At 47.1% G+C, this 57671-nt stretch carries 45 protein-coding genes (1 of these 45 running past the window's edge); 20 read left to right on the top strand and 25 right to left on the bottom strand.

Translation table 11 applies throughout. The annotated features are described in order from the left end of the window. From M1L23_RS13870 to M1L23_RS13850, 5 genes are all read left to right on the top strand, one after another. Positions 1-308, top strand: partial view of a hypothetical protein gene (locus tag M1L23_RS13870; protein WP_252628030.1) — the end only. The gene continues 346 nt to the left of window position 1, outside the view; only the last 308 of its 654 coding nucleotides appear in the window; its start codon lies off the left edge, out of view; the stop codon is at positions 306-308. Next, on the top strand, positions 301-828 hold the full coding sequence (locus M1L23_RS13865) for a hypothetical protein (RefSeq protein ID WP_252628029.1): 528 nt from the start codon (positions 301-303) through the stop codon (positions 826-828). Before M1L23_RS13870 ends, M1L23_RS13865 begins: the two co-directional genes overlap by 8 nt. 130 nt (positions 829-958) lie before the next feature. Next, positions 959-1477, top strand: coding sequence for a shikimate kinase AroK (gene aroK, locus M1L23_RS13860; protein WP_252628028.1), 519 nt, complete (start codon positions 959-961; stop codon positions 1475-1477). A gap of 59 nt (positions 1478-1536) precedes the next feature. After that, positions 1537-2604, top strand: a complete 1068-nt coding sequence (gene aroB, locus M1L23_RS13855) for a 3-dehydroquinate synthase (RefSeq protein ID WP_252628027.1) — start codon at positions 1537-1539, stop codon at positions 2602-2604. Between the two features lie 46 nt (positions 2605-2650). Then, positions 2651-4246: an AAA family ATPase gene (locus M1L23_RS13850; protein ID WP_252628026.1), complete on the top strand. Its 1596-nt coding sequence runs from the start codon at positions 2651-2653 to the stop codon at positions 4244-4246. Position 4247: 1 nt separating this feature from the next. Here the strand turns inward: M1L23_RS13850 and M1L23_RS13845 are convergent, their stop codons facing one another. The 3 genes from M1L23_RS13845 to M1L23_RS13835 are packed head-to-tail and all read right to left on the bottom strand — an operon-like array spanning position 4248 to position 6363. Then, on the bottom strand, positions 4248-5033 hold the full coding sequence (locus M1L23_RS13845) for a class I SAM-dependent methyltransferase (RefSeq protein ID WP_252628025.1): 786 nt from the start codon (positions 5031-5033) through the stop codon (positions 4248-4250). After that, a complete protein-coding gene (locus M1L23_RS13840; RefSeq protein ID WP_252628024.1) occupies positions 5030-5482 on the bottom strand; it encodes a GNAT family N-acetyltransferase in 453 nt (150 codons plus the stop codon). Before M1L23_RS13840 ends, M1L23_RS13845 begins: the two co-directional genes overlap by 4 nt. Then, complete coding sequence (locus M1L23_RS13835; RefSeq protein ID WP_252628023.1) at positions 5479-6363, bottom strand: Dam family site-specific DNA-(adenine-N6)-methyltransferase; 885 nt, start codon at positions 6361-6363, stop codon at positions 5479-5481. Before M1L23_RS13835 ends, M1L23_RS13840 begins: the two co-directional genes overlap by 4 nt. Before the next feature lie 132 nt (positions 6364-6495). Between M1L23_RS13835 and M1L23_RS13830 the strand changes: the two genes are divergently transcribed. Both M1L23_RS13830 and M1L23_RS13825 read left to right on the top strand, forming a co-directional pair. Continuing rightward, positions 6496-7944, top strand: coding sequence for a YfcC family protein (locus M1L23_RS13830; RefSeq protein ID WP_252628022.1), 1449 nt, complete (start codon positions 6496-6498; stop codon positions 7942-7944). A 126-nt stretch (positions 7945-8070) separates the two neighbouring features. Next, on the top strand, positions 8071-9273 hold the full coding sequence (locus M1L23_RS13825) for a BaiN/RdsA family NAD(P)/FAD-dependent oxidoreductase (protein WP_252628021.1): 1203 nt from the start codon (positions 8071-8073) through the stop codon (positions 9271-9273). Between the two features lie 44 nt (positions 9274-9317). Here the strand turns inward: M1L23_RS13825 and M1L23_RS13820 are convergent, their stop codons facing one another. The 10 genes from M1L23_RS13820 to M1L23_RS13775 all read right to left on the bottom strand — a co-directional run bounded on the left by M1L23_RS13820 (position 9318) and on the right by M1L23_RS13775 (position 19570). Beyond that, on the bottom strand, positions 9318-9758 hold the full coding sequence (locus tag M1L23_RS13820) for a YcgN family cysteine cluster protein (RefSeq protein WP_252628020.1): 441 nt from the start codon (positions 9756-9758) through the stop codon (positions 9318-9320). Between the two features lie 116 nt (positions 9759-9874). Then, on the bottom strand, positions 9875-10870 hold the full coding sequence (locus M1L23_RS13815; protein ID WP_252628019.1) for an asparaginase: 996 nt from the start codon (positions 10868-10870) through the stop codon (positions 9875-9877). A gap of 6 nt (positions 10871-10876) precedes the next feature. After that, entirely contained in the window at positions 10877-11029 is a 153-nt protein-coding gene (locus M1L23_RS13810; protein WP_252628018.1) for a DUF3149 domain-containing protein, read from the bottom strand. 93 nt (positions 11030-11122) lie between these two features. Next, positions 11123-11848 (bottom strand): sulfite exporter TauE/SafE family protein, encoded by a 726-nt coding sequence (locus tag M1L23_RS13805; RefSeq protein ID WP_252628017.1) that lies wholly within the window; start codon positions 11846-11848, stop codon positions 11123-11125. Between the two features lie 50 nt (positions 11849-11898). Beyond that, positions 11899-12834, bottom strand: a complete 936-nt coding sequence (locus M1L23_RS13800; protein WP_252628016.1) for an SDR family oxidoreductase — start codon at positions 12832-12834, stop codon at positions 11899-11901. Then, positions 12831-13739 carry a bile acid:sodium symporter family protein gene (locus M1L23_RS13795; protein WP_252628015.1) on the bottom strand — a complete coding sequence of 303 codons (909 nt, stop codon included), beginning with the start codon at positions 13737-13739 and terminating at the stop codon, positions 12831-12833. The genes M1L23_RS13800 and M1L23_RS13795 overlap by 4 nt, the downstream gene beginning before the upstream one ends. 1 nt (position 13740) lies before the next feature. After that, entirely contained in the window at positions 13741-15084 is a 1344-nt protein-coding gene (locus tag M1L23_RS13790; protein ID WP_252628014.1) for a flavin-containing monooxygenase, read from the bottom strand. Positions 15085-15421: 337 nt separating this feature from the next. Next, positions 15422-16594, bottom strand: a complete 1173-nt coding sequence (locus M1L23_RS13785; RefSeq protein ID WP_252628082.1) for an E22 family MetX-like putative esterase — start codon at positions 16592-16594, stop codon at positions 15422-15424. Positions 16595-16618: 24 nt separating this feature from the next. Further along, positions 16619-18256 (bottom strand): long-chain fatty acid--CoA ligase, encoded by a 1638-nt coding sequence (locus M1L23_RS13780; RefSeq protein WP_252628013.1) that lies wholly within the window; start codon positions 18254-18256, stop codon positions 16619-16621. Between the two features lie 15 nt (positions 18257-18271). Next, a complete protein-coding gene (locus M1L23_RS13775; protein WP_252628012.1) occupies positions 18272-19570 on the bottom strand; it encodes a GntP family permease in 1299 nt (432 codons plus the stop codon). A gap of 209 nt (positions 19571-19779) precedes the next feature. Between M1L23_RS13775 and M1L23_RS13770 the strand changes: the two genes are divergently transcribed. Both M1L23_RS13770 and M1L23_RS13765 read left to right on the top strand, forming a co-directional pair. Further along, a complete protein-coding gene (locus M1L23_RS13770) occupies positions 19780-22080 on the top strand; it encodes a TonB-dependent receptor (protein ID WP_252628011.1) in 2301 nt (766 codons plus the stop codon). 142 nt (positions 22081-22222) lie between these two features. Further along, entirely contained in the window at positions 22223-22891 is a 669-nt protein-coding gene (locus M1L23_RS13765) for a response regulator transcription factor (protein WP_252628010.1), read from the top strand. Here M1L23_RS13765 and M1L23_RS13760 read toward each other — a convergent pair. Beyond that, a complete protein-coding gene (locus M1L23_RS13760; RefSeq protein ID WP_252628009.1) occupies positions 22868-26257 on the bottom strand; it encodes a PAS domain-containing hybrid sensor histidine kinase/response regulator in 3390 nt (1129 codons plus the stop codon). The two genes, M1L23_RS13765 and M1L23_RS13760, sit on opposite strands and share 24 nt — an antisense overlap. Positions 26258-26402: 145 nt before the next feature. Here M1L23_RS13760 and M1L23_RS13755 point away from each other — a divergent pair, with 145 nt between their 5' ends. From M1L23_RS13755 to M1L23_RS13745, 3 genes are read left to right on the top strand one after another with little or no spacing between them, the layout of a single operon-like run. Beyond that, positions 26403-26837 (top strand): MAPEG family protein, encoded by a 435-nt coding sequence (locus tag M1L23_RS13755; protein ID WP_252628008.1) that lies wholly within the window; start codon positions 26403-26405, stop codon positions 26835-26837. 30 nt (positions 26838-26867) lie between these two features. Then, a complete protein-coding gene (locus M1L23_RS13750) occupies positions 26868-27458 on the top strand; it encodes a DUF502 domain-containing protein (RefSeq protein ID WP_252628007.1) in 591 nt (196 codons plus the stop codon). Positions 27459-27473: 15 nt separating this feature from the next. Then, positions 27474-30770, top strand: coding sequence for a S41 family peptidase (locus M1L23_RS13745; RefSeq protein WP_252628006.1), 3297 nt, complete (start codon positions 27474-27476; stop codon positions 30768-30770). A 205-nt stretch (positions 30771-30975) separates the two neighbouring features. On the opposite strand, the gene M1L23_RS13740 is transcribed toward M1L23_RS13745, so the two are convergent. Together M1L23_RS13740 and recQ are read right to left on the bottom strand one after the other, a co-directional pair. Further along, a complete protein-coding gene (locus M1L23_RS13740) occupies positions 30976-34212 on the bottom strand; it encodes a TonB-dependent receptor (protein ID WP_252628005.1) in 3237 nt (1078 codons plus the stop codon). A 239-nt stretch (positions 34213-34451) separates the two neighbouring features. Then, complete coding sequence (recQ, locus tag M1L23_RS13735; RefSeq protein ID WP_420840643.1) at positions 34452-36311, bottom strand: DNA helicase RecQ; 1860 nt, start codon at positions 36309-36311, stop codon at positions 34452-34454. A gap of 104 nt (positions 36312-36415) precedes the next feature. Here recQ and M1L23_RS13730 point away from each other — a divergent pair, with 104 nt between their 5' ends. After that, positions 36416-36874, top strand: a complete 459-nt coding sequence (locus M1L23_RS13730; protein WP_252628004.1) for a thioesterase family protein — start codon at positions 36416-36418, stop codon at positions 36872-36874. Between the two features lies 1 nt (position 36875). After that, a complete protein-coding gene (rarD, locus tag M1L23_RS13725) occupies positions 36876-37799 on the top strand; it encodes an EamA family transporter RarD (protein WP_252628003.1) in 924 nt (307 codons plus the stop codon). Between the two features lie 28 nt (positions 37800-37827). Here rarD and uvrD read toward each other — a convergent pair whose 3' ends face one another. Next, a complete protein-coding gene (uvrD, locus tag M1L23_RS13720) occupies positions 37828-39996 on the bottom strand; it encodes a DNA helicase II (protein WP_252628002.1) in 2169 nt (722 codons plus the stop codon). Positions 39997-40070: 74 nt separating this feature from the next. Then, positions 40071-40790, bottom strand: a complete 720-nt coding sequence (locus M1L23_RS13715; RefSeq protein WP_252628001.1) for an HAD-IA family hydrolase — start codon at positions 40788-40790, stop codon at positions 40071-40073. A gap of 92 nt (positions 40791-40882) precedes the next feature. On the opposite strand from M1L23_RS13715, the gene M1L23_RS13710 reads away from it, so the two are divergent. After that, on the top strand, positions 40883-41482 hold the full coding sequence (locus M1L23_RS13710) for a hypothetical protein (protein ID WP_252628000.1): 600 nt from the start codon (positions 40883-40885) through the stop codon (positions 41480-41482). Positions 41483-41498: 16 nt separating this feature from the next. Here the strand turns inward: M1L23_RS13710 and xerC are convergent, their stop codons facing one another. The 5 genes from xerC to lptM are packed head-to-tail and all read right to left on the bottom strand — an operon-like array spanning position 41499 to position 45354. Further along, positions 41499-42392, bottom strand: a complete 894-nt coding sequence (xerC, locus tag M1L23_RS13705; protein WP_252627999.1) for a tyrosine recombinase XerC — start codon at positions 42390-42392, stop codon at positions 41499-41501. A gap of 1 nt (position 42393) precedes the next feature. Then, a complete protein-coding gene (locus M1L23_RS13700; protein WP_252627998.1) occupies positions 42394-43092 on the bottom strand; it encodes a DUF484 family protein in 699 nt (232 codons plus the stop codon). Beyond that, a complete protein-coding gene (dapF, locus tag M1L23_RS13695; RefSeq protein ID WP_252627997.1) occupies positions 43089-43916 on the bottom strand; it encodes a diaminopimelate epimerase in 828 nt (275 codons plus the stop codon). The genes M1L23_RS13700 and dapF overlap by 4 nt, the downstream gene beginning before the upstream one ends. Positions 43917-43947: 31 nt before the next feature. Beyond that, positions 43948-45198 (bottom strand): diaminopimelate decarboxylase, encoded by a 1251-nt coding sequence (gene lysA, locus M1L23_RS13690; protein ID WP_252627996.1) that lies wholly within the window; start codon positions 45196-45198, stop codon positions 43948-43950. A gap of 9 nt (positions 45199-45207) precedes the next feature. Further along, positions 45208-45354, bottom strand: a complete 147-nt coding sequence (gene lptM, locus M1L23_RS13685) for an LPS translocon maturation chaperone LptM (protein WP_252627995.1) — start codon at positions 45352-45354, stop codon at positions 45208-45210. A 196-nt stretch (positions 45355-45550) separates the two neighbouring features. Between lptM and hemC the strand changes: the two genes are divergently transcribed. From hemC to M1L23_RS13660, 5 genes are all read left to right on the top strand, one after another. Next, on the top strand, positions 45551-46504 hold the full coding sequence (gene hemC, locus M1L23_RS13680) for a hydroxymethylbilane synthase (RefSeq protein WP_252627994.1): 954 nt from the start codon (positions 45551-45553) through the stop codon (positions 46502-46504). Further along, on the top strand, positions 46505-48436 hold the full coding sequence (locus M1L23_RS13675; protein WP_252627993.1) for a uroporphyrinogen-III C-methyltransferase: 1932 nt from the start codon (positions 46505-46507) through the stop codon (positions 48434-48436). It abuts the gene before it with no gap. After that, positions 48429-49586, top strand: coding sequence for a heme biosynthesis HemY N-terminal domain-containing protein (locus tag M1L23_RS13670; protein ID WP_252627992.1), 1158 nt, complete (start codon positions 48429-48431; stop codon positions 49584-49586). Before M1L23_RS13675 ends, M1L23_RS13670 begins: the two co-directional genes overlap by 8 nt. 69 nt (positions 49587-49655) lie before the next feature. Continuing rightward, positions 49656-51350 carry an autotransporter assembly complex protein TamA gene (locus M1L23_RS13665; protein WP_252627991.1) on the top strand — a complete coding sequence of 565 codons (1695 nt, stop codon included), beginning with the start codon at positions 49656-49658 and terminating at the stop codon, positions 51348-51350. Beyond that, positions 51347-54919, top strand: a complete 3573-nt coding sequence (locus M1L23_RS13660; protein ID WP_252627990.1) for a translocation/assembly module TamB domain-containing protein — start codon at positions 51347-51349, stop codon at positions 54917-54919. The genes M1L23_RS13665 and M1L23_RS13660 overlap by 4 nt, the downstream gene beginning before the upstream one ends. Here M1L23_RS13660 and M1L23_RS13655 read toward each other — a convergent pair. Both M1L23_RS13655 and M1L23_RS13650 read right to left on the bottom strand, forming a co-directional pair. Further along, positions 54916-55467, bottom strand: coding sequence for a superoxide dismutase family protein (locus M1L23_RS13655; protein ID WP_252627989.1), 552 nt, complete (start codon positions 55465-55467; stop codon positions 54916-54918). The genes M1L23_RS13660 and M1L23_RS13655 overlap by 4 nt on opposite strands. 34 nt (positions 55468-55501) lie before the next feature. Further along, positions 55502-57196, bottom strand: a complete 1695-nt coding sequence (locus M1L23_RS13650; RefSeq protein WP_252627988.1) for a DEAD/DEAH box helicase — start codon at positions 57194-57196, stop codon at positions 55502-55504. Positions 57197-57671 lie beyond the last annotated feature (475 nt).

Genomic DNA, 57671 nt, shown 5'->3' with positions numbered 1-57671 from the left:
AGTGGGCCGCAGCGGCACTAGCCGATGCAGGCTACAATTTAAATGAGTGGCGCTGGGACGTATGCCTACAGGGCAGTGCTTGTGTATTTTTATTGGTGAAAATGGTAGACCTACATCATTATTTGCAGCCCTTAAACAAAGCTGGCTGTGTACCGAACGCTGTTAGTTATATTAACCCGGAACGTTTAGTTAGCTTAGATAACCATTTAGCACCACAGTACACCGGCATGACCGTGCTTCCCGACCCTATTGCTGCCAAACAGGCGGTGTGCTTAGCTGCCACCGGGCTAGGTTACATATATGCATAACTTGATCACTCCTGTTTACGCTCGTAAACAAGCGCAGCAACGGTGGCTTTATTCTACTATTGCCTGCGCTTGTGTCGTTTTGGGCTTCTTACAGCTGCGGTATGCATTAACCACCGCTTCAACTACGGCTGAACCGATAATAACCCAGCCCATTAAAGTTATGCCCGAGCTAATAGCACCTGAAGTACCTGCCCTAATGCCCGCACCCACCACCGAGGAGCCTAATTATACCACGCTTGATAGCACCCCCCAGCTGCTCGATAAACCCAACCCCTGTGCCGACTTAACGCCCCCTGACTATCAAATAACTGCTGTTTTATGGCAGCAACAGGGTGAGTTACTGGTGTTGCGCTCGCCTTTAGGCCGACATTTGCATGTTAGCCTTGGTCAGCATTTAGAGCAGTCGAAGTGGGTACTGCAAAGCATTGATAAACATTCAATTACTTGGCAGCACCAAGAGTTTCTTTGCAACGTAATACAAGCCATAAAAGCACCGCCTAATCAGCCCTTAAGGTATTAAAAACCCGTACTGGTTGCGCCAGCCCCCTTAAATTGCGATAATCTGGTGTCTTTTTTCACAGGTACAGGGGTGGATAGACACTCATCATTTGTGTGTAATCGCGATTCAAAAGAAGTGACGTAATCTAGTTATGGCTGAGAAGCGTAATATATTCCTGATTGGCCCCATGGGTGCGGGCAAAAGCACTATCGGACGGCAAATCGCCAAATCCCTCCATTTAGACTTTTTCGATTCTGATACCGAAATTGAACGCCGTACCGGCGCAGATATTAGTTGGGTATTTGAATTGGAAGGTGAAGATGGTTTTCGCGCTCGCGAAGAAAAGGTGATCGAAGAGATCACTGAAAACATGGGTATTGTATTGGCGACCGGCGGTGGTTCCATTATCAGCAGCGAAAATCGCAATCGTTTATCGGCGCGAGGTATTGTGGTGTACTTAAAAACCACACTCGACAAGCAAGTTGCTCGTACCGAGCGCGATAAAAAGCGCCCGCTTATAGCGAATGCTGAAAACCCACGCGAAGTGCTTGCAGAACTAGCAAAAGAGCGTGATCCTCTTTATGAAGAAATTGCTGACTTAGTCGTAGAAACTGACGACCAAAGCGCTAAAGTTGTTGCAAGCCAAATTATTGAACAGCTAGGTTTCTAACTAGCGTTTATGACATTCCTATCGCCATAAAAACCGGCTGAAAACGTAGGGAGTATCCGATGAAACAACTTACCGTTGAGCTTGGTACTCGCCGTTATCCCGTAATTATCGGCAATACTATTCTCGAACAAATCAGGTCGCTGCTTTTATTGCAGCGGCCGGTTTTTGTTATTTCAAACTTTACTGTTGAAACCCTATATTTTAATGCCGTGCACCAAGCACTTGGTAGTTTATACCAAGGCCATTTTATAATGCTCGATGGTGAGCAACATAAAACCTTAACCACTTATAGCGAAGCCCTGGACGCAGTAATGGCCAGCGGTTTGCACCGCGACGGCATTATTCTGGCACTTGGCGGTGGCGTGGTGGGCGATCTAGCTGGTTTTGTTGCTGCAACCTTTCAACGGGGCGTGTCGCTTATTCAGGTGCCAACAACCTTACTAGCGCAAGTAGACTCGTCGGTAGGTGGTAAAACTGCAGTGAATCATGCGCTAGGCAAAAACATGATCGGGGCCTTTCACCAGCCCGACGGCGTGCTTATCGACACCGCTACGCTGCATACATTGCCGGATCGGGAGTTGAAAGCGGGCATTGCCGAAATTATTAAGTATGGGGTAATAGACGACAGTGAGTTTTTTGGCTGGTTAGAGCAAAATATGCCAGCTTTGCTTAAGCGTGACGAACAAGCCTTACAGCATGCAATTGCCGTTAGCTGCGCCATTAAAGCCCGTATTGTGGCCAACGACGAGCGCGAACAAGGCCAGCGTGCTTTATTAAATTTTGGCCATACTTTTGGCCATGTCATAGAAAATGACCAAGGCTATGGTAACTGGCTACATGGTGAAGCTGTGGCCGCTGGCATGGTAATTGCAACTTATTTAGCAAGTGTAATGAATTGGTGTAGTACGACGGATTTACGTCGAGTGCAGCAATTGGTTGCCGCAGCGGGCTTGCCAACACAAGCACCAAATATTAACTGGAGCACTTGGCAAGCGGGCTTATATCGAGATAAAAAAGTACAAGCAGGGCAGGTGCGGTTTATTTTACCTACGGGTATAGGCTTTGCACGTATCACTTCCGAGCCTGTGCCCGAAACATTGTTACAAGCCAGCGTTACACTTACTTAGTTTCTTCGCAGCTAGGCTGCGTGGGTGCCATCGATCAGGATAAGCTATGAGTGACGCAGTAACAAACACACCACAAGCTCCATTAGCCGTGCCGGTACAAATTATGCCGAGCCAGCAAAAGCTATTGGAACAATTGCATTACCTCACTACTTTTCATACCAGCATGGTTATTCTGGCTGGCCCTGAAGGCGCGGGTAAGTCGACTCTGCTTGAAGTATTTCTTGAGCAAGCCTCAGACTACGCAAACTTAGCCTATTTATGTGCCACACCCCGGTTAACGATTGAAAACGTTCGTGAGCGCCTTTTCCAACAAATTAGTTCTGACAGCCGCGCCCAACCCAACGCCTCTTTAAGTAAAACAATTCGCCGCGCTCTTCCTGAAGAGCCACAGCATTTAATGCTAGTAGTCGACGACGCCCATACACTCGAGCCGGCTATTGTGGCCGAGCTACAAGAACTCGTGCTGCATAGTCGCTTTACCGGTGGTAAACACCGGATTAGCGTTATTGTGTCTGGTACTACCGACTGGGCTGCAAGGCAGCGCAAAGTGTCGCCTAGTGACACTAGCGAGCAGCCGGAAATTGTGCTTATTCCTGAGCTTGAAGATTCCGAAGCACTAGCTTTTGCTCGGGCATTATTGTTTGGTCACGAAAAGGGCAAAGCATTAGCCATGGATAGCTTTCGTATTCAAGCCACTATTGGCACTAACCTGCTCTACCCGGGTATTATTCAAAATCAGCTACAAGAGCTTGTTAACCCCATACCTGCCGCGCGTTATAAAGTAACCGACGATGAAGTGGCAATTTCTAGCCCCAACAAACCAACCAAGCCTAGTTCACAAAAAAGCTCTGCTAACATACCCAAACGTAATGGCATGAAGCTATTTTCAATTATGGCTGTAGTGGCTTTGCTTATTGCCGCTGCCACCGCTATTTGGCTAAACAAAGACACCCTCATACCCCCTAGTAAAACGTTGGGGTCAGAAGCAACTTTTTCGGATTCTGAAGCGTTGGGGTCAGAACCAGAGCCGCTGGAGCCCGCACAAACATTGACTTCTGACAGATTGGGTGAAACAAACGCGGAGGCGGCGCCTAAGTCGGTGCTTGAACAAGGTGAAGGCCAAGTGGTAATGAGTTACGACGACGCCCTACCGAAGCTAACAGAAGCGGCGCGAAGCTTTGAGTCTGATCGTGAAATAGCACTTAATTTAATTGCTAAGCCAACAACGACAAGTGGGCCTGAAGTAAATGAACCCGAAGTAAACGAGCCCACCAAAACAGAACCAGCAACAAGTACCGCAACACCAAACCCAAATGTGAACGAAAACCCTTGGCTTGTGTCCCATGATAACGCTTATTTTTTAGCTGCCCCGGCAAGTCAAGTGGTGTTGCAATTAGGCACCGTAACCAGCCAAGCAGCACTTAATCGGTTTTTAAACAACGTAGACTATACAAACCTTAAGGTGTACCACACACTAAAAAACAATCGTAGCTGGTATGTTGTAGTTACCGGCAACTACACCTCGTTAGACGAAGCACGAGCCGCAGTTGCAAGCCTGCCAAGTAGCGTGCAAGCCCTACAACCATGGGCAAAACCCGTTAGTTGGATTCACAATGAGCTAGCCGTAGTTACTGAAGAATAATTTAACTGTAGGCATGTTTAACATAAACATCGAAACGATGCTTTTTGGTAGTAATTTGGCTAGAAGGTTTTTGCCCGCTCAGAAATGGCGCTGCGGCAGGGCGCTTTACTACTACACGGTGAGTTGCTAAAGCAAGCGCCGCTGGTAATAAGCGGTCGGCGTCACTGTCGCCACCTACTAACGCTTGTAGCATTTGCATGTCTTTCTTAACCGCCGCTGCTTTGCCTCGCTCGGGAAACATCGGATCTAAGTAAATTGCTGCGGGTTTTAAGTCTTGGAATGCCGCCGACAACACTTCGGTGTCGATCAAGCTACCTCTGGGTAGTACCGTTACCCGCTCTTTTACCCACGCACCTATTCGTTCATCTTGTTGGGCATGCACCACGGCCTGGTCGAGCAGCGCATGAACCGCTGGATGGCGCTCTAATAAGTAAACCTTGCAACCTGCATGGGCTAGCATCATACCGTCACGCCCTAAGCCTGCAGTGGCGTCTAGCACTGTTGGCCGAAAACCTTTAGCAATGCCTAGTGCCCGAACCACAGCTTCCTGCCTGCCGCCGCCTTGTTGCTGCCGCCAAGCCTGTGGGCCATGAGTAAAACTAAGCTGCAACGGCTGCAAGTCGGGGCGCGAATGCCACACCAGTTCAAGTCCGTCGAGGGTTAACTCTAAATAAAATTCATGTTCTGTAGCATTTTCAGGCAGTTCGTTAGGCATACCGTAGGCCTGCGCCAAGGTAGCCGCAGCTGCCGTTAACTCAGGTATGTCGGTTACCAGTGCTATGGTCACGGGCGCCATTCCATATCGTGGTGGGGAATATCGTCTTCTAAATACTCATAACCCACTTCAACAAAGCCTAGTGAGCGATAAAAGTCGATTAAGTAACATTGGGCGCTAAGCTGAATAGGCCGGTTTGGGGCTGTGGCGTGAATATGATCTATGCAGCGTTGCATTAACTGGCGGGCTAGCCCTTTATGCCGCGCTGGCATAACCACAAGTACACGGCCTACTCGTGCTATCGGCTGTTGTTTAGCATTTTCAAAACGCAACCTAGCGTAGGCCAATATTTTTTCATTTTGCTTCGCAAACACGTGCACCCATTGGTCGTCATTGCCGTCGATGTCGTTATAGGGGCACGATTGCTCTACCACAAACACATCTTGGCGGGCACGAAGAATGTCGTACAGCTCGGTTTTTGTAAGTTCTGCAAATGGTTTGATATGCCAAGTTGGGGTCATTTACTTTTCCTACCTTTTTTAATAATGCCGGTGCTGGGTTCAGCGTTAGGCTGGAGTACTACCCCGCCTGCCGGAAAGTATGCCAACAATTCGGCTACTTTACGCCGAGTTGCGCCATTTTGGCTAATAAAACGACTCACTTGCAGTGTGGTTAACTCGGCGCCTTGGTATAAATGCCGCGCTTCGTCGGTATCGTGGTTTGAAAGTAGCACCGGTATATGGCGATAGCGCGACGCATGCTTAGCTTTTTTAGCCAACAGGGCTTGCTCTTCAAAACTAAAGCCACGGGCAGCGTAGCTGGTAAAGCTTGCCGTGGGGCTTAGCGGCAAGTAAGGAGGGTCGCAATACACCACGTTGCCTTTGCGAGCACGCCGAAAGCTGTCTTGGAACGGCTCGCAGGTAAAAGTGGCCTTACTCGACTTTTCAGCAAAGAATTCCAGCTCTGCCTCAGGAAAATAAGGCTTTTTGTAGCGCCCAAACGGCACGTTAAAGCCGCCACTGGCGTTGTACCTACATAAACCGTTATAACCATGCCTATTCAAGTATAAAAACAACAGCGAGCGTTCGTAAATATCGGAGCTGGCATTAAACTGGGCCCGTAAGGCATAAAATGCGTCGGCTGTATTTGTTTCAGGCACAAACAAGTCGCGCGCATCGTTAATATAGGTGCGCGGCCGACGTTTTAAGGTTCGGTACAGGTTAATAAGATCGGGGTTAATATCGTTGAGCAGGTACTTGTCATAGTCGGTATTTAAAAATACCGAGCCTGCGCCAACAAAAGGCTCAATAAGCTTTTCGCCAGGTGGTAAAACGCGACGAATTGCATCGGCAAGGGTAAACTTGCCCCCAGCCCACTTCAGAAATGCGCGTTGTTTTTTCATGCCACCATCTAGATTACTATTTTCCGCTGATTGTATCGTGTTTTATGCCACAACGATAACCTTGGTTGCGTTATGGGCTTAAGCTAGTATTATCCGTCTCTGCAAATAAATTACTAGAAAGGCCTTTCACCCATGAAAGCATTTAAGAACTTTAAAGTTCCTCATACCTTAACATTATTGTTTGGCATGATGGTTATCGCGCTTATTGCGACCTGGATTGTGCCGCAAGGTTTTTTCCAAACCTTTGTTAACGACGCCGGCCGCAGCGTGGTTATTCCCAACACTTTTGAACTTTCAACAGAGCGCCACTTCCTTACTCCTTGGGAGTTACTAACCGCTGTACCACGGGCCTTTGCCGCGGCCCAAGACATTATCTTCTTTGTCTTTATTGTCGGCGGGGTGTTAGCTATAGCGCGCAAAACCGGCACTGTAGACGCACTTATTGGCAACTTGTTAGGTAAACACCGCGAAGCCCCTGAAAAGCTTATTTTCATGGTGGTATTCTTTTTTGCCTTAGCGTCGAGTGCCATTGGTACTGCTGGGGAATATATTCCTTTCGTGCTTATTTTAGTTGCTCTGTGTAAGGCTATGCGGCTTGACAGTATGACAGCCGTAGGTATGACCATAGCTGGTTACGGCGTTGGTTACGGAGTGTCGGCCTTTAACCCGTTTACTGTGCTTATTGCCCAAGACATTGCTGGCATTCCGCTATATTCGGGCGTATGGCTACGTTTAGTTATTTTTGTACCTTTTGTACTTATTGGTTTTCATCATGTGTGGAGCTACGCCAAAAAAGTGAAAGCCGACCCAGCAAATTCAATGGTAGCCGACTTGCCTTGCCCACTTGATGGCCAAGAAAAAATTGATTATCCACAATTGAATGCCCGCCACCGAGTTATTTTAGCAACCTTTTTAGCCACGGTTGGTATCGCTATTTGGGGTATTTCCCAATACGGTTGGTACCTTTATGAGCTTGGTGCCTGCTTTGTTGGCTGGGGCTTGCTTATTACCGTGTTAGGCCGTTTGTCGTTCGACGAAGCTTCAGAAAGCTTTATTGAAGGCGTTAAAGACCTCACCAGCACCGCGGTATTAATTGGTGTTGCTCGTGGTATTGCACTTATTTTAGAAGACGGCCAAATACTCCATAGCATTGTAAACGGCCTTGCCATGCCTTTAAGCCATGTGCCTGCAGCTATTTCTGCCGTTGGCATGCTGGTAATTCAAACTATTCTAAACCTGTTTGTACCTTCAGGCTCGGGCCAAGCCTTCGTTACCATGCCGTTAATGGCGCCACTGAGTGACTTAGTTGGCATACCGCGCCAAGTTGCTGTATTAGCGTACCAGTTTGGCGACGGTTTCTCGAACATGATAGTGCCAACCAATGCCGTGCTAATGGGTATTATCGGCATTGCTGGCGTTCCTTATGACCGCTGGTTTAAGTTTTGTATGCCGCTACTGGCTAAAATGATGCTAGCTGCGGCGGTAGTGTTAGTGCTGGCGGTAATTTTTGGTTATGGGGCCGGCTTGCAAGAGCCCATTCAAGCAGCGGTACATTTAGTGGACAACGCTCGCTTAAGCTAACCAGTTGGCTTTAAGTTATTATTTGGCGCTCGGCAACTCATCTTGCTGGGCGCCTTTTTGTTCATTCAAGCCACATTTATTCTGCTATCATACGCGCTCTTTTTGTAACCTTGTGAGCCCTTCGCTATGCCCCAATCGCCTCAGTGTAAAAACTCCTACGACGTTATTGTAATTGGCGCAGGTGCGGCTGGGCTTATGTGCGCTGCTACGGCGGCGTACCAAGGTAAGCGCACGCTATTACTTGATCACGGTAAACAAGCGGGCCGCAAAATTCTAATTTCCGGTGGCGGCCGCTCCAACTTCACCAATATGTACACCACTCCTGAAAACTTTATTTCAGGTAACCCGCACTTTTGTAAGTCGGCACTCAGCCGGTATACCCAGTGGGACTTTATTGCCATGGTCGACAAACATGGTATTCCTTGGCACGAAAAAACACTGGGTCAGTTATTTTGCGACGATAGCGCCAAAGACTTAGTTCGTATGCTGGTGAAAGAATGCCAGCTTGCCGGCACTACCGTGCAATTGCGCACTGAAGTATTAAATGTGGCGTATGCCAATGAGCAATATAAATTAGAAACTTCGCAAGGCGACTACACGTGCGGCAAGCTGGTGATAGCCACTGGTGGCCTTTCCATGCCTAAACTTGGCGCAACGCCCTTTGGCTACAAAATTGCCGAACAGTTTGGCCATAAAATAGAACCCGTACGGGCAGGTTTAGTGCCTTTTACCATGCACGATAAAGAAAAAGAGCAATTTGCCGAGCTGGCGGGTTTGTCCGTCGACGTAGTTGCTGAAAACGACCGCATTGGCTTTCCAGAAGCTATGCTGTTTACCCACCGCGGTTTAAGTGGCCCCGCCATGTTACAGATCTCGTCTTACTGGTACCCCGGCGAAGCCTTTAGCGTAAACCTACGCCCCAATGCAAACGTGTTAGCCGAGTTACAAAGCACCCGCCAACAACGACCTAAGTTAGGCCTGTACGGTTTACTACAGCAGTGGTTTCCTAAACGTTTGGCACAAACCCTGTGCGATCAACAGGGCTGGAAAAACAAAAATTTAGCCGATCACAGCAACGCTGAATTTGAACACATTGCTCACACCCTCGAACACTGGCAAGTAAAACCTAACGGCACCGAAGGCTACCGTACCGCCGAAGTGACCTTAGGCGGCGTGAACGTAAACGAAGTGAGCTCAAAAACCATGGAAAGCAAGCTGCAACCTGGCTTGTTCTTTATTGGTGAAGTACTCGACGTAACCGGTTGGCTGGGTGGCTACAACTTCCAATGGGCGTGGAGCTCGGCCTGGGTGGCAGGGCAGTCGGTTTAACCTAGCGATGTTTAAGGCACGGCTGTACGTAAGGCCTTTCATTATTAAACCTTCCAGCGGGCAATAATATAGTTCGACATTTTCCGCCGTGCTACTTGCTTTGCTGGCACAGCATAGCTCGACACTTTAATGCCTTTTTTCTTCATTTTGTTTCGGTTGCCGGTAAGTAACGGATGCCACTTAGGCAGCGCTTCGCCACGATGGATAACACGGTAAGCGCAAGTTTCTGGTAGCCAATTATACTTTGGCACGTTTGAAGGTGTTAATTGATGACAACTCGGTACTTTTGTCAGCCTTTTTTCGTAACTTTTACAGCGGCTTTGTTCAATGTCTAATAGTTCACAGGCAATGCTATACACGGTTACTTTGTTATCGTCGCCAACATAGCGCTCTAAGCAACATTGACCACAACCGTCACACAACGACTCCCACTCTTTCTTGTTGAGCTCTCCCAGGGAATACCGCTCCCAAAACAACTCTCTCACTGCGCGCTTTCCTCACACCTCTGTTAGTGAAATAATGCGCGCAATTAAACGACAATCGGAACAAATAATCCAATTTTTGCCTTTTAAACGAATTTTTCGTAGATTTTGCTGGCTATTTAATGATTGTCAAAGCAGTACTGTACTTCAGCAATTGGGAGTTCTTGCATTAAACACAACATAAGCAATATTCTCGCTTTTTGCGGAGGCAAGTTGTCGGCGGTTATAAGTTGCAGGTGGTCGTAGCTTTCCAAGCTTAAAATACGCCCGCTGGCTAGTCGACTGCTCATTACAATAGGTATGTTTAACTGCACTGCACGGTGCAATGCTTGCTCTTCCAAGGGTGAGCAGCGGCCAGCTCCTGTACCAGCAATAACTAAACCGGCTGGTTTATGCATGGCAAGTAAGCTGTCGAGTAAGCGCTGATCGGCGCCAGCGTACGAATATAAAATGGGTATGTAAGGCTCTGTCGCCGTTATTTTGCTCGTAAACTTAGAGTTTATTGTGTGCTTTCGTAATGGCTTAGCGTGAATTCGAATTTGGCGATCAGCGTCGATAGTGCCTAATGGGCCTGTGTTTAATGCTTGAAAACTTTCCACATGGTAACTGTGGGTTTTGCTCACATCGCGGGCGGAATAAACCTTGTCATTCATGGCCACTAACACGCCTAACCCAACACAGCTGGGCTCGGCTGCTACTCGCACGGCATTGATTAGATTAAGTGCAGCGTCGCTGCTAAGTGCCGAGAAAGGGCGCTGAGAGCCAGTAAAAACCACTGGCATTTCGGTATTTAAGGTTAAATGCAGAAAATATGCAGTTTCTTCGAGGGTGTTAGTGCCATGGGTAATAACAACACCGCTAAAGTTTTCAGTTGCAGCACGCTCAAGCAGCTGTTTAAGTTCAACCCAGTGCTGAAAGGTAATGCCGGTACTGGTTATGTTATCGAGCTGTTTTACTTTTACTTGCGCTATTGCTTGCAGTTCAGGTAAAGCGTCCACTAGCTCTTGGCCACTGTAGTGCCCTGTGCGGTACTGCCGCAGTTCGCAGCGCCGCGGATGGTGCGCAGAAATAGTACCACCCATCGCCACCAGTAATACCTTCGGTAATTGTTCCACAGAAGGCTATTTGGTTTTACTTTCTATTTCTTTGACCGCTTGGTTGGTTTTATGCCAAAAGTACCAGCCAAAAAATATGAACATGCCAATTAAAATAGCTAACCCAGTAAAGGTAAAGAAAAAAATTGGGTTGCTAATGTATTCCTTTAAAAAGCTCATCGCTTCACTCCTAATCAATATATAACGTTAGTATAAAGCCCTACCCACTTTGGCGTTATGACTAAGATCAATAAACTTAGCTAATTATAGACCTTAAATGAACATGGTTGCGGCAGAAAGCAGCAATAACCAATACACCAGTTTTTTGAACTGTGTTTCTGACACGCGCTTATGCAAACTATGCCCCACCCAAAAAGACAACGCTAACACAGGTAAGTAGCTGGCTACTTGTGGTAACACCGGTTGTATTTTGCCTTGCATAAACATAACCGAAGCATAAACCACATTAAGCCCAAACCAAACACTTACTAGCGTGGCTCGAAACTGCGCTTTTGGTACGTTTTCGCTATTTAACGAATACACCAGTAAAGGTCCGCCCGAGGCGAACAAACCATGGGTTATACCCGCAAAAAAGGTCCATAGTGGCTGCCACCAACTTGGTTTGGCTTTTATTACCAACCCACGATGCATTTTGTATAGTTCTCGGCCGGCAAACCATACTATAAGTGCAGCAAATATTAATTTTAATGAGTCGGCACTTAATACTTCAAGCAGTACGATACCTAGTGCCATGCCCGCTGCTATAAACGGTAAAATTCGGCGTAATAATAAACGAAAGTTAATGTCGCGATAAAACTTCACAATAAGTGTGGTGGTCATCACTACACTTAGCGGTACCAAAATAGGCAGTAAGGTTGGAATGGGGAACAGCATGCTACCCAAGGCTACGGCTATAACAATACTACCAAAGCCGGTTATAGCTTCGCTGGTAAACGCTATCCAAATAAAAACACCTAATAAAACCCACTCAATGGCCATGTGCTCTGCTCTTGTTAATGTGCTTACCTGCGTACATTTGAAAAAGAACTTTAGCCATTATGCTGCCCACGCCAGAATAATTCGAACACTTCTCGGCTGGTTTTAGTGGGGGTATAACCAAAGGTTTCTTTCAAGGCCGTATTGGCTAGCACTGGCCGATAACGAAGAAATAGCACATGGTTTGGCCCCACTTTGGTTAACTTTAGGCTATGGGTTAACCACAGCAGGCTACGCAACAACCATGCTGGAACTTGCTGAACTGGCTTGTGCATTATTGCTGCTAATTCGCTAACGGTTACCGCGCCGTCGCCCGCCACGTTAAAACAACCTTGCTGGCTGCTTAAAACCCCTTGAAGTAAAATGGCCACTAAGTCTTGATCCCAAATAAATACAAAGGGCGAGCTTGACCCCCGAATGGCTAACATGCGTGGTCGGCTAAAAAGTTCAGTAATCATATTGTTGGTTTCTGCGCCAAGCACTGTACCTGGCCGTAATATCAGTTGCTTTAGTTCTGGGTGCCCCTTGCGATAGTGCGCCAGCAACTCTTCCACGGCCCGTTTATGTCGGCTATATGAAAACTCTTTATTACCACGCAATGGGTCGCTTTCTTTAATCCAGCGTGGATTGTCGGCATGGTAACCGTAAGCAGCACCACTACTGGTTACGGTTAAGTGTTGCACCTTGGCTTCTAAGCAAGCGTTAATAACATTGTGGGTGCCATTTACGTCGATGTCGTATTCACGTTTTTCATTGCCACCGGGGCTAACAATTGAAGCTAAATGCACCACATGAGTAATGCTGTGCTGCGCCATAACAGTAGCCAAGCTTGGGTCGCGAATATCAAGTTGTTGTACCGGAAAGCTAACGCTAGCGGCCTTTGGTATGGCTCGATCAATGCCCACTACATATACAGCTGCTTGTTGTAATTTTGCCCCCAGCAGCCTGCCAATATAACCGGCGGCACCGGTAATAAGTACCCGGATCATATTAGGTCCTTGTGCGGCAAGGCACGTTTCGACCAAAACGTACTCAGGGTTAAACCACTAACAATATGCCAAACGCCCCAAAATGCGGCAATAAGAATAGCGCCGCCTTGGTTGCTCATGAAGGTAAATAAAATAATTAACCCCAAGCCTGAATTTTGTATGCCTACTTCTAATGTTACCGCACGAACATCTGCCGCTGACTGACGCGTTAAACGTGCTAACCCATAACCTAACCCTAGTGCCAAGCTATTGTGCGCAATCACCAGCCCTATGAAGGCCGCATAGTGCGTAATAAACAGTTTAAAGTTGGCTTTAAAGGCAATTATTACAAATAACAGAAATACAGCTAACGCCACCCAACGCATGGGTTGTTCGATACGTTTTAGTAACTGTGGAAATTTACGCCCTGTAAGCATACCAAGCGCCAGCGGTATACCTAGCACGAGAAATATAAGCATGAATATTTGGCTGCTGTCCATGGCAATGGCGTCGACTAAGTTGCGCGTAGGTTCATAGGCATTAGCGTAAAAAAGAAAATTAAACGGTGTTAACACTAAGGCGCCCACGCTGGAAATAGCCGTCATGGACACGGACGTGGCCACATTACCCCTAGCTATAAAGGTCATAATATTGGAAAAACTACCACCTGGGCAGGCCGACACCAGCATCATACCTAAAGCTAAGCCTGGGTCGGGCGTTGCTAGGAGAATAAAGCCATAGGTAGCCGCGGGTAAAAGTAAAAACTGCGCCAGTAAGCCAGTTATTGGTGCCTTGGGCGCTTTTAAAATAGCGCTGAAGTCGCTTGTTTTTAACCCCAACGACACACCAAACATCATTAATGCCATAATCAGGTTTAAAATAAGCAAATTGCTTGGATCAAACTGAATAGTGACGTGATCAAGCATATTATGCCACGCCTAACCGGTGCTTAAGCTCTCGGCAATGCTGAGCCACAGTGGCTCGGTATAAGTCTTTATTTACGTAATAGGCCATACGATCGAGCTTTAAATAATTGATGCCGCCGCTGAAGGTTTCGTTATTGCCCTTAATCGCTGCGGTTAACTGCGGGCTTAAACCTGCCTTGCTAGCTTTCGCTTTTAAATATAAGGCAACTAGTTCCGCTTGCTCAACTCGGCCCTGCCAGCCTAAGCCTGTGGCTTCGATCATACCGAGCATGCACACATTAGGTTCATTAGGGTTAAACACGTTTAAATATAAATGCGGTGCGGGCCCTTGCCAATTTAACAAGGTATTGTCGATAAACGGATAATGCAGTTTATAGCCAGTAGCAAACACAATTTTGTCGTACTCGGCTTTGGTACCATCGGCAAAATGAACTGTTAAGCCTGACGTATGGGTAATAGCGCTGCGTGGTTGAATGTCGCCATGGCCAAGATAATGCAACACCAGGGAGTTCATTACTGGATGCGACTCATAAATTCGGTAGTTGGGGTCGGGCAAACCGTATTTGCTTGGCTTGCCTACTAGGGCTTTAACAATAAGGCTGTCGAGCCACTGCTTTAGCCGCGTAGGTAGTTTAAGCTTGCCACCTAGCGTGTCGATAGGTTTACCAAACACAAACTTAGGGAAAAAATAATAGCCGCGGCGCACACTTAAACCCACTTCCTGTGCATGGTGTACTGCGTCTACCGCGATGTCGCAGGCGCTATTTCCACAACCTACAATAAGCACGCGCTGGCCATTAAAGCTCTGCGGATAACGATAGGCTGCCGCATGTATGGCCTCGCCAGTATAGTTACCCGGTAGTTTAGGCGTGTTCGGATAATGCAAAGTACCGCTGGCTATTAACACGCCTGCCGCTGCAAAGGTAAATTCTTCGTTGGTTTCTGTATGTTGCCAAATAACTTGCCAGTGGTCTGCGGCTAATTTAATAACCTTTAGTACCTTGGCGTTATATTGATATTTTTCGTTTAACTTAAAGTGGTGGGCATAGTCTTTGAAATATAGCCCCACGTCGCGATGGCTTGGGTAAGTTGCTACCGACTTAGCCATGGGGAACTCGGCTATTTCAGTCATGGTTTTTGAGCTAATTAAATGAGCGCTTTCATACATGGTGCTATGGGGGTTTTCAATGTCCCATAAGCCACCGGGGCCACTGTGCATTTCAAAGCCTTGAAAGTCGATTCCGTAACGCAATAACTCGCGGGCCATAACCAAACCCATAGGGCCGGCGCCAATCAGGGCGTAAGGTCGTTTGCCGTTAGCTGCAGTGGTATGTGCTGTACCCATTTTTGCCTACTCAATATGTTTATAACCCCATCTATACTAGCGAGTTATATGTACAAATCACGTTTTAATTTAGGCAAGGGGTGTTTTTGCAGTTAAAGATGTTCGCAGATAAAAGGAGAGGTGGAGAAGAAATATTATTTAAAAGCACACGTCCCTGTGTGCACTCGGTATTGAGTTCTTGTTTTTACATTGTCCTTCCAATACCGTGGCGAAACCACGTCGAACCAACCTTGTTCGTGCCATGACACAACACAACAAACGAGAACATTACGAATATTAGCATAGTGAATGCTATATTCAAAAACAACCTTGTTACATTCCGATAGTGTTCCGTAAGTTATTGTAAAAAAAGACGAATTTTTTCTGCTTTAGTAGCAATAGTGAATACGCCGTCTAAATGCCCCCACGGCCCTTGTATTTCCTCATAATCGGTCGTATTACCTTGTTGTTTCAGTATGTTATGTGCTCGCTGTGCTAAATAAGGCTGTAGCAATAGGTCATTCGCTGCAGGAAGGAACAGAGTAGCCGCCTTAACCCGCGACAAGCCAGCCTCTAGGCTTTCTCCGTGGCCTGCCATAAACAACTGGTTAGCGCGCACTAGGTATAAAATATGGTTTGCATCGGCATAGGTTGCACGAGCGCCTGCTGCAGCTTTAAGTTGATCAACCACAGCAAAATTAGAACGAATGTTATGTAAAGGTGCTTTTTCTTTCGCAGAGCTTGCCGCATTTAGCTGATTAAAAATAAGCGGATGCTGCGCTTGCAGAGTAATAGCCATAACCGCTTGTGTAACACCAGCTGTAGGCGGTTCAGCAGCATAGTAGTCGCCATTATTCCAGTTCGGATCTGCCATAATAGGGTTCGCCCACTGCTGCAGGGTAGCAATAGTCCAAGGATCACTTTCACCCATGCCTATAACAGAGATCATACGGTCGACTTGATCAGGGTAGGCTACCGACCATTCTAATGCCTGTAAAGAGCCCATCGAAGCTCCAACCACTGCATGGAGTCGTTCAATACCAAGACTTTCTAGTAACATTTTTTGTACATTCACAAAGTCACGAATAGTAACCACTGGAAAGTCTAGTCCATACGGTTTGCCCGTAGCTGGGTTAATGCTGGCTGGCCCTGTGGTAATTACATTTGGATTATGCGGCTCTTGGTTCACTAAAGTGTCTGAGCTGATAACATAAAACTTATTTGTGTCGATGGCTTTGCCAGGTCCAATTATAGCGTCCCAATAACCTGGGAAAGGATCTGTTTCTGCATAACGCCCGGCTGCATGGCTATTACCCGAGAAAAAGTGGGTAATAAGAATAACGTTGTCTTTAGCGGCGTTTAGTGTGCCATAAGCTTCCCAGCCCACGCGCACTTCCGCAATGGTTTCCCCCCCGTGAGTGGCAAAGTTTTCTGTCACAAATTCTTTCTTTTCAACAAATTGTGAACTTACGGCGTCTTGTGAACAGCCCATTAAAAATAGTAGCGCAATGCTCGTTAGCCAAATATTCATGCGTTTCATAGTGTGCTCCTGCAATTATTTCTTTATCAAGTAGTCAATGTATTGATTGCGCAATTCACGCTTTAGCACTTTGCCAGTGCCGGTGCGTGGAAAGTCGGCCACCACCACTAAGTCGTCGGGCATCCACCACTTAGCAATGCGGCCGGTTAGGTGCTCTACCATCATGGCAGCCGTTACCTCTTGGCCTTTTACGGGCACCACCAATAACAACGGCCTTTCATCCCACTTAGCGTGTTTTACCCCAACCACACAACATTCGTTTACCGCTGGGTGTTGGCTAACAATGCTTTCAATTTCAAGCGAACTAATCCATTCACCACCGCTTTTAATTACGTCTTTAGTGCGGTCTACCACTTTCATGTGGCCTTCCCGGTCAATAACCGCAATGTCGCCTGTTGCTAACCAACCATTAGGAAAATTACTAGTGTCGTTGTTTTTAAAGTATTGTGCGCATATCCAAGGACCCCGTACACGCAGCTCACCAGAAGCAATGCCGTCATGCGGGAGCGGCTGATCGTCGTCATCGAATATTTCCATATCGATACCAAAACAGGCTTTGCCGGCGGTGGTTTGTTTGCCGTAACGGGTACTTTTATCGAGCGCCATTATGGCCTTGGTGGGAGGTAACGAGGTGACCAGCGGGCCAGTTTCTGTCATGCCCCAAATAGGCTGCCAATAAATGTTGTAGTCTTCGTCGAAGGTTTTCACTAGCCCCAGCGGAGAGGCCGCCCCCCCCACACAAACTCGTTCTAAAGGTAGTTTTGTAATACCTTGGTCTTGTAAGTAATTATGTAAAGTTAGCCAAATAGTGGGTACGCCTAGGCCTACATTTACTTTTTCATCGCGAATAAGTTGCCACATGCTTGCGCCGTCCATGCCGTGCCCTGGCAGTACCAAGCTGCTACCAGCTAACGGCGCAGCATAAGGCGCACCCCATGCCCCAATATGGTACATTGCCACCATAGGTAGTAGTACCGTGTCTTCACGCAAATCAAGCAATGCCGACGACGCCGAAGCTTGCGCATGCAGTACCATCGAGCGGTGCGAATACAGCACCCCCTTCGGGTTACCCGTAGTGCCCGAGGTGTAGCATAAAATAGCTGCCTGATGTTCGTCGAAGGTAGGCCAGGGGAAATTGCTTGCCTGCTCAGCAAGTAGGGTTTCGTAACAATGCACATTAGTTAAGCTGGTTTGTGGCATTTCATGGGCATCGCAAAGAATAATATAACCCTTTACGGTGGTTAATTGCGGGGCAACTTCTTCGAGCTGGGCTACAAATCCTAAATCGACAAAAACGTAAGTGTCTTCTGCATGATTAATAACATATTCAATTTGTTCGGAAAACAAGCGCGGATTTACCGTATGCAAGACGGCGCCTAGCCCTGCTATACCATAATAAAGCTCCACGTGGCGGTGAGTATTCCACGCCATTGAAGCAACAAAGTCGCCACTTTGTACGCCAAGAGCTTCAAGCGCATGGCCAAGCTGAGCGGTACGCGCCCATGTATTTGCATAACTGGTACGATGAATGCTGTTGTCGTGTAAGCGAGAAATTATTTCCTTGTCTGGAAAACGCTGGTTGGCATAGGCCAACATGTCGATGATCAGCAGCGGTGTTTCCATTACGTCGCCGCGTATTGCTTGAGTACTCATATTTACCTCAAACCTCTATGAAAAAAAGTTGAACAGGGCAATCGCAATGGTTAAGCCAATAACTGGCACCACAACGGTTACCGCTCCAACCGCCCAGTAAGCGTCGCTGTGTTTTTCATTACAAATTGCACGAATAGTTGTCACCACATAACCATTGTGGGGTAACGAGTCGAGGGCACCGGAAGAAATAGACACCACCCGATGTAATTGTTCAGGGTTTACGCCTTGATCAAGATAGTGCGGGGCTACTTCAGGTAATGCGATAACTTGCCCACCCGAAGCCGACCCTGTTAAGCCGGCTATCACGCTTACGGCTATAGCCGCACCCACTAGCTCATTACCCGGAATAGATGTCATGGCAGCCACCGCCACGTCGAACGCTGGTGTTACTTTGGCAACACCGCCAAAGCCCACCACTGCCGCCGTGTTACCAATTGCGATAAGCGCGCCCGTGGTGGCGCTACCTAAAGCTTCTTGCATGTCGCTAAAGAAGGACCAGTTAATTGCCATAATGGCAAGCACGCCACCGGTTAAAGCCACAATTAAGGCTTTTTGCGCTAAGGCTTCATGAAAGGCGAACGACAGCCCAAGAACAACTAGCAGAGGTAATATGCCGGTAACTGGGTGCGGTAATTTACGCTCTACTAATATCGGATCGCTGGCTCGGGTCACAAAGCTTTCACCGCGGCCAACGGCTTTTTTAATCATGGCCATAAGCCACCAGTAACCAACAATAAACATAATAACTGCTACTACTAGGCTTACTTCCCAAGCCGCCCAAGGTGACGTACCTAAATATTGCACGGGTATCCAGTTTTGAATTTCAGGTGAGCCTGCTGAAGTCATGGTAAAAGTAACCGAGCCAAAAGCGAGTGCTGCGGGTATAAAGCGCCGCGGCAAGTTGGCGTCTTTAAATAAGCTAAGTGCCATGGGGTACACTGAAAATGCCACCACAAATACGCTCACCCCACCATAGGTTAAAATCGCACAAGCCAACACCACCGCTAAAACGGCTTGGTTTTTACCCAGTTTATTAATAATCCAGCCTGCCACGCTGTCTGCTGCGCCGGTATCTTCCATAAACTTACCGAAAATAGAGCCTAGTAAAAACATTAAAAACCAGGACGCAACAAAGCTTGAAAAACTATTCATATAGCTGTCGACAAAGTTTATGTCGCCAACAAAAACCGGAACTTGGGCTGTCATTGCCACGAACAAAGCGCACAAAGGTGCACTAATAAATAAGTTCCATCCACGCAATGTTAGTATGATCAACAGCACTAAGCCGCCCACTAAACCCAACATACTCAACATATTAGCCTCTCTTTTATTCTTTTTGTGTGCATGCAACCTAAGCTGTTACACGGTTTTACAGTAGGCTGTATTGTTATTCAGGACGGCGCTCATACCCATAGTACTATGGTACAGGTCACAAACTGCTGGCTTTAGGCTAAAGTTTGTTCGCATACAATAAAAGTCCCTGGCTAATAGCCGGGAGATAGCGAACCCAAGGGGAAAGAAACATGAGACAAGTAACCTTCAAACGCTCACTGTGCGCTTTAGCGGTTACCGCTGCTATGGCGGGTATGATGGCAACAGCTGTCGCACAAGAGCAAGAGGCCAACGAACAAGGCAAAACTGAAGCTCGCACGCTAGAGCGTATTGAAGTTACCGCACGGCGCACCATAGAAAGTATTCAAGACGTGCCTGTAGCAGTAACTTCTATTAGCGACAAAGACCTACAAGAGCGTGGTATTTCAACCATTCTTGAAGTAGCCCAATTTTCACCAAACACTACGCTGCAGCAAAGCCGTGGTACGAACTCTACCATTACCGCATTTATTCGTGGCGTAGGCCAAGAAGACCCATTATGGGGCTATGAGCCGGGCGTGGGTATTTATATTGACGACATTTATGTTGCTCGCCCACAAGGTGCCGTACTCGACATTCTTAACGTTGAGCGGGTAGAAGTGTTACGGGGTCCACAAGGTACGCTTTACGGCAAGAACACTATTGGTGGTGCTGTTAAGTATGTAACGCGCCGCATGTCGGGCGAACGTGAGTTTTTTGCTTCCGGTACTGTGGGAAGTTTCAATCAACGCGATCTAAAACTGACGGGTGAAATTCCACTGATCGACAACACCCTTTATTTCGGTTTTGGTTACGCCAACCTACAACGCGACGGTTATGGTAAATTCCTTACTAGCGCATTGCCTAACCAAGACATGCAAAACTACGATAAAGACTTACAAGCCATGCGCGGTACCGTTGAATGGTACCCGTCGGAAGACGTGTTTGTACGCCTTGCCTACGACCGCACCGATGACAAGTCGAACTCGAAAGGTGGTTACCGTTTACTGCCAAGTATTGTTACCAATGCGCCTGTACCAGACAGTATTTATGATTCATACACCAGTTTACCCACCGAGAACAAAGTGGAAACCGAGGGGGTTAGCTTAACGGTTGACTGGGAATTCAGCGACGCTATTACATTACGTTCAATTACTTCTCGGCGTGAAAACTACTCGCCAGTTAACATTGACTTCGACAACACCTCCGAGCGAATTTTCGACGTACCTGCCATATACGAAGACAAATGGTTCACCCAAGAGTTTCAAATGAATTATCGTACCGACAACCTAACAGTTGTGTCGGGCGTGTACTACTACGACGCCGAGTCGTGTGGTGTATTTGACGCAATTCTTGAAGTGTTAGGCCAAGGTGCCTTTGGTACCCCTGGTTTAACCCGTGAGGTTGCTGGTTGTTCCGACAGCACCAGCCAAGCTGCCTATGCTCAGGGTACCTATAACTTAAGCGACAAGTGGTCAGTAACCGCCGGCTTGCGTTATACCCGTGATAAGAAAGAAGCTTTAGTACGAAACGGCTTGGTATTCGATACTATTTACCCTGAGTCGGGCTGGATTCCTGGCTATGTACGCGACCCTTCGGTGGGCACGCCCGTGGTACTCGATGACAGCAAAACATGGAACAAGCTAACGCCACGCGTTGGGGTTGAATACCGCCACAGCCGCGACACTATGTTCTATGCAAGTTTTGGCCAAGGCTTTAAGTCGGGTACCTTTAACCCTCGAGCAGAAACTGCAGAGCCGGCAGCTAACCCGGAAGACGTATATTCATACGAAATTGGGGTGAAAAGCGACGTGACGAATAGCTTGCGGGTGAACGCCACCGCATTCATGTTAGACCACAAAAACCGTCAGTACGTGTCGGTTATTCCAGACCCTAACGATGCCACAGTACTGAACCAGCGCTTAGCGAACGTAGGTACTTCGGACGCAACAGGTTTTGAATTAGAAGTCACCTGGATTGCCTCCAATAACCTAGCCATCTACGGTAACTTGGGGCTAATTGACGCAAATTTTAGTAACGTAATGAGTTTCGACGCGCAAGGTAATCAAATTGATATTACCGACAGCTTCGTTATTACCAATACACCTAAAACCACTGCCAATATTGGCTTTAGCTACGACACCACCCTCGCTAATGGCGACCTAGTGTTCAACGGTAACTACAGCTACCGCAGCAGCTACGGCTTAAACGAGCTCGACAACCTGCTAACTCAAGACGCCTACGGCATGCTAAACCTTGGGATTAACTGGTATAGCGCAAATGGCAAATGGAACGTGGGCCTACACGGCAAAAACCTTACTCAAGAAGAATTCTTAGTAGGTAACTATGCCTTCTTAAGCCCAGACCCTGCTAACCCTGGCCAGTTCTTACCTGGTCTTGGTGGCGACACAACGTTAATCGGCTACTACGGGGAACCACGCACTGTTTCTCTAACTGTTGGTTACCGTTTCTAAGCATGTAACATAGTTCTCTGGTTAACCTTTAGCCACCACCCCTATGGGTTGGTGGCTTTTTTCTTGCTGCGGTTCCAGTTGCGGTTCGGCGGTGCTTCGGGTACAACATTAGGCCTATACTTGAATGAATACATGGAACAACATGGCTAGAGCTGTAATTGCTGATGACCACCCTCTATTTCGTGCCGCTCTTAAACAAGCGCTGTCAGAAACCTTAAGTGGCGATGTTTTGGAGGCGGAAAGCTTTCCTGCGCTACAAGAGTTACTTGAGCGTGAGCGACAAATTGAGTTGGTACTATTAGACTTAAATATGCCAGGTAACCAAGGCTTAACCGGGTTAACTGCGGTGCGTAATTTATTTCCCGACATTTTAGTTATTATTGTGTCGGCCAACGAAAGCCCCGACGTTATTCGCCGAGCTATGGCCTTTGGTGCCAGTGCTTATGTACCTAAGTCGGCGCCCTTACCCATGATCAAAGAAGCAGTTGAAATTGTTTTAAATGGGGACAATTGGCTACCGGAACACTTGCGCCAAACACCCGCCAACGAACCTGATGCAGAAAGCGAAGACTTTGCCTATAGGCTAGAACAACTTACCCCACAACAGTTTAAGGTGCTTAGCTGTATTGCTGACGGCCTGTTGAATAAGCAAATTGCCTGGGAATTACAAGTTCAAGAAACCACAATAAAACAGCACGTGTCGGCAATTTTACGCAAGCTTGGTGTTATAAACCGAACGCAAGCGGGGGTAATTTTTAAAGACATGCTACGCGCTGGCGAAGAAGACTCAAACCCGCAGTCGTTTGATTAACCGCTTTAATGCTATTTTCTTTACTGGCTTAGGCAAAAATAAGGCCCGTGCTTCTACTACTTCTTCCCGTATGGCTTCATTTGGGTCCGCCGTGTTAACAATAGCAGGTATCGTTTTATTCCACTTTACCCGCATGCGCCGAATTACATCAACGCCTATTTCACCGTCGTCTAAATGATAGTCAACCAACATAAGCTCTGGCATTTCAGTAAGCGCTAAGGCTTCTGCTGGCGTATGGCAAGCTGAAACAATTGCCCCCCAGTCGGCAAGTAGCGACGACAAAGCTTCGCGCACTGCGCGGTCGTTATCAATTACCATCACCCGCTTACCCTTTAATAGCGCTGTTGAAGGCTCGTGGATGGCTTGCACTAACTGAGGCTTACTAATTTTTTGCCAGCCAACCACAGGAATACGCACGCTAAAACAAGTGCCTTTATTAGGGATAGACTGCAAACTAATAGGCATATTTAACAATCGGCACATACGCTCAACAATGGCTAAACCCAAACCTAAGCCGGGGTTTTCAGCTTTCTTGTCGAGCTGGTGAAACTCATCAAATATTTTTTCTTGCTGCGCTAAAGGAATACCCCGCCCCGTGTCGATCACTTGCACTTCAACATAACCACCACGACGACGTACTCCAAATAGCACTTTGCCGCTGTTGGTATAGCGCACCGCATTTGATAACAGGTTTTGTAACACACGGCGTAATAATTTCGCGTCGGTTAACACCACCGCCGACGAGTCTGCCACATTAAATTGCAACCCTTTTTCGGCTGCAAGGGCACGGCTGCTTTCTACTAAGGGCAGCATAATGTCGGCCAGTGGAATTCGGCGTAAGTCGGGCTGTAATTTGCCAGAGTCTAGCTTGGTCATTTCCAATAGCATAGTTAGCAGCTCTTCAGCATTTTGTAACGAGCGCTGAATTTGCTGAGCAAAGTGCAACGACTCTCCTTCACTGCGCTTTTCCAGCATTTCACAAAATAAAATAGCAGCATTAAAGGGTTGCATTAGATCGTGACTAGCCGCAGCAAAAAAGCGTGACTTGCTGGCATGGGCTTGCTCTGCGGCATGCTTTGCTTCTAACAGCTGGTGCGTGCGTTCCGACACCCGCTGCTCTAGCTCAAGGTTAATACGCTTTAATTTTTCTTGCGCTTCCACTAATTCGGTTACATCGGTGTAAGTAGTCACAAAGCCGCCATCGGGCATTGGCGAGCCTTGCAATTCAATTACTAACCCGTCGGCCTGGCTACGCTGATAACGGTAAGCGCTGCCAGAGCGCAAATAGTCGAGCCGCTTTTCAATTTCGGCGTCAATGTCTTCGTTCGGCACACCAAACAAACCACGGCTGGCGTTATACCGCAGTATGTCGGCTACCGACATGCCCGCCTGAATAAAACCTTCTGGATATTCAAATATGGTAAGATAACGGCGATTCCATGCCACTAAACGCAAGTCTACGTCGATTACACTGATACCTTGAGGAATGTTTTCGACAGAGGCTTGTAATAGTTCGCGGTTAAATCGGTACAGTTCCGACGCTTCGGAGGCCCAGTCAACCACTTCTTCAACCGACACATGCGACTGCCGCGCTAAAGCGTCGATCAGCAACCGGCTAGCAGCACTACCTATTGCCCCTGCAAGTTCTCGTTCAATACGCAGTAACATTAATGCCGGCACCATGCCTTCACTCGGCGCAGAACCTATAGCCACCCCTAAACGCTTATCAAGCCGGGTGGCGTCGCGCTGATCAATAAAGCGCGCCAAAACACTACGCAACCGCCCCCAGGTTACGTTTCGTTCTAAGGCACCCGCATGGCTAGAGCGCCCCGGATTAACAAACCGTTGCGCGTTATGGCGTTCGTGCACCGGTACCTTTGTTAACAACGACACTATTACATACAAGGCTATATTAATGCCTAAGCTTAACCATACACCTTGGTTTATATCCGTGTCGGTAAGTCGCGCTAGAGAGTCGTTGGCGGAAAGTTGTAACGACGGCAATAGCAGTAAGTAAATCCATAGTGCGGAGCCCGCAACAAGGCCGGCAACTACACCATACTTATTGGCTCGCTCCCATAGTAAACCACCTATTAAAGCAGGAGCCGTTTGCGCCATCAGCGCCATTGCAATTAACCCATTACTTACCAATGGCATGCCAGTTTGAGTGGCCACGTGATAAAAGTAGGCCAGCAAAATAATGCCCACCATAATTAGCCGGCGAATAGTTAACACCAACCCTGGCGTTAAACTTAAAGCTAAGTTTTTGCTCGAGCGAAATTTAAGCCACATGGGGGTTATTACGTCGTTAGAAATCATTATGCTTAACGATAGCGTGGCCATAATAACCATACTGGTGCCCGCCGCTAAACCGCCAATAAAAGCAATTAAGGCGATATCTGGGCGCTCGGCAAAAATAGGCAACGCCAGCATAAAAGTGTCTTGATAACGAAACTCTGGTACCAGCAAGCCACCAGCAAGGGCAATAGGCAAAATAAAGAAATTTATAGCAAATAAATAAAGTGGAAAGCCCCAACGGGCCGTACGTAATTCGTCGGGGTGTAAGTTTTCAACAAAATTCACATGAAACTGGCGTGGCAATACCAGCATAGACAACGCCCCTAAGAGCATGTGAGTAATGTAAATATAGGAGCCATTAGGCTTAGCCACTAAAATGTTTTGAGTTACTGGGTTTTGCGATGCTTGTAGTAATAAATCATTCAAACCATCGAATAAATAATAGGTGCAGAATAAGCCAACAATAATAAAGGCGGCTAGTTTGATTACCGACTCGAAAGCAACTGCGTCCATTAGCCCTGGGTGTTTCTCTGCTAAGCTTAAACGTCTGGCGCCAAATAAAATTGAAAAGCCTATCATGGCTAAAGCGACACCTGCTGAAAGGTCTGAAAACCAAGGTATATTAGTTGATGCTGCACCGGTAACACTCGAGAAACTAGCTGTAATTGCGCGTAACTGCAGTGATATATAGGGAACTAAGGCAATAAGGGCAATAATAGCTACTGCTGCCGCTATGCCATGTGACTTCGAATAACGCGAGCCAATAAAGTCGGAAATAGAGTTTAAGTTATGCTCACGCACGGCACTTAATGTTTTCATTAAAATACCGTGCGCAAAAAGAAAAACCAAAATGGCGCCCGCGTAGGTTGGAGCAAAACTCCAGCCATAATGAACCGCCTGGGTAACTGTGCCGTAAAATGCCCAAGTGGTACAGTGAACACCAAGCACAAGAGTATAGCGCCATGGTTTTGGCGTGTCTTGGCGGCGGCGCTCACCACGGTAGGCAATACTAAACAGTACTAAAAAGTAAGTTAGCGCGGTAAATAAAACAAGGGCAACAGGCAACATAGAAATCCATATCAGCACGGAACAAGTAGATTGGCAATTGGTAGTGCGTTAATTCGTACATTTAATTAAATAGCGCTATTCAACTAGCGACCGTGAACTATTAATACGCTAACCTATAGTAACTAACAATAATAATGGAGCGGCTATGATTAACCTTTCACTATATTCAGGCAGTATACTCTGGCTTGGCTTGTTACTCAGCCTAGTTATGGTGCAATGGCTTGTTGCCAGCGCTAGCAAAGCACGCCAACCCGGGGCAATTCCTGGCATGGCCCCCGAGCAAGAGCGCGCGCATAAAAGCTTTGTATTTCGTGCTTGGCGCACGCACCAAAACACCATTGAAAACCTTGGTACCATGCTGGGAGCAGGGGTGTTTGCTATTTTCACTGGCGCTAACCCCGTTTGGACCCAAGTATGTATAGCCATTATGGTTATAGCTCGCTTTGCTCACATGGTGCTTTATTACTCAATAGCTACAAATAAAAACCCCAGCCCACGCACTTGGTTTTTTATGCTGGCTTGGTTTGCCAACTGTGCACTTATTGTTTTAGGTTTTATAGCGCTGTTTAGCGCCAGCTAAGCAAGGCCTTTAAACAGGATAAAATTAAGCATGAAGTTATTTGTTCAGTCTATTTTACGTGGCTTGGCTATTTTACTGCCGGTTATTATTACTATTGAGTTGTTACGCTGGCTACTAGCTAAAATGGAGGCGTGGACAGCGCCCATACTTTCTTTTGCCTTGCCCGATAAGTGGTACCTGCCTGGTTTAGGAATTCTTAGCTTTCTATTGCTTTGCTTTATTATTGGCTTTAGTGCTCGCTACAAAGGCATTGGCTGGTTCTGGCAGTTGCCGGGCCGTATTTTACTGCGCATACCAGGTAGCAAGCAAATATATGGCATGCTGCAAGACCTTGTTGATGTAATGTCGGGTAAAAACTTTGCCGACGAATCGGTTGTTCTCGTTAAACTCCCCCAATCTGACGTTGAACTCATTGGCATTGTCACTAAGAAAGGGGGTATAAAAGATGACAAGATGTCGGCGTTATTAGCCGAAGACCAGCTTGCGGTGTTTTTACCCATGGCCTACAACGTGGGTGGCTACACTATTATTGTGCCGCGAAGCTGCACCCGCAATATCGACATGAAGCCCGCCGAAGCCTTACAACTTGTATTAAGTGGAGGCCTAGGCACCAACAAATAAAACTAGGAACATTTCATGAAACGAACGGCCCCTCTTTCTTTGGTGCTCTCGGGTTTAATATTAGCAGGCTTGGTGACTACACCTACCTTGCTAGCAGCTACCCAAACCGAGCAATCAAACCAAGGTTATTACCGCGCCCCACATTTAGTAGGTAATAACCTAGTGTTCACTGCTGAAGGTGACATTTGGCTCACTGACCTTGCCGCTTCTGCTCCACAACGCTTAACCTCGAGCGCAGCAGAAGAGCACACCGCAAAACTTTCACCGAATGGCGAATGGCTAGCCTTTGTGGCCAACTACGAAGGCGCTACTGAAGTCTATGTTATGCCTATTAGTGGCGGTACGCCGAAACGTATTAGCTTCGAGCAAAGCCGAGTGCGCCTACAAAGTTGGACCCCAAATGGCGACATTATTTATTCTACCGACCATGTAATGGGCCCTGCCAACCAGTGGGTACTTCGTAAAGTAAACCCACAAACACTACACACCGAAACCATTCCTTTGGTTGACGCTATTGAAGGTGTAACCGACAGCGAAGGCAAACAGTTATTCTTTACCCGCTTTGGCCTGCAAGCTACCACCGATAACGCCCGCGTTTACCGTGGTGGTGCCATGGGTGAAATTTGGCGTTATACCTTAGGTAGTAATGAAGAAGCGGTGCATTTAACCGCAGGCCATGCCGGCTCTGTGCGCAAGCCTATGTATTGGCAAGGCCGGGTGTACTTTATTAGCGACGCCGACGGCACTCCTAATATTTGGTCGGTACCCGCAGCCGGCGGCAACTTTACTCAGCATACCCACTTCAGCGACTGGCAGGTGTGGGACGCTACCCTTTCTAACGGCACTATTGTGTACCAGCAAGGGGCTGATTTACACACCCTAAACTTAACCAATAACCAAGGTTCAGAGCTAAAGCTAGCCTTAGCCAGCGACTTTCGTCAGCGCCAAGAGCGGTGGTTAACTAAGCCACTAGATTATTTAACCAACGTTAGTTTTGGGGGTAGTAGCGAGCAAGTAGTGCTTACCGCTCGTAGCCAAATTGCACTTGCTGCCAAAGCACCGCGCCGGCTAGTGAACATTGATACACCCGATGCAAGTCGCTCGCGCAACGCTATTATTAGCCACGACGGCAAATGGGTTTATGCAATTAATGACCAAAGCGGTGAAAATGAAATTTGGCGTTTTGCTGCCGACGGCTCTGATGATGCCAAGCGCTTAACCACCGACGGTAGCACCTTCCGATGGAATTTATATCTGTCGCCAAACGGCAAGTATATTGCCCACGACGACAAAGACGGTAATCTTTGGTTGCTTGATCTTAGCAATAACAAAAACACCAAAGTATATTCTGGTGCCAATGGTCATTCACCCATAAGTAGCTTAGCTTGGTCTGCCGACAGCAAGGCGGTTGCTTTTGCCCGTACCGACTTAACCGGCTCTCGTAGCCAAGTTGTATTACACTCTTTTTCCGATCAACGTACCGAGGTATTAACCTCAAATAAATACGAATCGTATTCTCCTAGCTTTAGTACCGACGGTAACTGGCTGTATTTTTTGTCTGATCGTAACTTCAAAGCAACCCCAACCAGCCCTTGGGGCGACCGCAATATGGGCCCAATGTTTAACAAACGCACACAGCTATTTGCCGTGGCGCTTAAGCAGCAGGCTTGCTTTCCATTCGCGCCGCCAACAGAAGTATCTCATTGTGACAACGCAGTTGCTGAAGCCGAACGTACCGCCCGGCGTCGAGCCAAGCTTATTGACTGGGACGGCTTAGCCGAACGTTTGTGGCAAGTACCAGTAGAAGCCGACAACTACTATAATTTAACGGTGTCTGAGTCTCGTTTATACGTACAAGCACGCAATAATGGCCCTGCTACTTTGTACCAAATTCCATTTGCGCAAACAGACATTAGCCGCGACAGCTTCGCCAGTAACGTTACTAGTTACCAACTTTCCAATGACGGAAAGCGTTTGTTCTTCCGCCAAAGAAAACCTGAAGACATGTTTGTGGTCGATGCCGGCGCCAGTGCCCCAAGTGACTTAAGCAAATCTCGCATTGCCACTAGCCAATGGCAGCTTGCACTTAACCCGCAGGTTGAATGGCAGCAAATGTTCCACGACGCTTGGCTAATGCACCGCGATTTCTTGTTCGACCGCAATATGCGCGGTGTCGACTGGAACGCCATGCACGAGCAGTACTCACCCTTGGTGGCTCGTTTAACCGACCGAAACGAACTTGACGACTTGTTTGCCCAGTTACTGAGTGAATTAAACGTGTTACATTCGCAAGTGCGTGGCGGTGAGTACACAACACGCGACCATTTACCAACGGCAGCAAGCCTAGCGGCGGCTTTTGCTAACCATGCCAACGGCTTAGAGATAAAACACATTTATCAAACCGACCCCGAACTTCCTGCTAGTGCTTCACCTTTAGCTCAAGCTGGTGTTAAGGCGTCTGTGGGCGATGTTATTACTCACATTAACGGTGCGCCAATAAAACACCTAGGCGACTTAACCACTGCCTTGCGTGGCCAAGTAGGTAAGCAGGTACGTGTTGACTTACAGCGTGGCCGCAGTAGTTGGTCAACCGTAGTTGAGCCGGTTTCTACTTCAAGAGATCACCGCTTACGTTACGACGACTGGGTGTATAGCAACCGTGCGAAGGTAGCTAATGCTAGCGATGGTAACTATGGTTACATTCATATTTACGCCATGGGTGCTAACGACATTGCCAGCTTTGCTCGCGACTTTTATGACAACGTAGACAAAGACGGTTTAATTATTGACGTACGCCGTAACCGCGGGGGAAATATCGACAGCTGGATTATTGAAAAGCTATTACGCCGTGCTTGGATGTTCTGGCAACCGCGCCAAGGTGAAGGTTATACCAACATGCAACAAACCTTCCGTGGCCAGTTTGTGGTATTAACCGACCAGTTAACCTATTCCGATGGCGAAACCTTCTCTGCCGGGGTAAAAACCTTAGGCTTAGGCCCACTGATAGGTAAACGCACCACTGGTGCTGGCGTTTGGTTATCGGGTCGCAATACGCTAGCCGATCGCGGTTTAGCTCGTGTTGCGGAAACGCCACAACATGCCATGGACGGAACTTGGGTGGTGGAAGGTTACGGTGTAGAGCCAGACCTTGAGGTGAATAACTTACCCTATGCCACCTTTAATGGCAGCGACGCTCAACTTGAACGTGGTATTGCAGAACTGCATAAGCTACTCGAGCAGAACCCGCGGCCACAATTAAAGCCTGGTTCCTTAAGCGCGCCTTACGGTGCCGACCCAGTTCGCCGTAACTAGTTAGCAATCACTTACAGCCAAGTAATTATTCCATGCTTGGCTCACAATATATAAGCCCTGCTTGAACCATCAAGCAGGGCTTTTTTGTGCAGGTATTTGCACGCTATAAATAACAATTGTATTTCCGTAAACCACAAACAAAAAAACGGCTCCCTTAGGAGCCGTTTTATTTGCATTAAAGCTAATTTAGCTTCGTGCGTACTGCTTAGAAGCGGTAGCGAACACCGATTTTTGCAGTCCAGGTAGAAGCACGCGCGTTATAGTAAGTTGCGCTACGTGGCGTTTCGTCGAAACCACCAAACGGACGCTTGTAAATGTACTGTCCGGTTGTAGTGTCAATGTCAATGTCTACTAAGCTAATACCAGTGTCGGCGTTACGAACCGTATGGCGTTGATTATCTGTGAAGATAGCTAACACGTTACGAATGTCGACGTAGATAGCACCGCGGTGATTGTTAAACAATCCTGGTACTTCTTGCTCGAAACGGAAGTCGAGGTTGGTATTCCAAGGACCACGATTACCTTCGTTACGTACTGCATAACCTCCGGCATACTTAGTTAAGTTAGCGGCTTCAAGGTATGTAGCAAACTCTGCGTATGTTAACCCACCTTCGTAACGAACGTTAGGATCGTCGGCCCCAGTTGGAATATACGGCAGGTAGTTGGTGCTGCTGTCTAGGCTGCTTGAGCTGCCGTCACCGAAGCCACGGAAGCGGAACGCATTAAGTGCATAACTGTATGGACGGCCAGAAGCACGGTCCCAGAACAGGCTCATGTGGCTTTTATAGCCAGTAAAGAACTCTGTTGTATAGTTCACACTTGCCATGAAGCGGTGCTCAATTTCATACGACGCACGACCTACAGAAGCGTAGTTTTTGTCTACTGCAGTTTGGTATCTGTAGTTCGAGTGAGCGGTTGAAGAACCACCTGAAGTAATGTCGGTTACGTCTTGGTTAGTGTAGCTAAAGCGAACACTTAAACCGTTGTCCCAAGCATTACCCATAGTAAAGGTAGAAATTAAGCTATCGCCACCTGACACGTTGGTTAGCATAATATCGAAACGGTTCGTATTATAGCCGCCAATGGTGTCTGGACGTGGGCCTTTTAATGGGTCCCAGTTTACATATAATGGACGACCGCCCATAGACGTAACTTGATTACCGTTTGCATCTAGCAATGGTGCTTTAGCTAAGTTCGTCCATGATACTTCACGGTCTTTATTCGTATAAATGAACTCGGCAGAAGCAAACCAACCTTGACCTAACATACCTAAGTTCAGGTCTTCATAGTCAAAGGCTAAGCTATAACGGGTGTCGTATGGCATTTTGAAGTTCGGATCGATTGGCGTTGTGTTACCGTCGCCAGCCTTTAGCTCGTCACGCATTTCTTGTGGTACATTGGCAATGTCTGCACCAGCATAGTTGTTGCGGTTATTAGCATAAACAATAGTTACACCATCGTTTGAATAGGCGTTTGAAATCCAAACATTCGGACGACCACCAGCAAATAAGCCAACACCACCACGAACGGTTAAGTTATCTGTCCACTCGTAGTTAAAGCTAAAGCGTGGTAATAACAAGTCGATACCGTCGAGGTTATTGGTATTTTCAAAGCCATAACGGTCGAAGAAGTTTTGGTTATAAGCAGGTCTGTCATTCGAGAAGTAACGCTCATAACGTAAACCGAAGTTTAGTGTTAAGTCCCAAGTAACGTCCCAAGAGTCTTGAACATATAATGCTGTGCTGCCATAACCGAACTCTGCGGCACCGTCATTAGCGTTGTTAGTGTAGGCGTTTTGATACTGAATTCGGCTAGCAAATTGGTTTTCAAAGTCAGCCAAGCTGTCAAAAGTAAACTCACCTAATGAACGCTGAACGAACGCATTGAACACGTCAATTTTCTGGTGTTCGATACCAAACTGAATGTTATGCGCGTCTAACAAGTACTCGGCGTGCAATTGAATTTCAGTAGTTTTGGTGTCTAGTTTGTTTAAGTGACGTGAATAGTCAGGACCAATATTGATTTGACCTTCACCACCTGCTGGGTTTTCTGCGTCGGTAAAGCGAACAGTAACGTGACCCATTTCTTTGCCTAATGAAGGCATTTGGTCGGTTTTCACGTCTTTAATCGAAGCTTTGAACTCTGTGCTGAAGTTGTTTGTCCAGTTAGAGAACAACTGCATGGCAAAGTTGTCCATGGTTTGTGTACGTGTGTACCAATGCGAGTTTAAGTTCAGGTTGGTGTTACCACCTGTTCTGGTGTTATTCGCAGCTTCGTCATCGGCACGCTGGTAAGTAAACGCAGCACGGTGGTCGTTGTTAATGTTCCAGTCTAACTTCAGTAAGTACTTTTCGTCTTTCTGATCAGGCTGTACATTCCAGTCACCGGCGTTTACGCCATAAACATCACGGGCAATACGCTGTACTTCGCTAATAACGCTTGGGTCAATGTCTTTTGCTTCAATAGCACTTGAACCGGCAGGGCCTTGTGCAATTGATGTTGGCTCTTTATATTTTTCAAAGTTAGCAAAGAAGAACAAACGGTCTTTAATCAATGGTCCACCGACACTAAAACCAATGCTTTCTTCTTTATAGTCAAGCTCTGGTGCGTCACGGTTTGGTTCGTAACGGCTTACTTTTGGTGAGCCAGCTAAGTTGTCGCCAGCATACTCATAGAATAAAGAGCCGAAGAACTCGTTGGTACCTGAACGAGTTACCGCGTTAATACGTGCGCCAGTAAAACCACTGTAGCGCGCATTAAATGGCACTGATTGAATTGAAACCTGCTCAATGGCGTCGATAGAAATAGGCGAACGGTTGGTTGGGTAACCACCCGAGTTCAAGCCGAAGTCGTCGTTTTGGCCAATGCCGTCAACTGTAATGCTGTTGTAGCGTGGGTTATTACCACCAACCGTTAGTGAGCGGTTATCGTCACCAAGGTCTGTAGCTAATGGGTTTTGTCGTACAATATCTTTCAAGTCACGGTCAAAAGTAGGTAGTGTTTGAATTTCACTTTCGCCCCATGTGCTTGATGAGCCAGCTTGCAACGAGGTGAAGTTCACTGCACGACCAGTTACTGCAATACGCTCATATTTTTCAACGCGTGGTTCAAGCTGTGCGTTTAAACGGTATGAATCACCTAACTGTAAGAAAATGTCTTCCAGCGTTTGCCCTTCAAAAGTGTCCGACTCGATTCGTACACGGTAGGGGCCACCAACACGTAAGCCACCAGCAACAAACGCACCTGCTTCGTTTGTTACCGCTGTTGTACGCGTTCCTGAAGGAACGTGTTCTATTATAATGCGTGTATCTGCGATTACTTGGCCCGCTGGTCCAACAATCTGTCCTCGCATTGAAGACGATGTTTGCGCCATAGCGACACCAGAAAGACCCACAGTAAGCGCTACTACGGTCGCTATACGGGTCAGTTTCATTTTAATCATGCGATTTACCTGAATAGTTGTGTGTGAAAACTAGGAGCTTCTATGAACTATGCCGCAGGGTGAGTACCACCTATCATCACCCTCAAGAACTAGAAACATGCGTATTCTATGATAAATTTTGTACAGTTTCATGTTTATTATGAGTTTTTGAAACCACTAACTGAAGTTAACTCCTTTGTAATCTTTAAAAGCCCATAGTAAATGTAGATGGTGATAGAAATATGACAAAGTTAATTTAATTAAGAAAGTGGATTTTCTAATAGATAAGTAGATATCTCGGCAATAAAGCTTGCGCCATAACGAGCTAATTTAATTTTACCAACACCGGACACCGCCAACATTTCACTATTCGAAGTAGGCAGTAACAATGCCATTTCTTGCAAGGTTGCGTCGCTAAATACCATATAGGGTGCCAACTCGTTTTCTTCTGCAATACGCTTACGTAGTGCTCGCAAGCGGCGGAATAAGGCTTTATCGTGCTGCCCACGAGCTTCGACTTGCTCGTCGATACGCACCCCTTGTAAGCGCGGCTCGGCCAAAGTAAGCGACACGGTACCACGTAATATTGGCCGGGCTTCTTCGGTTAATCGCAGCGCGCTATGAAAGCGAATATCTTGTACTAACAAACCACGGTGAATAAGCTGGCGTAATACCGACACCCAATGCTCTGGGCTTTTATCTTTACCTATTCCCCAGGTGCTAATTGTGTCGTGATTATACTCTTTAACCTTTTGGTTTTTACTGCCGCGTAATACATCAACCACATGTTGCACACCAAACTGTTGGCCAGTGCGATAAACACAGCTTAATGCTTTTTGTGCGTCTTCAGTACCGTCATATTGTTTTGGCGGGCTTAAACAAAGATCGCAATTCATGCAGGGCTTTTCACGAAATTCATTAAAGTAATTAAGTAATACCAAACGGCGGCAAGTTTGTGCTTCAGCAAATAAACTCATAGCATGAAATTTCTGCCGTTCAACCATTACTTGTGGTGTTTCTTCTTGTTCGTTAAGCATGCGGCGAATCCATGCCGCGTCATTGGGCTCGTAAAACATAATGGCTTCTGCCGGAGCACCATCGCGGCCAGCCCGGCCCGTTTCTTGGTAATACGCTTCCACGCTTCGGGGTAAGTCGTAGTGCATAACATAGCGCACGTTAGGTTTATCAATGCCCATGCCAAAAGCAACCGTGGCCACCACCACATGTAAGTCGTCACGCAAAAAACGATACAGCGTGTTTTTTCTTAATTCATGCGACAAACCCGCATGATACGCCGCAGCTTTAACGCCTTCGCGCAACAGTTTTTCCGCTATTTCTTCAGTGCGCTTGCGGCTGCCACAATAAATAATGCCTGACGCGCCTTGTTGCTTGCGCACATATTCAACCACCTGTGGTTTCTTGCGGAATTTTTCTTGTACTAAATAACGAATATTGGGACGGTCAAAACTGCCTTGCACCAAATGGGGCTGGGTAAGCTGTAAACGCTCAAGAATGTCGGTGCGGGTAACCGCGTCGGCAGTGGCTGTAAGCGCTAAAATAGGTACCCCAGGCAACCATTGGCGCAGCACCCCTAGTTGGCCGTAATCAGGGCGGAAGTCGTGGCCCCATTGAGAAATACAGTGCGCTTCGTCGATAGCGATTAACGATATACGTAACCCTTGCAAGCGCTCTAAAAAGTGGGTTTGTAATACTCGTTCTGGCGCCAAATAGAGTAGCTTTACTTCGCCCTCTTGAATGCCTTTTAAGGTCGCCAACACTTCTACGGGCTGCATACCTGAATGAATAGCAGCTGCTTTTATACCAAGCACCCGCAAGGCAGCGACCTGATCGTCCATCAGCGCCACTAGAGGGGAAATAACCAGAGTAAGCCCAGGTAAAAGCAGTGCAGGCAACTGGTAGCAAAGCGACTTACCCCCACCAGTTGGCAACAAAACTTGTGTGTCACCGCCCGCTAGTACTTGGCGAATAATTTCAGCCTGTCCATAGCGAAAGGTTTTATAACCAAAGACGTCTTGTAATACTTCAAGGGCGTCGTTTAATGAAGCGTCGCTGTTTTCATCAGCAACGGCCGCCACTTGTGCTGCACCATTGTAAACCACTTTAATGTACTACCCTTAATTAAAAAACCTGCGAAGAGGTGTCGGTTGACTTGGGTGAAACTGATTACTATTGTAGGCGTCCCGCACAACAATGACCATGGCTTATGCCCACTACAGAATTAGTCGCTCAAATTTCAAACTATATGAACTCGCAAGTGCCTTTTCAACAGCTATTGGGCTTGGAGATTACGCAATTTTCTGGGCAGCAGTCTGAAGTTCGCTTTCGTTGGAAAAACGAACTGATTGGTAACATGCCGCAACGTATTTTACATGGCGGCGTGACGTCTACAGCGTTAGATACGGCCGGCGGTGCTGTGGTAATTGCTAGTTTAGTAGAACGCTTGGCGGGCAAAGCTTCCGTTGAAGAAATCATGCAAAAAGTAGCTAAGTGCGGCACCATTGACTTACGCGTTGATTATTTACGCCCAGGCCGCGGCGAAGAGTTTATTTGCACCGCTACGATTATTCGCTCAGGGAACAAAGTAGCTGTCGCTCGTATGGAAATGCATAATGAAGAAGGCGAACACATTGCCTTTGGTACTGGCACTTATTTAGTGGGTTAACATGACAACAGACGCGTTTGCAAAACGTACCAAACAGGGCGTGTTCTTTGCTGCTGCGGCTTACAGTATGTGGGGCATTGCACCAATTTACTTTAAAGCAGTTAGTCAGGTGCCTGCACTAGAAATTCTTGCTCATCGAGTATTTTGGTCATTCGGCTTAGTGTTTCTTTTACTAGTTGTGAGCAAAAAAATAAAGCAAATATCCGCCGCTTTTAAAGAGCCGAAAAAACTTGCTTTACTTGGCCTAGCTGCCATGTTTATTGCCTGCAATTGGTTTTTATTTATTTGGGCGACAACCAACGGCTTTATTCTAGATGCCAGCTTAGGTTACTTTATTAATCCGCTGTTAAATGTGGCAATTGGTATGTTGGTATTTGGCGAACGCTTGCGCAAATTACAATGGGTTGCCGTATTGCTGGTGTTAGCTGGCGTATTGTTACAACTATTTACCTTTGGCTCTATTCCTTGGATAGCGCTGGTGTTGGCCGGGTCTTTTGCTACCTATGGTGCTTTGCGGAAAAAGCTACCTTTTGATTCATTAACCGGCTTGTGGCTAGAAGTAGCCTTAATGTTGCCCGTAATGCTGGTTTACTTTTTCTTCTTTGCGCAAAGTAGCGCCAGCAATATGTTGCTTAATACCTGGCAATTAAACTTGTTGCTTATACTAGCGGGGGTTGTAACAACCTTGCCTTTATTATGCTTTACCGCGGCAGCACAGCGGCTACGCTACTCCACCTTGGGGTTTTTCCAATATATAGGCCCTAGCCTAATGTTTATCTTGGCCGTGTTTATTTATGACGAGCCATTACAGCTAGAGCGCCTACTTACCTTTGCTATTATTTGGAGCGCTTTGGCACTTTATTCCTACGACGCAATTCGCACCTACCGACTTTTAAAAGCAAACACTGTTAAAGTTGGGTCGTAGGCCATGCACGGCATGACATTAAAGCCAATTAATCAAGCGGCATTAACCGTGCGTAAGCCACCACCAACCACTTACTGCCCGTTTCAAAGTTAACCTGTATGCGGCTTTGGGTGCCACTACCTTCGTAATTTAATACCGTGCCTTCACCAAACTTGCTGTGCAGTACCTGCTGGCCAAGCCTAAAGCCTGTTTCAACAAAGCTTTCATGGGAAGCGCCGGTATGGAAACGGCTACGACCTTGCCCAGGTGCTTCTATTCGTGCCTGCGAACGCACCGTATCAACACTGTCGGGGGGCAGCTCGCCAATAAAGCGGCTAGGCCGGTGGTGATTCATTTGCCCGTATAAACGACGGGTTTCAGCGTAGGTAAGTACTAACTGCTCCATGGCTCGGGTCATACCTACATAACAAAGGCGGCGCTCTTCTGCTAACCGTCCCGATTCCGAGGTCGATTGCAATGAAGGGAAGGTGCCTTCTTCCATGCCGGTCATAAATACAAGTTTAAACTCGAGGCCTTTAGCGCTGTGCAAGGTCATTAACTGCACCGCGTCTTGGTGTGCGTCGGCCTGCTCTTCGCCGGCTTCTAGTGCCGCATGTGACAAAAATTCAGCTAACGGAGTCATACCCTCTTCACCCGTAGCCACAAAGGTTTCGGTGGCACTTACTAGCTCTTTTAAGTTATCTACCCGGGTTTCGGCTTTGTCACTTTTTTCAGCCTGATACATGGCCAGCAAGCCACTGCCATGCAGCACTTTATCGGTTTGGGCTGAAAGCGATAAGTTACTGGTAGCTTCTTCAAGATCGTTGATCATGGTTAAAAACGAGCCCACCGCTGAACTTGCCCGACCCGTTAATACTTGTTCATTTACTAATGTTTGCGCAGCACGCCAAAGGGTAAGCCCTTCATTTTTTGCCGCTTCACGTAATAAACCAATAGTGCGCTCGCCAATGCCACGAGTAGGTGTGTTTACCACCCGTTCAAAAGCAGCGTCGTCGTTGCGGTTGCTGATCAAGCGCAAATAAGCAAGAGCGTCTTTTACTTCCTGGCGATCAAAGAATCGTAAACCACCATAAATTCGGTATGGCATTTGTGCATACAGCAGGCTTTCTTCTAATACTCGCGACTGGGCGTTATTACGGTACAGCAGCGCCACGTCGGTTAAAGCACCACCTTGCTCTTGCCACTGCATAATACGCGACACAATGTAACGGGCTTCTTCTTGTTCGTTAAAGGCGCCGTATAAAGAAATGGGCGAGCCTTCTTCGCCTTCAGTCCATAAGTTTTTACCTAAGCGGTCGTCATTATTGGCAATAACGGCGTTAGCCGCTTGTAAAATAATATTGGTAGAACGGTAGTTTTGTTCTAGCCGTACTGTGTCAGCGCTAGGGAAGTCGCGTAAAAAGTGCTGTAGGTTTTCAACTTGCGCACCGCGCCAGCCATAAATAGATTGGTCGTCGTCGCCCACAATGGTTACATAGTTTTTCGCTCCGGCGAGCATTTGCACCCAGGCATATTGAATTTGGTTGGTGTCTTGAAATTCGTCTACCAGTATATGGCGGAAACGTTTTTGGTAGTGCTCACGCACATATTTGTTGTCGCGCAGCAGTTCATGGGCTCGCAATAACAGTTCGGCAAAGTCGACCAGCCCCGCACGGTCGCAGGCTTCTTGGTAAGCGGCATATATTTCTTTATGGGTTTTATCATTGATATCAAAGGCGTCGATATGTTGCGCACGTAAACCTTCGTCTTTTTTACCGTTGATATACCACTGGGCCTGTTTTGCTGGCCATTGTTTTTCGTCAATGTTTAAGGCGCGCATGCTGCGCTTCACCAAGCGTAGTTGGTCGTCGCTGTCGAGAATTTGAAAATTTTGCGGCAAGCCCGCGTCTTGGTAATGAGCGCGCAGCAACCGGTGGGCAAGGCCATGGAAAGTGCCTAGCCACATACTACGTACATCGCGACCTAGTAGTTTTTCCACTCGGCCACGCATTTCAGCCGCTGCTTTATTGGTAAAGGTTACCGCCATAATCGACATGGGCGAATACTGCATAACTTGAATAAGCCACGCAATACGGTGCACTAATACACGGGTTTTACCGCTACCTGCGCCCGCTAGCACCAGCATGTGTCGCTCATCTGCACTAACAGCATCGCGCTGGCGATCGTTCATACCGTCGAGAAGATGAGAAACGTCCATAGCCTGCCTATTTATTTGTGAAATACTGGCGCAAGTTTACTGGCCTACGGCTGTATATGCAACCAGTAGTCGGTTTACAGCAGTGCCCGCAAGGCCTGCAAGTTATCGATGGTAGCGTGGGGCAGCCACGTAACTGCTGGTATACCTTCTGCAGGCTTGAACGGCGAGTTATACCACAGCGCTTGGGCGCCAAAGCGGAGTGCACCTTGTACGTCGCTAACGGGGTGGTCGCCAATATGCAGCATTTGACTTGGGTGTTGCAGCTGAATTTTTTCAGCTGCAACTTCAAACATATCGGTGAAAGGTTTGCCACGAACGCCTTGGCCGGGCCGGAAAGCTGCGGCAAAATAGTCACCTAAGCCAATGCGGTGAATGTCGGCATTGCCATTACTAATTGCAATTAAGGTATATTTTTCTGCTAGCAGCGCTAACAACTCATGTACGCCTTGCTCAATACCCACTTGATTTCGAGCGACAAAAAACGCTTCCATGGCTTCTTTGGCTATGGCTTCAGCATTAACAACGTTACGTTTGGCCAGCTCACGCTCAAAAGTAGCTAAGCGCAAGGCGGTCATGTCACTACCAAGCTCAGCGTCTTCCGCTGCCATTTGTTGGCGCAAACTACGCCACTGCTCCACATTAACACCCGCCAACTCAGGACTACGCGCGCCAATAAAGTCGACCAAATACTGTTCGGCTTTCACCATAACTGGCGCGTTGGCATATAAGGTATCGTCAAGATCAAAACTTAACACACGGATAGGCTCTAAACGGCGATGAATTTGCCAAGACATTTTATTTCCTCGTTGATTATGTTCTATTATGTTCATGCTTTTAACCTAGAATACCTCACTAAGGATAGAATAATGCAAACGGACATTAAGATATGAGTAAGCGCACCCACTTTATTTATATTGTACTCATTAGTCTTGTACTCATCGGCTGGTTTTTCGATCAGCAAAGGCTGAAGTCAGAACCAACCACGCCTGCCATTTCAGCAAGCACTGAGCACGTTGTTGGCAATAACGCTGAGTTTTTAAGTACGAACGCTGAAAAGCTGGAGCCTGAACCTACCACTATCGCCACCGCAGCAACCCCTGGGCCCGTTATTGATAACCAAGCAGCATTGGAGTTAGAACCAACTCCTGATGTGGCGGCATTACTGCAACAGCAAGTGACAGACTATACCACCCAGTTTTATGATGAAGACTATGATACCGATTGGTCGTATACAGCAGTGCAGCAAATAAAAGACCTTTTCGCCTTACATGCAAAAGAGCTTGAAAGCTTTAATGTAGTAGCTATTGAATGCAAGAGCTCTGTTTGCCAAATTAAAACCCATATTGAAGGGCATCACTTTATGGGCCTTATGCATTTACAAAAAGTTCTCGTAACACAAGATTGGTATGGTACAAACAGTGAAACGACCATGACAACAAAAAACGATGGCGAACCCCATGAAGTTTATATTTCTTTAGACCGTTAATCTTGATTAGTAAAAACTAGGAGTCTTTCTTTTTGGCCCGTGGGTGGGCGTCGTCGTATACCTTCGCTAAATGGGCAAAATCAACTTGGGTATAAATTTGCGTGGTGCTTAAATTGGCATGGCCAAGCAGCTCTTGCACAGCGCGTAAGTCGCGGCTTGATTCTAAAATATGGGTAGCAAAGCTGTGTCGTAATTTATGCGGGTGAACGTTATCGGCTACACCTTGAATAATGCCCCACTTGCGTAACCGCAGTTGTACTGACCGAGCACTAATGCGGCGTTGCTGATTACTTAAAAAAAGTGCGGGGTCGCTAGCGCCAGCCCAGTTACTGCGCTCTGTAAGCCACAGCTCTAGCCAACGCTGGGCTTCTTTCCCCACCGGCACAATACGCGTTTTTTGGCCTTTACCCACCACTCGTAACTCTCGGTCTGGGTGAATGTCGTTTACATTTAAGCTTACCAATTCAGCGAGCCGTAAACCGCTGCTATAAAACAGCTCGAACATGGCGCGATCGCGCAGCGCTAGCGGGTCGTCGGGGGCAATATCAAGCAGCTTCATTACCCCGTCTACATCAAGGTTTTTGGGTAACCGCTTGGGTGCTTTAGGTGCTTGTATTTGGCGCGCCGGGTTTGCTTTTAAAATGTTTTTGCGTAGCAGGTCATCACAAAATGAGCGCAGCGCCGACAAGCGTTGTTGAATGGTAGAAATACCGTTGCTTTTTCGCCGCCACTGCAATACTAGCTGTTCTACATGCGGAGCCTTAAGTTGCGACCACGAGGTTATGCCAAAGCCGGTTAAATCACGGGTTACGCGTGTTAATTGGCGCCGATAACTATCGACGCTATGGGGCGAATAATTACGTACTTCGGCCAAGTATTGAATATAACGCTCGACCTCTGCTTGCATCATGTTAGTCCGTTTGCGCCAGTAGCCTTGGCAAAATTACACTTAATAGCGCTTGCAGCTGGGTAATAAGCAAGTAGTCCATTTCAGGTTCAAAGTGGGCTGGGTCTTTGCTGCCAAACGCCAGCATTCCTAGTTCTTGGTTATTGCCAAGCAAAACCAAGGCCACCGACTCTACTTGCTCGTCGCGGAACAGTAGTTTTTGCTCTTCTTTGCTTACCCGGCCTAAATAAACACTACCATTGGCAAAGCGTTTACTTAATAACTGCTTATGCGTGTCGGAAGTAAATGAATACTGTTCAGCTAGTTCGATAGGGCTGTCGAAAAACTTCAACGACAACTCGGGCAAAGCTAATTTTTGCTGGAAGGTTTCTTTCATACTAGCCAGCACATCGTCTATGGTTTCACACTTCAATAGCTGTACATAAAGTGCGCTATAGCCTTTGAAAATCTTCTCGCTACGCCTTGCATTTACCATTAACGAGGTTATTTCTTCCTGCAGTGCCGCAATTTGTTCACGTAAAATACGCTGTTGGCGTTCCACTAAGGAAATAGAGCCTGCTTGTTGGTGACGCAGGTTCATTTGCGACAACAAATGCCCATGTTGTTCAAAAAAGTTCGGATGCTGCTCTAAATATTCCACCACCATTTCAGCGTCGAGTATATTGCCCATAAGCTCTGCTGCGGTCGATTTTTGTTCACTCATAAGGTTAATTGTCCGTCGTATACATGTTCTGCTGGCCCACGCATCCATACACTTTGGCCGCGCTGCCAAGTAATAGTTAAGCTGCCACCAGGCAAGCTAATAGTTGCTGGTGAAGTTAGTTTATTTTGTAATATGCCCCACACAGCCGCCGCGCAAGCACCTGTGCCGCAGGCTCGTGTTTCACCTGCGCCACGTTCAAACACGCGCAATTGAGCGCTGCGTTCACCGGTAATTTGCATAAAGCCAACGTTTGTTCCGGCTGGAAAACGTTCGTGTTTAGTTAACAAAGCGCCCACTTCCAATACGGGTGCCTGCTGCACATTGTCGACTAACATTATACAGTGCGGGTTACCCATGCTTATGGCGCCACACAAAAACGTTTGCTCGCCTGCTCGTAAAATATAGGTTAGCTCTTCTTTATTCGCTTTAAACGGAATGGCATGGGGCTCTAATCGCGGCTTGCCCATATCGACACTTACTTGATTTTCACCATCAAGCCGAATTTTAATAACACCACTTTTGGTTGAAACAGTAATTTCATCTTTATTGGTTAGCCCTTTCATGCGTACAAAACGCCCAAAACAACGGGCACCATTACCGCATTGTTCTACTTCGGTGCCGTCGGCATTAAAAATACGATAGTGAAAATCTACATCGGGGTCATAGGGCGGTTCAACTAATAATAACTGATCAAACCCTACGCCTAAATTACGGTCGGCTAATTGTTTTATTTGGGTTGGATTAAAAAATATATTTTGGGTGACGTTGTCCACCACCATAAAGTCATTACCTAACCCATGCATTTTAGAAAAATGAAGTTGCATTCAGTTGCCTTTATGTTCTTCTCTGTGTCCTTCAGGGAATTAGCGACTCACCGCGCCACAAATCTTCTCGTGTTTCACGGGCGCGAATTAAGTATGTGTCCGATCTATCTACCATGACCTCTGCTGGTCGTGGGCGCGAATTATAATTAGAACTCATGGTAAAACCATAGGCGCCCGCACTCATAACAGCAAGCAAGTCACCCGGCTGTACAACAAGCGAGCGGTTTTGACCTAAAAAGTCACCAGTTTCGCAAACGGGCCCTACAATATCGCCTTGAATGGAGCAGCCTTGGCGTGGTTGTACATTCACAATATCATGCCAGGCTTGGTACAACGAGGGCCGCAACAAATCATTCATGCCCGCGTCAACCATTACAAAGTGTTTTATTTTATTCGACTTCAGCAATTCAACCCGCGTAAGTAATACCCCAGCATTAGCTACAATAGCGCGCCCCGGCTCTAAGTAAAGCGCAAGACTTTGCCGCTTACGGGTAGATAATTTATGCAGCAGCGCTTGAATATAGTCGCTAACCGGTGGTGGCGCTTCTTTGCCATAACGAACTCCCAGCCCGCCCCCCATATCGAGATGTTGCACTTGAATACCTTTGCCTGCCAGTTGCTCTATTAAGTCAAGCATGCGGTCCATAGCGTCTAGGAAGGGTTGTATTTGAGTAAGTTGCGAACCTATATGACAGGCTACTCCAACAATGTTCAAGCCCGGTAACTGCGCTGCTTGCTCATAGCTAGCGACAGCTTCTGCCATGGCAATACCAAATTTGTTTTGCTCTAAACCAGTGGCAATGTACGGGTGGGTTTGAGCGTCAACGTCGGGGTTTACCCGCAAGCTAATAGCAGCAACAACGCCAAGTTCAAGGGCAATACGGTTAATTTGCTCAAGTTCACTGCGGCTTTCTACATTAAACTGACCAATACCTAACTGTAGTGCTTCACGAACTTCTGTGTCGGACTTGGCCACGCCAGAAAAAACAATTCGTTGCGCTTGGCCACCGGCTTTTAATACTCGTGCAATTTCGCCGCCAGACACCACATCGAAGCCCGCACCTAAACGGGCCAGCACTTGTAACACAGCAAGGTTGCTATTGGCTTTTACGGCAAAGCACACTCGGTGTGGTTCAGGTAAATACTCGGCAAAGGCTCGCCATTGGCGTTCTATGGCAGCTCGTGAGTATACATATAAAGGCGTACCATAGGTTGTAGCGAGCTCAAGCAGCGAAACCGACTCCGCATGTAGCACACCATTTTTTAAGGAAAAATCTGACATAAAGTTTTATTACGTCTCCGGCGGAGAAGGTTCAGTAGAAGGGGTGTCGTTTGCCGGTGGTTGTTCCGGCAAATACAACGGGCCTTTTTGACCACACCCGGCCACCGACAACACCAGTAAAAAAAGCAACACCGCTAGGCTCGTGCGTTTTATCATAAGTAACGTTACACTAGGCTAAAAGAAGCTCATAATCGCATTCACAGGGCTGTTTGTCATCCGATCATCTCGTCATACGTCATTCGGACGTTTACAAAACAACATTCAGTGAACTGGCGGAAGCTTAAATGAACAAAAAACATGCAACACACATTTAAACTACGGTTTAATACAACTATACGGTGATGGCTGTTCAATGACCTCAACACAAAGTAAAAAACAAACACTAACCATAGCAACTCGTAAAAGCATGCTAGCCATGTGGCAAGCCGAGCATATTAAAGCCCAGTTAGAGTCGCTTCATAGCGACTTAGCTGTCACGCTACTGCCTATGAGTACGCGTGGTGATATTATTTTAGACACGCCACTGGCCAAAATTGGCGGTAAGGGCCTTTTCGTTAAAGAACTAGAAGTAGCTATGCTGGAACACCGAGCCGACCTTGCCGTACATTCTATGAAAGACCTACCGGTAGAATTCCCTGAAGGGCTAAAACTAGCAACCATTACCAAGCGTGAAGACCCGCGCGACGCTTTTGTTTCTAATAAATATCAGCAGCTGGCCGACTTACCCGCTGGGGCCATTGTTGGTACCTGTAGCTTGCGTCGACGTTGCCAAATTGCAGCTAAATACCCGCAATTAGTTATTAAAGACTTGCGCGGCAACGTGCAAACACGGTTACGGAAACTCGACGAAGGTGAATTTGACGCTATTATTCTAGCCGCTTCTGGCCTTATTCGTTTAGAGTTGGAAGACCGTATTACGTCGCTATTGTCTGTTGAAGACTCATTACCGGCAAATGGCCAAGGTGCCTTAGGCATTGAATGTCGTAGCGATGACGAGCGCATAAAAGCCTTATTAAAGCCATTAAATGACCGCGACACCAGTGACTGCGTGTTAGCCGAGCGAGCAATGAATAGAACTTTACAAGGTGGTTGCCAAGTACCTATTGGTGCCTATGCCATACTAGAAGGCGACCATGTGTGGTTACGTGGTTTAGTAGGCAGCCCTGACGGTGAACAAATTATTCGGGCTGAATTAAAAGCCCCCCGCAGTGACGCTGAAAACTTAGGCAAACGCGTGGCCGAACTATTGTTAGCCCAAGGTGCGGGCGAAATTCTTCAAGCCGTATATGAAGCAAAGGACGAGTAAATGAGTCGTGGCGTATTAATTATCCGGGCAGAACAAGAGCAAAGTGTACTCGAGCTAAAACTACGCGAGCGTGGCTTTAATCCTTACTGTCATTCCATGGTGGATATTAATGCGCTAACGCCAAGCGACGCCGAAAAAGAACTCTGGCTGCAAACTCGTTGGGACGGCATTGTTGCTGTTAGTCCTAATGCTGTACGTTTTTTTGAGCAGGTGGTTGCTACCGACGCTTGGCCACAAGCAAACAAGCACTATTTCAGCGTTGGCCCGGGCACCGGCGAGCCTTTGTTAAGCCGTGCCAAACAACCGGTTACTTGGCCCACTTTAGAACACAATAGCGACGCCTTATTAGCCTTAACTGAACTTCAGCAGGTTGAGAATGAGCAATGGCTAATTATTAATGGCACCCCTGGCCGTAGTATTATCCCTGATACGCTGACTGAACGGGGTGCTAGCGTAACCATAGCCAGCGTGTATGAGCGCGTGCCCAAAGAAAACACGGCGGCTAAAATTGCTAGCGAATGGTTCGAACAAATTGACCGCATTCTTGTCAGTAGTAAAGAGCAGGCAGAATTACTCACCGCCTACTTGCAGCAAGAAGGGCTTTCTGACTGGGCAAAGTCTTGCCATTGGGTGGTACCGAGTGAACGTATTGCTGAAGTATTGCGTGATTTTGGTGTAACAAGCCCGCATATTCACTTTGCTACGAGCGCTATGGCCGATGACTTAGTGGCCGCTACTATACGGATAAAAACAGTGACGCCTATGACAGCACAAACCATACCACAGCCTGAAGAAACCAAGCCGACTGCACCCAAAGAAGCTAAACCCCGCTCCGAGTCGCGCTTCTGGACTCGTTTTTTCATTTTTATTCTTTTGCTTTCTGTCCTTACGCTTAGTGCTGGCGGTTGGTATTTATGGCAGCAGCAAACTGCTCTCGTAAGTGCTACCGAGCAAGAATTTGACGCTTTACGCAATCGCCTGTCTGCAGCGCAACGCACCGACGCTGAATTTGAAGCCCGCTTAACGGCCCGTTTACAGCAAGACGCCAATGAACGCATTAACAAGCAAGGCGAAAAACAACAGCAACAAATTTCCGAGTTACGTGCTCAACAAGAGTCTCACCAAAGCCGATTACGCCAGCAGGTTGCACAGCAAGAGCAAGACTTAATACGCCTTAGTCAACGTGTGCGGGCGTCGGAAAGTCGCAAGGCCGACGGTTGGTTACTGAGTGAAGCCTATGACCGAGTAAATATTGCCGTACAGCGCTTAAGTATTGATGGCGACCCTGCCGTAGCGCTGAGTTTATTAACCGTGGCAAAAGAAATACTAGCCGACGACCGTTCAAATTATCAGACCATTATCGATCAGTTAGAGCGCGACATTGCCATGGTCGCTGCCGTACCTGCAGTAGACTATTCAGGCGTTTTACTGCAACTACAAGATATGCAGCGCCAAATAGCGGGCTTACCCATGAAGTTTGATGTTCATGCCATAATTGACCGCGAACCGGCTGAAGTTTCTGCAGACACTCGCGATTGGCGTGATAACTTAGCCAATGCGTGGAAATCATTTAGTGCTGACTTAGTGCGTATTCAACGCGACGCAGATTTACCCATACGTTTAAATCAAGAGCAACGCTTAACCTTGAATAGCCGCTTAGAATTACAGTTACAGCTTGCTCAGCAAGCTTTAAACCGTCACCAGCAAGACGTGTTTAACTCAACTCTAAACGAGGTACATGAATTGGTAACCACCTACTTCGATTTAGCGGATTTAAAGACAACGCACTTTCTGGCGGCTTTAAATTCGGTACGTAATTTAACCATAGTAACCGAATTTCCCACTAACCTGTTGTCGCGCGCTATGTTGCGTGAACGCTTGCGCGACCTAGAAAGTAAACCACAACAGGCCACGGAGGGCGACAATGATTAAATACAGCCTAATTGTTTTAGCTATTGTTATTGGTCTTGTTATTGCTCCTTTTTGGAGTGGCAGTACTGGCTATGTTTTGGTGCGAGCCGCTGGCTATACAATAGAAACCAGTTTGGTTGTGGCTGTATTATTACTTGTTCTGGTAGTTGTTGTTATATGGTTTATTGCCACTTTGGTTAAACGCTTATTGCACAGTAAGTTATGGACCAAACGTTGGCTAAAAGTTCGTCGTGAACGTAAAGCCATTAAAAACCTACGGGCCTCATTAGACGCTTGGTTAAACCGAGACTATCAAGCCAGCGCAGAGTTGGCAGACAAAAGTAAGTTTGATCACCCCGACCCACAGCTGGCCTATGCTTTAGCTGCCGCTGCCTATGGCGAAGCAGGTGCAAACGACGATCAGCGCCGATTATTAACTGAAGCGCGCATAGCTGGCTTTGAAAGTGAAAGTTTAGAGGTGTTACGTTTGCTAAACACCAACGACGCAGCCGAAGCCTTAAGTTTGGCTGAAGGGTTAAGTAGCCGAAAAAAACTCACTCCCGCGCTATGGCGTGCTATTGCCGAACAATTAGCTCGGTTTGAACACTGGGCAACCTTGCGTGACTTATTGCCTCGTATTGAACAACAACAAGCATTGCCACCAATACGCTTGCATAAGCTCAAGCGACTTTGTTTTCAAGCTTTATTCCGAGCAGAGTTGTCTCTTGCTGGTTTTGAACAGAAATGGAAAAGCTTAAGCAAGGCAGAGCGCCGCAACCCAGCTATCCGTATCGCTTATATTGAAGTGCTCGTAATGAAAGGCCACCACGCAGTAGCCGCTAAAGTAACCGAGCGAGGCCTAAAACGAGGCGAACTAAATATTCATGAAATTATAGCCTTGTCGCCTGAGCTATGGGCGAAAGACGAATCTTTACATACGTGGGTTGGGCAGAAAGTTAAGGCGGATCCAGATAATGTTGATGCACTAACACTATATGCTGCCACCCGTTTTATTGACCAAGAATATGAGCTGGCAGAACAAGCTTTGCGTGAAGCGCTGCTTATTCAACCAGAGCAATATACCTATCGGTTACTTGGGGAAACCCTGTTGGCTGCCAACAAACCTGAAGGTGCTTTACAAGCGTTCCGAAAAGCAAGTGGCCAACGGTAGCAGGAGAACAACTTGCGCGTAGTGTGGATCGCTCTTGTAAGCATAATACTTCTTGTACCTAGTACAGCTATGGCCGCAGAAAAAAGCGAGCCCGCGCGTGTTTATGTAACCATTGAAGGCCTTAATGGCCGCGCTTTAACTAATGCAACACACCTTTTAAGTATTTTTGAGCACCACAGCAAAGTAGCTCCCGGTGAAGGCCGCCTACGTTATTTACATAACCAAGCCCGACGAGAATTTCGGCGCGCTTTGTCACCGTATGGATATTATCGCTACGACTATACTGCCAGTCTCGAACAACGAAACGGCAATTGGTATGCCAACTATAAAATAATCCTTGGCGAGCCTATTCCTATTCGCAATGTTACTATAACCATAGCGGGCCCTGGCCATGAAGATGCCACTTTTTATACGCTTATAGACCAGCTACCTTTAGTAACCAACACCCCTTTGCGTCATGCGGATTATGAAACCGCGAAATCACGCCTTCGGCGCCATGCTTCTGAACGCGGTTATTATCAGGCCGAATTTTCCACTCATGAATTACGTATCGACGTAGCCAGCTACACGGCCGATATTGTGCTGGTGTTAGACACTGGCCCGCGGTATCGGTACGGCAAAATTTTTATTTCGCCTGGGCATCTAGATGACGACGTAATGCGCCGTTTTATAGGTTTTAAAGAGGGCGACTACGTTTCAGCTAACGATTTACTTGAATTACAACTTGGTTTTTCCGACAGTAACTACTTTAGCCGTGTTGAAGTGCAGCCCCTTTGGGCAACGGCCAGCGACGACTTTAGCGTGCCAGTTAATATTGAGTACGAGCAAAATAAGCGCACTCACTACCAAGCAGGTATTGGTTACGGTACCGACACTGGGCCAAGGCTAAAGTTTGAACAGAGTAGACGCTGGGTAAACGCTCGCGGACACCGCTTTAGCACCCAAGTACAAGCGTCTGAAATACTTACCAGTGTGGGTGCTAGCTATACGTTTCCAGGGGTTCGGCCACAAGCTGATCAGTATGTGTTACGGGCATTATGGACCGACGAAAATACTAGCACTGTACAATCGGAACGATTTACTTATGGTGCAAGCTGGCAAAGCCAACGCGAGCGCGTGCAACAAATTATTTCGGTTGATTGGCAAGACGAGCGCGACCGCCTAGACGGTAATGTTCGTAAAACCCAGTATTTAATACCTAGCGCCCAATGGACACGGGTGCATACGGCAAATAGATTAAATGTTTCCAACGGCTGGCGGCTTTCTTTAACGGTGCGTGGTGCCACCAAAGAGCTATTTTCAGACTCAGACTTTCTACAAACCCTTGCTTACGCTAAATATGTTTCGCAAATTACCGAGCGCGTACGCTTTATTACCCGAGCGGAAGTGGGCACTTCGATGACCAGCAATTTTGACCAGGTGCCTACCTCGTTGCGTTTTTACGCCGGTGGCGACCGCAGTATACGAGGTTATGCCTACCGTTCTGTTTCGCCACGTAACGACCGTGGCGAAGTTGAGGGAGCACGCAATATTGTTGTTGGCAGCGTTGAAACCGACTACGAAATTAAGCCTAATTGGCGCCTTGCAGCCTTTATTGATTCGGGCAATACCTTTAACGACGTCAGTGACTCTTTTAAAATTGGCGTTGGTGTTGGGTTTCGTTGGCAAAGTCCTATTGGGCCAGTACGCGTTGACTTTGCTTCAGGGCTTTCTGACCCCGGCGATTCGCTACGCTTACACTTAACCATAGGGCCAGACTTATGATGCAGCGCCTTTTTTGGTATGGGTTCAGCAAAGCGTTCACTTACTTATTGGCAGCAATTTTGTCACTGATTGTAGTGCTATTGTTTTTACTTAGCACCCAAGCGGGTAGTCGTTTTACTGTAAATACGGCCCACCGCTGGGTACAAGATTGGGTTCAGTTTGAGTCTTTTGAAGGTACCTTACTGCGTGATTTTACCTTTAATAAGGTACTTGTTAGTTTGCCCGCAGGTGAAGTTGTTAAGCTTAACGAAGTTCGTTTTCGTTGGCGTCCTTGGCAACTATTACAAAACCAATTTCATATTAGAATTATCGACATTAACGGCATGCATATTAATTTGCCCGATACTGAAAGTGAATCCGCGCCAATAGCATGGCCTATTATGCTACCGAATATAAACATTAATATGCGTATTCGTTTCGACCACCTGCTGGTAGAAAACACCACGTTGCAAATGGGCGAGCAGTCATTCCTTATCCATCGAGTACAAACGCGGGGACGTTATGAAGACAATCAATTGCGCTTACATGACTTTCAACTCAACGCTCCTGAAGGCCGCGTACAACTACGAGCTAAACTAAGCCCGCACGACGGTTATGCTATTAGTGTTGAGGGTGAGCTACACACCGACTTGCCTGATATTGGCAGTGTCGCTACTCAAATTGAACTACAGGGAAGCGTACTCGACCAACTAAATTTTTCTATTGAAGCAAAAGGTGGTATTGCCGCTTTAGTAACAGGCCAAGCCCAACAACTTCTTTCTGGCACACCTAAATGGCAACTAGACGCCGCTCTTTATGAGCTAAACCACCCAAGCGTACACCAACATGTTAGTAATTTTACCGTGCAGTTTAATGGCAGCGGTGATCTGCAAGAAGCCGTAGGCCATTTACTTATTACTGGGGTTTCCCATGAATATGGCTTAATTACCTTACAAGCAAACGGCATTTTTGCCGAAAACAAAGCCGAACTGACTCAGTTTTCTATCCAAGCTAGTGAGCTTGGCTTAGACGCTCAAGTATATGGCAATGCACACATCACTCCTGAAAAGTTAATAATTGCCATGGAAGGCGATACCCAATGGCGCGATTATCCACAATTAGCTATGGCGCTTAATTACAAGGGTAATTTTCGTCAGGTAGACGACTTGTTGCTAGAGCTGAAAACTGAACTAGGCGCTATTCGTGTGTCGGGTTTTGCCGCTTGGCATACGATTCCCACTTGGAATTTCACCCTTGAAACAGATGCACTACAGCTTGATCGCCTTATGCTTCCCCAAAATATTCAGCAATACCTGCAAAGCAGCTTATTAAACAGTTCCTTACATATTAAAGGCGAATGGAGTGACAACCTACAATATGCCCAGCTAAATATAACTAAACTAAACACCACCGTTGACCAGCAAGCGCTGGCTTTTACAGGCCAAGCCACCTTCGATAACAATAATCTTTTATTGGAAAACCTTGCTCTTGCGCTTGGGGAAGGTCACTTGCAGGCTTCGGGCAGTGGCACCCTAAATAGTTTTACATTGCTGCTAAACGCAGCACAGTTGCAGTTCGATGGTTTTAGCTTCGCGGCCTTAAATGCAGATCTCTGGTTTGACGCAAGCTTGCAGAAGCTGCCGCTTGGTAAACTTTCAATTGTTGATTTCGCCCAAGAAAATGGTTTGCCAGCAACATCTGCCAAGCTTACTCTCAGTCAAAACACAGCTTACCGCGCTCATCTAGAGGGCTCTGGTGCAAATTTAGACGCTACAACGGTAGTAACCGGTGAATGGCTGAACGGTGCTTGGCAAGGCACAGTAGAGCAATTAGAGCTTAGTTACCCAGACCTTGGTGATTGGCAATTAAACGCACCAACAGCCTTTGCCTTTGCCGATGGTTCTGCACTGGTGAGCCCATTCTGTTTAACGGTAAACTCCCATGAAGCCAAGCTATGTGCGGGTTTAGAATGGTTACCTGCAGAAAGTGTATTTAACGCAGACCTCAGCATGAGCAATATTGCCCTAAATTTATTCAAACCATGGTTGCCTAGCACGCTTACCGCACAAGGCAGTTTAGACGTCGAGGCTCATTATAACCAGCAGGGCTATACGCGCTCTTATCAAGGCCATGTGTATTTACACGAAACACATTTAGAACTACCCGATCAAGACGTTAATTTAGTGCTTCGAGCGAGTAATATTGTTGAGTTGCATGGCAACGAAAATAGATTAGATGGCCGGATTACTATTGGTACCGACGCGGTAGACGGTGGAATTATTGGTGCTTTTGCCATCAACTCTCCGTTTCAAGAGCCTACAATAAATGCCGAAATAGACTTAGATTTTGCCAGTTTGAATATTGTTAGCCTGCTTATACCCGATATTCAAAATGTGAAAGGCGAGCTGAACGGCCACTTCCAACTGCAGGGACCATTGGTGAAACCTGCCATTGCTGGCCAATTAGCACTTAATGGTGCGGGTGCAGAAGTGCCTTCTGCAGGACTTACCCTCAAGCAGCTTAACCTTAGCATTCAATCGCCAGTACAAATTGGCCAGCCTTTTACCATGTCAGGTAGTGTTCGTTCAGGTGCCGGTGAGCTGCAATTAGTAGGACAATACGACTTAGCCACTCATATTTCACAATTGCACCTGGTGGGTGAGAATTTTACGGCTATGAATAGCCGCGAAATTTTATTGGTAGTTAGCCCAGATTCGCAAATAGAAATAGGTCCTAACTTAATGCGAGTACGCGGCAACATTACTGTACCCAAAGCCCTTATAACTCCACCCGACTTCAAAACCGTAGAGTTGGCTTCAACAGACACAATAATTTTACGCGGCGAAGAAACCCTTTGGCAAAATTCATCGCAAAGTATTGCCGATATAGATATACAAATGTCCTTAGGCGACAATTTCAAAGTACAAGCCTATGGCTTCGACGGCCGGCTAGCGGGGCGTATTCGCATTATTGAAAAGCCCAACCAAGACACCACCGCTGTAGGCAATATTAAGGTAGAGTCGGGGCGTTATGAACTATATGGGCAGTCCCTTAACATTGATCGTGGCGCGTTAGTATTCACAGGCGGTGCAGTTTCAAACCCGGGCTTAGACTTGCGGGTTAGTCGTGCTTTCGACATTGAAAAAGTAACCGTTGGTGCTCGCGTTGGGGGTTCATTACAACAACCCAGCTTAAGCCTATTTTCAACCCCAACTATGCAAGACGCTGAGGTACTTTCTTATTTAATATTTGGCCGCGGTTTTGGCGAAGAAACGGGTGAAGACCAAAACATGCTGTTAAAAGCAAGTTTAGCTTTGGGCATGCAGGGTGGAAACCTATTAGGCGAGCGCTTAAGTACTAGTTTAGGTGTTGACGATATCATGCTTGATGCGGGTGATACGCTAGACAGTGCGTCACTCTATATAGGGAAGCAACTATCATCACGTCTTTATGTGAAGTATGGCATTGGGCTTGTGGAGCCGGTAAATACCTTTTTTATCCGCTATCGATTAACCGACTACCTAAGCTTTGAAACACAAACCGGCACCTTAGGCTCAGGTGCCGACCTGTTTTATAGTATTGAGCGTTAAAGGCTTTTTGCTACCCCTATCACACCACATAGAACACGCGCTCCGGCGTTTCCTACAGGTTGTGAGGTTAAGTCATCAGCTTGGGCGTGAACAATCACTGCGCGCCCTACAATTGACTGTGCGCCGCTCATGGCAAGGTGACTATCGGCAACTTCGTATTCCACAATGCCGTTGCTATTAGACACCAAGTTACCCAGATCACCCACATGGCGCTCAGCATCGTACGGGGCACCGTGGTTCATATTGCTTGGATTAAAGTGGCCACCGGCAGACGTACCATTTGGCGCGCTACAGTCGCCATACTCATGCACGTGAAAGCCATGGGTGCTATTACTAGGTAAGCCTTCAATATGAACGGTAACTTGTACTTTGTCGCCTGTTTGGTGAAACATCACCTGGCCTTGAATGCCTTCATTCCCGGCAGTTGGGTTTAAATGGGCAACCAAGCTACCTGGCTGTATTTCATGGTGGTGTGCTGCGCTATGGTCAGCGCTACAAGCAGAAAGGCCCGCAACCAGTGCGAGCCCTATAACGATCTGTCTAATCATAGGAAGTCTCCTCGGTTAAGAAGAGACTACTATATCACGCCAATGTAATAGATATCGGCTGTTGACGAACACGTGCTTTTTGCAGTTTACGTAAAACTTCACCTGGCAAGCTTTTTGGTAACTGCACTGTCGCATGCTTGTCGAATAATTGAATTTCGCCGATATACTTACTGTCTAAGTTACCTTCGTTAGCAATTGCACCGACGAGGTCACCCGGGCGAGCACCGTGCTCTTTACCTACCGACAAGCGGTACGTATCAAACTCGATATTCATACGCGGTTTGCGTTCGCGAACAGGAGCCCTGCCTTTATTGTCAAAGCGGGCACCACGTTCGCTGCGCTCACTACGGCGTCCGCCACGCTCATCTCGACCACGTGAATTAAAGTCGTTACGCTCACGACGAGGTGCTGGCTCTTCTTTAACAATAAGAGGGCGCTGCTTTTGGAATTCATATAACAAAGCGGCGGCAACTTCTTCTAAAGTACGTTCTGAACCTTCAACAATCTGGTTAAGTAACGAAGCCATTTCAGTCATGTTAGGTCTGTCCATTAAAGCAACCAGTGCTTCTTGGGCTTTACCAATACGGTGCTTAGTTAATTCGCGACCACGTGGTACATCGATCATTTCAATCGTACCATTCGTTGAACGCTCATAACGCTTCAGCATATGCATTTCGCGTGGGCGAACAAACGATATCGACTCACCTGAGCGACCTGCACGGCCAGTACGGCCAATACGGTGAACATATGATTCTGCTTCTTGTGGTAAGTCATAGTTAATAACATGGCTTACACCAGGCACGTCTAATCCACGAGCAACTACGTCGGTTGCTACTAGAATGCGAACTTTACCTGCTTTCAATTCGTTAACTGTTGCTTCACGCTGGTCTTGGTTCATGTCGCCATTCAAACCTGCAGCAGCAAAACCACGGTCACGTAAATGGCTCGCTAGGGTTAAAGTGTCTTGGCGTGTGCGTACAAACACTAGTACAAGCTCATAATCGCTAGTTTCTAAAATACGCTCTAAACCAGCGTCTTTAGTTAAACCCTGTACACGCCAAGCTTTTTGCGTAATATTCGCGTTATTTGCTTGTGACGAGGCAATTTTCACATGCACTGGGTTAGATAAGAAGGTATTTGCAATTTTGCGAATCTGTGGTGGCATAGTAGCTGAGAATAAGCAGCGCTGAGCTGTGTCTGGAACCTGCTCCATGATCCATTCAATGTCTTCTAAGAAGCCCATATTTAACATTTCGTCGGCTTCGTCAAGTACAGCTACTTTTAACTGGCTTAACGACAAGGTGCCTTTACGCAAGTGGTCCATTAAACGGCCTGGTGTACCAACAACAACTTGTGCACCGCCACGAAGTAATTTAACTTGTGGGCCGTAAGCCGAACCACCGTAAATAGTCGCCACGTTTAAGCCACGCATATGTTTTCCCATGGCTTCAATTTGTTCAGCCACCTGTAAGGCCAGCTCACGGGTAGGTGCAACTACTAATAACTGTGCGCCGCGTACTGTCGTATCTATATTGGCAAGCGCAGGCAAACCAAAGGCAGCCGTTTTACCGGTTCCTGTTTGTGCTTCACCTAAAACGTTTTTGTGCTCTAGCAAGGCTGGAATAGCTTGTTGCTGAATTGGTGTCGGGTTGGTGTAACCCATTTCAGAAATAGCTCGTAAAATTGGCTCTGGTAATTCCAAAGCTGAAAAGGTATTAAATTCAGTCATATTTTTCCCACTAATAAACGACCGCCACCGAAGACGGAAAACTCATTTTAAATCAGACTCGGCATACAGATCGCTTTCGCGCAAACCGCGAGGGGCGCTGATAGAACCAAGGCTGGGCATTGGCGTTCCTAATGAACGCAACTGACAACTGCCCCTTAGACCCTGTTCTCATGTGAGCGGGTGCTTACTGCTGCACCGCTTCTTAAAGTTGCCAGGCTTTGAATGCCTGCAAGATAGGGGACCACTGTCATTCTGTTCCACTTAGTTACCCAAGCGGACACGCATTCTAACAGGACGCAACACAAACTGTTGTTGTTTGTTTGTTAAATCTAGCCTTAGCAGCCAAATCGTAGGTAAGGCACCGCCTTACGCCGCACCATTGGTGAACGATAGGCCATGCGATGGTTTGGGTGGGTGGTCACGTTTTACGGCAGGCCATGCCTCTATTCGTCAGGCGGTGCCTGACCTACCCTGG

The sequence above is a fragment of the Aliidiomarina quisquiliarum genome, from assembly GCF_023922585.1.
GTDB classification, from domain to species: domain Bacteria; phylum Pseudomonadota; class Gammaproteobacteria; order Enterobacterales; family Alteromonadaceae; genus Aliidiomarina; species Aliidiomarina quisquiliarum.
The sequence above is the reverse complement of the archived record's forward strand: the minus strand, read 5'-3'. Positions and strand labels throughout refer to the sequence as shown.

What these genes read in the sequence shown, in the direction of transcription:
- M1L23_RS13865 (WP_252628029.1), top strand. Translation starts at nt 301, where the DNA reads ATGCATAACTTGATCACTCCTGTTTACGCTCGTAAACAAGCGCAGCAA.
- aroK (WP_252628028.1), top strand. Translation starts at nt 959, where the DNA reads ATGGCTGAGAAGCGTAATATATTCCTGATTGGCCCCATGGGTGCGGGC.
- aroB (WP_252628027.1), top strand. Translation starts at nt 1,537, where the DNA reads ATGAAACAACTTACCGTTGAGCTTGGTACTCGCCGTTATCCCGTAATT.
- M1L23_RS13850 (WP_252628026.1), top strand. Translation starts at nt 2,651, where the DNA reads ATGAGTGACGCAGTAACAAACACACCACAAGCTCCATTAGCCGTGCCG.
- M1L23_RS13840 (WP_252628024.1), bottom strand. Translation starts at nt 5,482, where the DNA reads ATGACCCCAACTTGGCATATCAAACCATTTGCAGAACTTACAAAAACC.
- M1L23_RS13835 (WP_252628023.1), bottom strand. Translation starts at nt 6,363, where the DNA reads ATGAAAAAACAACGCGCATTTCTGAAGTGGGCTGGGGGCAAGTTTACC.
- M1L23_RS13830 (WP_252628022.1), top strand. Translation starts at nt 6,496, where the DNA reads ATGAAAGCATTTAAGAACTTTAAAGTTCCTCATACCTTAACATTATTG.
- M1L23_RS13825 (WP_252628021.1), top strand. Translation starts at nt 8,071, where the DNA reads ATGCCCCAATCGCCTCAGTGTAAAAACTCCTACGACGTTATTGTAATT.
- M1L23_RS13810 (WP_252628018.1), bottom strand. Translation starts at nt 11,029, where the DNA reads ATGAGCTTTTTAAAGGAATACATTAGCAACCCAATTTTTTTCTTTACC.
- M1L23_RS13805 (WP_252628017.1), bottom strand. Translation starts at nt 11,848, where the DNA reads ATGGCCATTGAGTGGGTTTTATTAGGTGTTTTTATTTGGATAGCGTTT.
- M1L23_RS13800 (WP_252628016.1), bottom strand. Translation starts at nt 12,834, where the DNA reads ATGATCCGGGTACTTATTACCGGTGCCGCCGGTTATATTGGCAGGCTG.
- M1L23_RS13795 (WP_252628015.1), bottom strand. Translation starts at nt 13,739, where the DNA reads ATGCTTGATCACGTCACTATTCAGTTTGATCCAAGCAATTTGCTTATT.
- M1L23_RS13790 (WP_252628014.1), bottom strand. Translation starts at nt 15,084, where the DNA reads ATGGGTACAGCACATACCACTGCAGCTAACGGCAAACGACCTTACGCC.
- M1L23_RS13785 (WP_252628082.1), bottom strand. Translation starts at nt 16,594, where the DNA reads ATGAATATTTGGCTAACGAGCATTGCGCTACTATTTTTAATGGGCTGT.
- M1L23_RS13780 (WP_252628013.1), bottom strand. Translation starts at nt 18,256, where the DNA reads ATGAGTACTCAAGCAATACGCGGCGACGTAATGGAAACACCGCTGCTG.
- M1L23_RS13775 (WP_252628012.1), bottom strand. Translation starts at nt 19,570, where the DNA reads ATGTTGAGTATGTTGGGTTTAGTGGGCGGCTTAGTGCTGTTGATCATA.
- M1L23_RS13770 (WP_252628011.1), top strand. Translation starts at nt 19,780, where the DNA reads ATGAGACAAGTAACCTTCAAACGCTCACTGTGCGCTTTAGCGGTTACC.
- M1L23_RS13765 (WP_252628010.1), top strand. Translation starts at nt 22,223, where the DNA reads ATGGCTAGAGCTGTAATTGCTGATGACCACCCTCTATTTCGTGCCGCT.
- M1L23_RS13760 (WP_252628009.1), bottom strand. Translation starts at nt 26,257, where the DNA reads ATGTTGCCTGTTGCCCTTGTTTTATTTACCGCGCTAACTTACTTTTTA.
- M1L23_RS13755 (WP_252628008.1), top strand. Translation starts at nt 26,403, where the DNA reads ATGATTAACCTTTCACTATATTCAGGCAGTATACTCTGGCTTGGCTTG.
- M1L23_RS13750 (WP_252628007.1), top strand. Translation starts at nt 26,868, where the DNA reads ATGAAGTTATTTGTTCAGTCTATTTTACGTGGCTTGGCTATTTTACTG.
- M1L23_RS13745 (WP_252628006.1), top strand. Translation starts at nt 27,474, where the DNA reads ATGAAACGAACGGCCCCTCTTTCTTTGGTGCTCTCGGGTTTAATATTA.
- M1L23_RS13740 (WP_252628005.1), bottom strand. Translation starts at nt 34,212, where the DNA reads ATGATTAAAATGAAACTGACCCGTATAGCGACCGTAGTAGCGCTTACT.
- M1L23_RS13730 (WP_252628004.1), top strand. Translation starts at nt 36,416, where the DNA reads ATGCCCACTACAGAATTAGTCGCTCAAATTTCAAACTATATGAACTCG.
- rarD (WP_252628003.1), top strand. Translation starts at nt 36,876, where the DNA reads ATGACAACAGACGCGTTTGCAAAACGTACCAAACAGGGCGTGTTCTTT.
- uvrD (WP_252628002.1), bottom strand. Translation starts at nt 39,996, where the DNA reads ATGGACGTTTCTCATCTTCTCGACGGTATGAACGATCGCCAGCGCGAT.
- M1L23_RS13715 (WP_252628001.1), bottom strand. Translation starts at nt 40,790, where the DNA reads ATGTCTTGGCAAATTCATCGCCGTTTAGAGCCTATCCGTGTGTTAAGT.
- M1L23_RS13710 (WP_252628000.1), top strand. Translation starts at nt 40,883, where the DNA reads ATGAGTAAGCGCACCCACTTTATTTATATTGTACTCATTAGTCTTGTA.
- xerC (WP_252627999.1), bottom strand. Translation starts at nt 42,392, where the DNA reads ATGATGCAAGCAGAGGTCGAGCGTTATATTCAATACTTGGCCGAAGTA.
- M1L23_RS13700 (WP_252627998.1), bottom strand. Translation starts at nt 43,092, where the DNA reads ATGAGTGAACAAAAATCGACCGCAGCAGAGCTTATGGGCAATATACTC.
- dapF (WP_252627997.1), bottom strand. Translation starts at nt 43,916, where the DNA reads ATGCAACTTCATTTTTCTAAAATGCATGGGTTAGGTAATGACTTTATG.
- lysA (WP_252627996.1), bottom strand. Translation starts at nt 45,198, where the DNA reads ATGTCAGATTTTTCCTTAAAAAATGGTGTGCTACATGCGGAGTCGGTT.
- lptM (WP_252627995.1), bottom strand. Translation starts at nt 45,354, where the DNA reads ATGATAAAACGCACGAGCCTAGCGGTGTTGCTTTTTTTACTGGTGTTG.
- hemC (WP_252627994.1), top strand. Translation starts at nt 45,551, where the DNA reads ATGACCTCAACACAAAGTAAAAAACAAACACTAACCATAGCAACTCGT.
- M1L23_RS13675 (WP_252627993.1), top strand. Translation starts at nt 46,505, where the DNA reads ATGAGTCGTGGCGTATTAATTATCCGGGCAGAACAAGAGCAAAGTGTA.
- M1L23_RS13670 (WP_252627992.1), top strand. Translation starts at nt 48,429, where the DNA reads ATGATTAAATACAGCCTAATTGTTTTAGCTATTGTTATTGGTCTTGTT.
- M1L23_RS13665 (WP_252627991.1), top strand. Translation starts at nt 49,656, where the DNA reads ATGGCCGCAGAAAAAAGCGAGCCCGCGCGTGTTTATGTAACCATTGAA.
- M1L23_RS13660 (WP_252627990.1), top strand. Translation starts at nt 51,347, where the DNA reads ATGATGCAGCGCCTTTTTTGGTATGGGTTCAGCAAAGCGTTCACTTAC.
- M1L23_RS13655 (WP_252627989.1), bottom strand. Translation starts at nt 55,467, where the DNA reads ATGATTAGACAGATCGTTATAGGGCTCGCACTGGTTGCGGGCCTTTCT.
- M1L23_RS13650 (WP_252627988.1), bottom strand. Translation starts at nt 57,196, where the DNA reads ATGACTGAATTTAATACCTTTTCAGCTTTGGAATTACCAGAGCCAATT.